Origin of the sequence: Winogradskyella thalassocola (genome assembly GCF_900099995.1) — a bacterium.
GTDB lineage: Bacteria > Bacteroidota > Bacteroidia > Flavobacteriales > Flavobacteriaceae > Winogradskyella > Winogradskyella thalassocola.
This window is the reverse complement of sequence record NZ_FNCZ01000006.1, coordinates 1-57,671: the sequence shown is the minus strand read 5'-3', so window position 1 is coordinate 57,671 and position 57,671 is coordinate 1. Positions and strand designations below refer to the sequence as shown.

At 33.5% G+C, this 57,671-nt stretch carries 43 protein-coding genes and 1 tRNA gene (1 of these 44 running past the window's edge); 22 read left to right on the top strand and 22 right to left on the bottom strand.

Features of this window, described 5'->3' with window-relative positions; all coding sequences use genetic code 11:
• The 5 genes from BLT80_RS13835 to BLT80_RS13815 all read right to left on the bottom strand — a co-directional run.
• Positions 1–1,646 carry the 5' portion of a tetratricopeptide repeat-containing sensor histidine kinase gene (locus tag BLT80_RS13835; protein ID WP_175455620.1) on the bottom strand. The gene continues 388 nt to the left of window position 1, outside the view, so the window shows 1,646 of its 2,034 coding nt (coding positions 1–1,646); its start codon is at positions 1,644–1,646; its stop codon lies beyond the left edge, outside the window.
• Positions 1,647–1,860: 214 nt separating this feature from the next.
• Positions 1,861–2,580, bottom strand: a complete 720-nt coding sequence (locus tag BLT80_RS13830) for a hypothetical protein (protein WP_139181080.1) — start codon at positions 2,578–2,580, stop codon at positions 1,861–1,863.
• Between the two features lie 30 nt (positions 2,581–2,610).
• Positions 2,611–3,369: a peroxide stress protein YaaA gene (gene yaaA / locus BLT80_RS13825; protein ID WP_092468992.1), complete on the bottom strand. Its 759-nt coding sequence runs from the start codon at positions 3,367–3,369 to the stop codon at positions 2,611–2,613.
• Positions 3,370–3,525: 156 nt separating this feature from the next.
• The gene (locus tag BLT80_RS13820; RefSeq protein ID WP_092468991.1) at positions 3,526–4,560 is read right to left on the bottom strand and encodes an RluA family pseudouridine synthase; all 1,035 of its coding nucleotides are present in this window, start codon (positions 4,558–4,560) and stop codon (positions 3,526–3,528) included.
• Between the two features lie 9 nt (positions 4,561–4,569).
• Positions 4,570–5,118, bottom strand: a complete 549-nt coding sequence (locus tag BLT80_RS13815) for a PASTA domain-containing protein (protein WP_092468990.1) — start codon at positions 5,116–5,118, stop codon at positions 4,570–4,572.
• A 125-nt stretch (positions 5,119–5,243) separates the two neighbouring features.
• On the opposite strand from BLT80_RS13815, the gene BLT80_RS13810 reads away from it, so the two are divergent.
• Both BLT80_RS13810 and coaD read left to right on the top strand, forming a co-directional pair.
• Positions 5,244–6,221, top strand: coding sequence for a D-alanine--D-alanine ligase (locus BLT80_RS13810; RefSeq protein WP_092468988.1), 978 nt, complete (start codon positions 5,244–5,246; stop codon positions 6,219–6,221).
• Positions 6,222–6,283: 62 nt separating this feature from the next.
• On the top strand, positions 6,284–6,742 hold the full coding sequence (gene coaD / locus BLT80_RS13805) for a pantetheine-phosphate adenylyltransferase (RefSeq protein WP_092469257.1): 459 nt from the start codon (positions 6,284–6,286) through the stop codon (positions 6,740–6,742).
• Between the two features lie 79 nt (positions 6,743–6,821).
• On the opposite strand, the gene BLT80_RS13800 is transcribed toward coaD, so the two are convergent.
• The 9 genes from BLT80_RS13800 to alaS all read right to left on the bottom strand — a co-directional run bounded on the left by BLT80_RS13800 (position 6,822) and on the right by alaS (position 18,434).
• A complete protein-coding gene (locus tag BLT80_RS13800) occupies positions 6,822–7,559 on the bottom strand; it encodes a hypothetical protein (RefSeq protein ID WP_092468986.1) in 738 nt (245 codons plus the stop codon).
• A gap of 48 nt (positions 7,560–7,607) precedes the next feature.
• On the bottom strand, positions 7,608–8,258 hold the full coding sequence (locus BLT80_RS13795; protein ID WP_092468984.1) for a response regulator: 651 nt from the start codon (positions 8,256–8,258) through the stop codon (positions 7,608–7,610).
• Between the two features lie 68 nt (positions 8,259–8,326).
• Complete coding sequence (locus BLT80_RS13790) at positions 8,327–10,198, bottom strand: ATP-binding protein (RefSeq protein ID WP_092468982.1); 1,872 nt, start codon at positions 10,196–10,198, stop codon at positions 8,327–8,329.
• A 49-nt stretch (positions 10,199–10,247) separates the two neighbouring features.
• Positions 10,248–11,198 (bottom strand): sensor histidine kinase, encoded by a 951-nt coding sequence (locus BLT80_RS13785; RefSeq protein ID WP_175455619.1) that lies wholly within the window; start codon positions 11,196–11,198, stop codon positions 10,248–10,250.
• A 137-nt stretch (positions 11,199–11,335) separates the two neighbouring features.
• Positions 11,336–13,249 carry an outer membrane protein assembly factor BamB family protein gene (locus BLT80_RS13780; RefSeq protein ID WP_092468978.1) on the bottom strand — a complete coding sequence of 638 codons (1,914 nt, stop codon included), beginning with the start codon at positions 13,247–13,249 and terminating at the stop codon, positions 11,336–11,338.
• A 3-nt stretch (positions 13,250–13,252) separates the two neighbouring features.
• The gene (locus BLT80_RS13775) at positions 13,253–13,762 is read right to left on the bottom strand and encodes a DUF6252 domain-containing protein (protein ID WP_139181079.1); all 510 of its coding nucleotides are present in this window, start codon (positions 13,760–13,762) and stop codon (positions 13,253–13,255) included.
• Positions 13,763–13,917: 155 nt separating this feature from the next.
• The gene (locus tag BLT80_RS13770) at positions 13,918–14,628 is read right to left on the bottom strand and encodes a DUF6498-containing protein (RefSeq protein WP_092468974.1); all 711 of its coding nucleotides are present in this window, start codon (positions 14,626–14,628) and stop codon (positions 13,918–13,920) included.
• A gap of 59 nt (positions 14,629–14,687) precedes the next feature.
• A complete protein-coding gene (locus BLT80_RS13765) occupies positions 14,688–15,638 on the bottom strand; it encodes a GSCFA domain-containing protein (RefSeq protein WP_092468972.1) in 951 nt (316 codons plus the stop codon).
• 183 nt (positions 15,639–15,821) lie between these two features.
• On the bottom strand, positions 15,822–18,434 hold the full coding sequence (alaS, locus tag BLT80_RS13760; RefSeq protein WP_092468970.1) for an alanine--tRNA ligase: 2,613 nt from the start codon (positions 18,432–18,434) through the stop codon (positions 15,822–15,824).
• 220 nt (positions 18,435–18,654) lie between these two features.
• Here alaS and BLT80_RS13755 point away from each other — a divergent pair, with 220 nt between their 5' ends.
• The 6 genes from BLT80_RS13755 (at position 18,655) to BLT80_RS13730 (ending at position 22,420) form a co-directional block, all read left to right on the top strand.
• Positions 18,655–19,626, top strand: a complete 972-nt coding sequence (locus tag BLT80_RS13755) for a M23 family metallopeptidase (RefSeq protein WP_092468968.1) — start codon at positions 18,655–18,657, stop codon at positions 19,624–19,626.
• Position 19,627: 1 nt separating this feature from the next.
• The gene (locus BLT80_RS13750) at positions 19,628–19,957 is read left to right on the top strand and encodes a MerR family transcriptional regulator (protein ID WP_092468966.1); all 330 of its coding nucleotides are present in this window, start codon (positions 19,628–19,630) and stop codon (positions 19,955–19,957) included.
• 12 nt (positions 19,958–19,969) lie between these two features.
• The gene (locus tag BLT80_RS13745; RefSeq protein ID WP_092468964.1) at positions 19,970–20,566 is read left to right on the top strand and encodes a LemA family protein; all 597 of its coding nucleotides are present in this window, start codon (positions 19,970–19,972) and stop codon (positions 20,564–20,566) included.
• A gap of 12 nt (positions 20,567–20,578) precedes the next feature.
• Complete coding sequence (locus BLT80_RS13740) at positions 20,579–21,016, top strand: TPM domain-containing protein (RefSeq protein WP_092468962.1); 438 nt, start codon at positions 20,579–20,581, stop codon at positions 21,014–21,016.
• 8 nt (positions 21,017–21,024) lie between these two features.
• Complete coding sequence (locus tag BLT80_RS13735) at positions 21,025–21,840, top strand: TPM domain-containing protein (protein ID WP_092469255.1); 816 nt, start codon at positions 21,025–21,027, stop codon at positions 21,838–21,840.
• A 70-nt stretch (positions 21,841–21,910) separates the two neighbouring features.
• The gene (locus tag BLT80_RS13730) at positions 21,911–22,420 is read left to right on the top strand and encodes a TPM domain-containing protein (protein ID WP_092468960.1); all 510 of its coding nucleotides are present in this window, start codon (positions 21,911–21,913) and stop codon (positions 22,418–22,420) included.
• Here BLT80_RS13730 and BLT80_RS13725 read toward each other — a convergent pair.
• From BLT80_RS13725 to der, 3 genes are all read right to left on the bottom strand, one after another.
• Positions 22,417–25,197, bottom strand: coding sequence for an outer membrane beta-barrel protein (locus BLT80_RS13725; protein WP_092468958.1), 2,781 nt, complete (start codon positions 25,195–25,197; stop codon positions 22,417–22,419). The two genes, BLT80_RS13730 and BLT80_RS13725, sit on opposite strands and share 4 nt — an antisense overlap.
• 86 nt (positions 25,198–25,283) lie before the next feature.
• On the bottom strand, positions 25,284–27,722 hold the full coding sequence (locus BLT80_RS13720; protein ID WP_092468956.1) for a T9SS type B sorting domain-containing protein: 2,439 nt from the start codon (positions 27,720–27,722) through the stop codon (positions 25,284–25,286).
• 15 nt (positions 27,723–27,737) lie between these two features.
• Complete coding sequence (gene der / locus BLT80_RS13715) at positions 27,738–29,042, bottom strand: ribosome biogenesis GTPase Der (RefSeq protein ID WP_092468954.1); 1,305 nt, start codon at positions 29,040–29,042, stop codon at positions 27,738–27,740.
• Between the two features lie 364 nt (positions 29,043–29,406).
• On the opposite strand from der, the gene BLT80_RS13710 reads away from it, so the two are divergent.
• The 5 genes from BLT80_RS13710 to BLT80_RS13690 all read left to right on the top strand — a co-directional run bounded on the left by BLT80_RS13710 (position 29,407) and on the right by BLT80_RS13690 (position 40,979).
• Complete coding sequence (locus BLT80_RS13710; protein WP_092468952.1) at positions 29,407–31,569, top strand: muramidase family protein; 2,163 nt, start codon at positions 29,407–29,409, stop codon at positions 31,567–31,569.
• Positions 31,570–31,932: 363 nt separating this feature from the next.
• Complete coding sequence (locus tag BLT80_RS13705; RefSeq protein ID WP_092468950.1) at positions 31,933–37,608, top strand: T9SS type B sorting domain-containing protein; 5,676 nt, start codon at positions 31,933–31,935, stop codon at positions 37,606–37,608.
• 15 nt (positions 37,609–37,623) lie between these two features.
• Positions 37,624–38,562: a PorP/SprF family type IX secretion system membrane protein gene (locus BLT80_RS13700; RefSeq protein ID WP_092468948.1), complete on the top strand. Its 939-nt coding sequence runs from the start codon at positions 37,624–37,626 to the stop codon at positions 38,560–38,562.
• A 10-nt stretch (positions 38,563–38,572) separates the two neighbouring features.
• Positions 38,573–40,459: an OmpA family protein gene (locus BLT80_RS13695; protein ID WP_092468946.1), complete on the top strand. Its 1,887-nt coding sequence runs from the start codon at positions 38,573–38,575 to the stop codon at positions 40,457–40,459.
• Between the two features lie 19 nt (positions 40,460–40,478).
• The gene (locus BLT80_RS13690; protein WP_092468944.1) at positions 40,479–40,979 is read left to right on the top strand and encodes a GTP-binding protein; all 501 of its coding nucleotides are present in this window, start codon (positions 40,479–40,481) and stop codon (positions 40,977–40,979) included.
• Here BLT80_RS13690 and era read toward each other — a convergent pair.
• Positions 40,970–41,854 (bottom strand): GTPase Era, encoded by an 885-nt coding sequence (gene era / locus BLT80_RS13685; RefSeq protein WP_092468942.1) that lies wholly within the window; start codon positions 41,852–41,854, stop codon positions 40,970–40,972. The genes BLT80_RS13690 and era overlap by 10 nt on opposite strands.
• Before the next feature lie 140 nt (positions 41,855–41,994).
• On the opposite strand from era, the gene BLT80_RS13680 reads away from it, so the two are divergent.
• The 7 genes from BLT80_RS13680 to BLT80_RS13650 all read left to right on the top strand — a co-directional run bounded on the left by BLT80_RS13680 (position 41,995) and on the right by BLT80_RS13650 (position 51,669).
• The gene (locus BLT80_RS13680) at positions 41,995–43,662 is read left to right on the top strand and encodes a formate--tetrahydrofolate ligase (RefSeq protein WP_175455618.1); all 1,668 of its coding nucleotides are present in this window, start codon (positions 41,995–41,997) and stop codon (positions 43,660–43,662) included.
• A 523-nt stretch (positions 43,663–44,185) separates the two neighbouring features.
• Positions 44,186–45,313, top strand: a complete 1,128-nt coding sequence (locus tag BLT80_RS13675) for a hypothetical protein (RefSeq protein ID WP_092468938.1) — start codon at positions 44,186–44,188, stop codon at positions 45,311–45,313.
• Positions 45,314–45,382: 69 nt separating this feature from the next.
• Positions 45,383–46,174, top strand: a complete 792-nt coding sequence (locus BLT80_RS13670; RefSeq protein ID WP_092468936.1) for a hypothetical protein — start codon at positions 45,383–45,385, stop codon at positions 46,172–46,174.
• Positions 46,175–46,229: 55 nt separating this feature from the next.
• Positions 46,230–46,973: a fibronectin type III domain-containing protein gene (locus BLT80_RS13665; RefSeq protein WP_139181078.1), complete on the top strand. Its 744-nt coding sequence runs from the start codon at positions 46,230–46,232 to the stop codon at positions 46,971–46,973.
• Positions 46,974–47,070: 97 nt separating this feature from the next.
• Complete coding sequence (locus tag BLT80_RS13660; RefSeq protein WP_092468932.1) at positions 47,071–47,649, top strand: RNA polymerase sigma factor; 579 nt, start codon at positions 47,071–47,073, stop codon at positions 47,647–47,649.
• A 12-nt stretch (positions 47,650–47,661) separates the two neighbouring features.
• Positions 47,662–48,399: a tetratricopeptide repeat protein gene (locus BLT80_RS13655; RefSeq protein WP_092468930.1), complete on the top strand. Its 738-nt coding sequence runs from the start codon at positions 47,662–47,664 to the stop codon at positions 48,397–48,399.
• A gap of 54 nt (positions 48,400–48,453) precedes the next feature.
• Positions 48,454–51,669 (top strand): CHAT domain-containing protein, encoded by a 3,216-nt coding sequence (locus tag BLT80_RS13650; protein ID WP_175455617.1) that lies wholly within the window; start codon positions 48,454–48,456, stop codon positions 51,667–51,669.
• An 83-nt stretch (positions 51,670–51,752) separates the two neighbouring features.
• Here the strand turns inward: BLT80_RS13650 and rpsT are convergent, their stop codons facing one another.
• From rpsT to proS, 3 genes are all read right to left on the bottom strand, one after another.
• Entirely contained in the window at positions 51,753–52,004 is a 252-nt protein-coding gene (rpsT, locus tag BLT80_RS13645) for a 30S ribosomal protein S20 (RefSeq protein WP_092468925.1), read from the bottom strand.
• A 25-nt stretch (positions 52,005–52,029) separates the two neighbouring features.
• Positions 52,030–52,101, bottom strand: a tRNA-Glu gene (locus BLT80_RS13640).
• 111 nt (positions 52,102–52,212) lie between these two features.
• Positions 52,213–53,691: a proline--tRNA ligase gene (gene proS / locus BLT80_RS13635; RefSeq protein ID WP_092468923.1), complete on the bottom strand. Its 1,479-nt coding sequence runs from the start codon at positions 53,689–53,691 to the stop codon at positions 52,213–52,215.
• Positions 53,692–53,792: 101 nt separating this feature from the next.
• Between proS and BLT80_RS13630 the strand changes: the two genes are divergently transcribed.
• Positions 53,793–54,869, top strand: coding sequence for a hypothetical protein (locus BLT80_RS13630; RefSeq protein ID WP_092468921.1), 1,077 nt, complete (start codon positions 53,793–53,795; stop codon positions 54,867–54,869).
• A gap of 27 nt (positions 54,870–54,896) precedes the next feature.
• The gene (locus tag BLT80_RS13625; protein ID WP_092468919.1) at positions 54,897–56,417 is read left to right on the top strand and encodes an OmpP1/FadL family transporter; all 1,521 of its coding nucleotides are present in this window, start codon (positions 54,897–54,899) and stop codon (positions 56,415–56,417) included.
• 450 nt (positions 56,418–56,867) lie between these two features.
• Here the strand turns inward: BLT80_RS13625 and BLT80_RS13620 are convergent.
• Positions 56,868–57,671, bottom strand: an 804-nt coding sequence (locus BLT80_RS13620; protein WP_245710256.1) for a T9SS type B sorting domain-containing protein, incomplete at its 5' end; no start/stop codon positions are given.

Genomic DNA, 57,671 nt, shown 5'->3' with positions numbered 1-57,671 from the left:
TCGTTCTCTCTAATTTTTTTAGGCAACAGGTTATGTGATAAATTTCGTACTTGCTCATAAGTATCATCTAACTGACTATAGATTAATTTTAATTTATCTGGCTGATTATAAAGCTGACTGAATTGTAATTTTATAGCCGCTAAATTACCACCAACACTATCGTGCATTTCTTGAGCTATTTTTTTACGCTCTTGATCTTGACCTCTAACAGATGCTTTAATTAACTTTAATTCTTGATCTTTTTTTAATGAAATGACTTGCTGCTCATTAATCTCTTTTTCTTTTAGATTAAGTAAGCTCTGTGCTTGTAATTTTTGATAGTAAATAACTAAAAGTCCAACAATAGGAATTAATAGAATAAAAAAAGCAACGAGAACAATGTATTTAATGGTCTTCTCTCTATCTAACTCTACAGCTTTTAACGCTTCTTTCTCTTTAAGTAATGCAATTTCGTTTTTACGTTTTTCAACACCATTTTGTAATTGTAAAACCTGATTTTCATTTTGTTTTGCAATTATAGCTTCTTGAAGTTTATACTTTTCTATATCTGCATCCTTGTTCTTAATATTTAAACTCTTATTAAGATTTTCTATCTGTAAGACTTTTATCGTTTTCTCTTTTTCAAGCGTTTTAAATTTAACTTCTAAATTGTTAATCTCTTGTTGCCTTTGCGAATTCTCAATAGAATCTTTTATCTGGTAATAGTATTTTCCATAGTTATATGCACTGCGATCATCCCCTTTTCGAAGTGAGAGTTTTTCTAACATAAGATAGCTATTCATCTCAATATCTAAATTACCCAAATTGACAGCTTTAATTAAGGTATTAGAAAAAATTAAAAGGGCTTCATTATTTCTTTCTTCATTGAATAGTACAGTACCTATTTTACCTAAAATGATGAGTTCTAAATTATAGGATCTGGTGTCATTACTTATTTCTTTTGCTTCGTAGAATGCCGAAAGTGCTTTATCTGTTTCTCCTTTACCTAAATAATTATCTCCTATATTAATAATAACATTTACTAAGGCTTGTTTTTTATGAGTATCCTTCTCACAGATCTCTTTTGCTTTCTGTAAATACGCATTTGATATTTCGTATTTGGAAAGCGACGAATAGATAGACCCTAAATTGATGTAACTTCCCAAAATAAGTTCGTCATCCTTAGAAAATTTAATACATTTTTCAAAAAGTTCTAAGGCTTCTTCCGTTTTACCAAGAGTAACATAAGTACTAGCTAATCCGTGTAAATGTGTATAATATAGGTTTGTTTCATTATGTTTTTCACTGAGTTCAGCTCCTTTGATATGCCACTTTTTACTTTCTTGATATAAGCCTTTGTTTTTGTTATTTAAAGCCAATAATTGGTAAGATAATATGGTTAATCTAACGCCTAAAGAGTCGTTAACGTTCTTTTTACTATTTAGTGCTTGATGCGTGTAATAAATAGACGAATCTATAGCAACATATTTATTATGGTAGTAAGCCAATAATAAATTGGTATTCGTTATTGCTTTATTTGATTTAAAAGTGCGCAAAGATTTGTGGGCTTCCCGATATGCTTTGGTTTCAGAACCATTATTAAAATAGTAAAAAAGCTGATCTACTTTTTTATTTTCACTTTCAACTACAGGAGTTGTTTGCGCCATACAAAGTGAAGTGTAACACAACATGAGAAAAACAAAAATGTTTTGGGGCTTAATAAACATGCACAAATTTAGGGATAGTAGAACTTGTATTCATCCCCGAAAACAGGGGTTTATAAATTTTATCAACTTAGTTTTAGATTGGAAGTGTTTAGAGCACTTTATATCATAATATCACAGGAGTCAAAATAATTCAATGCAACACTTTAAATGCAAACTAAAGCGCAGACAACATACGCTCAACCTCAACAATGGTTGCTCCGTAAAGTTTTCGGTTTGGTTTCGTTAAGCGTTTTGATTCTGTTGAGATTTCTTCTAATAGTTCCTTTCCTTCTGAAGTTCTATTGTTTTCTAAATAAAATTTAGCAAGCTCCAACCGTTCTGCATAATTAGAATACGGTCTGTCTACTTGTATTAATTGGACTTCAGCTTCATCCGTTCTTCCCAATTCTTTTAAGGATAAACCATAACAAAATTGTTGTTTTGAACCTTTAAATTCTGATTTATCTTTAATGTATTCAGCCTGTTCAATGACTGCGCTATAATCCTTAAGCTGAAAATAACACAACATCAAATTCTGCCTTGCATATAAATCATCTTGAACTGTATCTTCTAGGGTTTTCTTGTAGTTGACAATAGCATTAGGAATATCTTTATTTATAAAATAAGCATCAGCTAATTCAATTCTATTAGTGTACGTATCAACGAATTCAATTTTCTTTTCTAAATCTTTAATTTTCTTGGTCGGATTAAGAACAGTTGTTATTTCTTCCTGAATTTTTTCAGCATCACTTTTGTTAAACATCTGAGTGACGATATAAATCAAAGATCCAATGGCAGGAATAAAAAAGATCAAAAAATACCAATAATAAGGTTTGCTGTTTTTATAGGCGTGATATAAACAATACACCTGAACAACTATAAGTAAGTAATACATAAATCCAATTTAAGGCCCTAAAGATCTGTTTTATCTCGTAAAAACCAATTCATTTCCTGAAGATAACTCTTCACTAAATCCGTAATTATCGTAATTAAATCCCTTAATATCATCAATGGTTTTTGCATCCGTGTCAATAATATATCTCGTCATTAATCCTCTAGCTAATTTTGCAAAGATGGCTATGATTTTATATTTATCATTTTTAAACTCTTTGAAGGCTACATTTATTACAGGGACTTTTAAGGCTTTTGTATCTATGGCTTTAAAATACTCTTGACTTGCCAAATTGAGGAAAATTTCGTCGTCTCCTAACTCCTCATTTAATGCTTTAGTGACTTTCTTTTGCCAAAATTTATATAGATTTTTGTTTTTACCAATAGGCATTTTTGTACCCATTTCTAAGCGGTAAGGTTGTATTAAATCTAACGGTTTTAATACACCATATAATCCTGATAAAATTCTGACAGTATCTTCAACCTTATCTAATTTACTAGGATCTATAGAATAAGCATCTAACCCTCTATAGACATCACCACTAAATGCATAGATGGCTTGTCTTGCGTTATCTTTTGTAAAGGGTAATTCCCATTCTTGATTACGCTCGTAATTCAGTTGCCCCAAATTATCTGAAATATGCATCAATTGGGATAAACTCTTAGCCGATTTCTTTTTTAATACTTTATTTAAACGTTCTGCTTCATCTAAAAAAACACCTTGAGTTGTTTTAGTTGTAGGCAGTTCCGTTTCGTAATCTAAAGATTTTGCTGGTGATAATACTAGTTTCATAGTTAACGTCCTGCGAAAACAGGAATCTCATTAAAAGTTAAACAATTTTCTTTCTCATTGTAAAAATACAATGTAAATGAACGAGTTTCAAATATTAGTGAGAACTAATCTTGATAGTGATATAACGAATGTCTATTTAAAATTTCGGCTTAGAAATTAATCCACGTGCTTAGCGTAATGTCTCCACTTTTCTATACATTTTGAAATATCATCAGGAACTTCAGATTCAAATCTCATGAATTCATTTGTAGTTGGATGCACAAACCCTAAAGTTCTGGCATGTAAAGCCTGTCGCGGTAAGATCTTAAAACAATTATCTACAAACTGCTTGTACTTTGTAAACGTTGTACCTTTTAAAATACGTTCGCCACCATAGCGTTCGTCATTGAAGAGTGTATGACCAATATGCTTCATGTGCACACGGATTTGATGCGTACGACCGGTTTCAAGCTTACAGCTCACTAACGTTACATAACCCAAACGTTCTATAACTTTATAATGAGTAACAGCTGGCTTACCTTGTTCTTCTTCATCATCTAAGAATACAGTATTTTGTAATCTATTTTTTGGATGACGACCAATATTACCTTCAATAGTGCCTTCCTCTTCTTCCATATTTCCCCAAACGAGTGCAACATATTCGCGCTCACTTGTTTTCTTGGCAAACTGATTAGAGAGATGTGCCATGGCATGTTCGGTTTTAGCAACCACTAATAAACCACTGGTATCTTTATCGATTCTATGAACCAACCCTGGTCTTTCACTTGAGTTGTTCGGTAGATTTTCAAAATGAAAAATAAGTGCATTTATTAAGGTCCCAGAATAATTTCCATGTCCTGGGTGCACTACCATACCTGCGGGCTTATTAACCACCAACAAATCATCATCTTCGTAAACTACATCTACAGGAATATCTTCTGCGACCAGAAGGTTCTCATGAGGAGGATGTTCAAACTTAACTGTAATATAATCGTTAGGTTTTACCTTGTAATTGGATTTTACTGGCACATCATTCACAAAAATACTACCGTCTTTTGCCGCGGCTTGAATTTTATTTCGTGTTGCGTTTTCAATAAAATTCATTAAGTATTTATCGATACGAAGTGGCTGTTGACCTGCAACAACTCTAAACGCGTGATGTTCGTATAATTCGTTTTCTTCTTCGTCTGAAATATCAGGAATGTTTGGCATTATTTTATATTATAGTTTACCGTTACCTAATACCAAGTCTATCTTAGATGTTAAGGGTAATAATGTACCTGGCTGTAACGTCTTTCCTTTATGAGACATAGAGATAACCCCCTCACCAATAGCATCTTTATAGGTTATTTCACCTATTTCAAATTCTAATGCCTCTAATTGTGGCTTGGCTTGTCTAAAAGTACGTTTTAAAATATTTGGCACTTCAACCTTACGATACCCAGAAGGGTTTAAGATTAAATAAATTTTTCGATTTTCCTTTACATGCGATCCTGCGATTGGATTTTGTTCAATAACAGAATACTTAGGATATTTAGGATTATAATTAGCTGAATCTTGTATTTCCATAGCTAAATCATGATCCTTTAATTCTATACCAACAGTTTCTAAAGATTTCCCTTTTAAATCTGGCACCACTACAAATTCGCCATGATTAGTAGTTACATCTAACCATTTTAGAGCAATAAAACCTAATACTACTATGGCTACAAGGGCTAATGCCAATTGTTTAAAAAACACTTTACTGGTAAGAAACTTTACAAAACTCATATGCTAATAATTGTTGACAAAACTAAGAAATAATAACGACACAAAAATAAAATACGTATGAATTAGAGAATTAGATTATTGAAAATAAATGATACTTTTACACAGTGGCATTTTTAAACTAAATAATGAAGAAAAATATTGCAATTATAATGGGAGGGTATTCTAACGAATATAAGATTTCCCTTTTGAGTGGTAACGTGGTTTACAACACTCTCGATACAGATAAATACAATGCTTATCGCATTCACATTTTTGAAGATAAATGGGTTTTTGTCAATGATATGGACGAAGAGTTTCCCATAGACAAAAATGATTTTTCGGTTTTAGTGAATGAAACCAAAATACAGTTTGATTGTGTTTTTAATGCTATTCACGGTTCACCTGGTGAAGATGGTTATATGCAAGGCTATTTTGAATTATTAAATATGCCTCAAACCAGTTGCTCCATGTACCAAGCAGCACTAACGTTTAATAAACGAGATTTATTAGCCACTTTAAAACCTTACGGCATAAAAACCGCTGAAAGCTATTATCTCAATTTTGGTGACATCATAAATGAAGACGCCATAGTTGCAAAAGTTGGACTACCATGTTTTGTAAAAGCCAATAAAGCTGGTAGTAGTTTTGGAATCTCTAAGGTCTATAAAAAGGAAGATTTACAAGCAGCAATTGAAAACTCATTTAAAGAAGACAATGAAATTATTATTGAGCAGTTTTTAGATGGTGTTGAAGTTTCTGTTGGTGTGATTTCGTATAAATCTGAAACCGTCGTTTTGCCTATTACAGAAATCGTTTCTGAAAATGATTTCTTTGATTATGAAGCTAAATATCTCGGTAAATCACAAGAAATTACTCCGGCACGCATATCTGAGGATTATGCCAATAAAGTGAGAACCGAAGCAAAAAAAATATACGAAACTTTAAAAATGAAAGGCTTTTCTAGAAGTGAATTTATTTTTAAAAATGATGAACCTTATTTATTGGAAGTAAATACCGTTCCTGGTTTAACCAAAGAAAGTATATTACCACAGCAAGCTACAGAAGCGGGTATAAGTTTGAAAGACTTATTTGGAAATGCCATTGAAGAAGCTTTGACTAAATAATAATTATATTTGAAATAACATAAGTCTCCAACATGCATAACGGAGACTACAAAACCTTTTTGATGAAAAGAGCACTATTTCCTGGTTCATTTGACCCAATAACGAACGGTCATTTTGATATTATACAACGTGGCATTAAATTGTTTGATGAAGTGGTTGTTGCTATTGGTATCAATGCTGAAAAAAAATATATGTTTTCTTTAGAAGAACGAAAAGCATTTATTGAAGACTCCTTTAAAGACGAACCTAAAGTAAAAGTAGTAACCTACAAAGGTTTAACAATTGATTTTTGCAAAGAGATTGATGCCGAATTTATATTAAGAGGACTAAGAAATCCTGCTGATTTTGAATTTGAAAAAGCCATAGCACATACTAATAGAAAACTCTCTAAAATTGAAACTGTATTTTTATTAACAGCTTCTAGAACCTCTTTTATCTCATCTTCTATTGTACGAGATGTTATTAGAAATAATGGTGACTATACCGTTTTGGTACCCGATAGTGTAAGAGTAAAACGCTAAATTAACCATAGATTATACAGCACAAAAAAACTCAAACCTATATTAGATTTGAGTTTTTTTTATGGTTTATATTTTAGTTTTATAACTCGTATATAAATTGTAATACCACAACTTCCTGATCTACGGATCCTTGATTATAGGTTGTAGAACCACTAGTAGGATAATCGTTAGCATTGTACAAATAGGCACTAGTAAAATCATCAGAAAAATCAGCACTACTTGTATTAATATAACTTAATATATTGTTTACATAAGTATCTCGTCCAAGTAGTTCAAATACATTCCTTTGATGGATATTTCTAAATGGATTATTTTTAGAATCATAGGTATAACTATAATCTTCGTCACCTTCTTCGTGCTCTTCAGCTAAACGATTACCCAATATGTTATAAGTATAGGTATACGTGTTGCCTCCAAACTCGTCCATTGTTATAGTGCCATTGGCATTGTAAGTAAATTCATTTACCTGAGCTGAACTTGACCCATAGGTATAAGACTCCTTTATTAATCGATTATTACTATCATATTCTAACTCTGTTTCAGAGACTAAAACATCATCTTCATATTCCTCAATTGTAGTTAATAAATCATCGGTATAAATGAAGACTTCACTGTAACCATCAGAATCAGATACTCCAACCAATTTATCATCTAAATAGGAAAAATTGGTAACTAAGTCTTCTCCATCATCAGTCTCAATTAAAGTTTTTAGAAAAACACCATCTGTAGGAGGATTATCGATAGTATCAGTTTCGTTATCTGAGCAAGAACTAAGAATGAAACCAAAAGCGCAAAAAATAAAAATTAGTTTTTTCATATTGAATTTTATATTTAGACTACGAAAATAACAATAAACAAGGAAACCCTATATAAGATTATTACGTCTCGCTTTTTGCACAGCCTCGAGCTTATTATGTACTTGTAGTTTTCGATATATGTTTTCAATATGCTTTCTTATGGTTCCTGTAGAAAGTATAAGATTATCTGCAATGGCATTATAACTTAATCCTTTACTAAGGTGTTCTAAAACATCGACTTCGCGATCTGTTAGCTTTATAGTTTCTAAATCTTGCTTGTCTTCTGCGACAAACGGATTGCGTAATAATTTTAAAGTTTTTAAGGCAATTGAAGGATTCATGGCGGCTCCACCATTTAAGGTTTCTACGATGCCCGAATGTAAATCAGCTGCATTAATTTCTTTTAGCAAATAACCATCTGCTCCTGCTTTAATAGCATTAAAAATGTTTTCGTCATTATCAAAAACGGTGAGCATAATAATTTTAATGTGTGGATACTTTTGCTTTACCTTTTCTGTAGCTTCAATACCGTTCATAATTGGCATTTCGATATCCATTAAAATTAAATCGAGATTATGATTTTCGTCTAGTTTCTCTAATGCATCTACACCATTCATCGCTGTAAATTTCACTTGTAAATCTTCAAAGAAAGACAACTTCTCTTCTACCGTTTTTATTAAAAAGGTATTATCATCTACAATAGCAATTTTTATTTTCATCTGTTATTATTATCATAATTTTGAATATCTTATTTTAGCATAGTAAACTCAACACAAGGTATTCCGAATTACAATTTTAGCGTTATAATTGTCCCTTTACCTTCATTAGATTCTATAATCAAAATTCCATTTATTTCAGTCGCTCTTTTTTTCATATTTTGAATACCGTTACCTAATTCTACTGTAGTTTCATCAAATCCTTTTCCATTATCTGAAATTACTATTTCCAATTTATCATCTATTTCCTTAATGGATAAATTGATGTTTTTGGCTTCTGCATATTTAAGAGCGTTATTAATCGCTTCTTGAATTATTCTATAAATATTCATGCCTTCAACGGATGAAAACACAGCCTCCTTATCAACGTTATCGTCAATATGTAAGTGAAAACTTATATTATGTGCCGCCAAATTCGCAGTATCAATAAAATTTGAAATTCGTATTTGAAGATCTTCAAACGTAATCTCATTTTTATTCATGGCCCAAATGGTATCTCTTAATTCATAAATTGTGGTCGTGGTAAATTCACTTATATGGACTAATTTCTGACTTAGTTTTTCTGGAAGCTTAAAACCATATTTCAAATTATCCAAAGATGAAATTATAAATGTAAGCTGCGCACCTATATTATCATGAAGATCCCTAGAGATCCTTAAACGTTGTTCTTGTAATTTGCTTTGTGTTTCAATTTTTATCAACGCATCTTTCAATTCATTTTCTTTTTTCAACTGTCGATTTTTAAGTTTTTGTTGGTTATAAATTAAATATCCTAAAAGCATTAATACAATGGCTAGCGCGCTTAAACCTAATATGTAATTGTTTTTTTTACTTAAATCTAATTCCTTTTCAGCCAAATCAGCACGATGCTCTAATAGTTCCTTTTCCTTTTTTTCGGTTTGGTATTCTATTTCTAATTCGGCAATCTTACTATTAGTTCCAATATTAAGCAAACTGTCTTTTGCCTTTGAATAAGCTTTGTAGTAATCTAATGCTTTACTGTTGTTTTGCGAAGCTTCATAGTATTCAGAATAGTTAAGTAGCGAATTTTCAATTTCTGTGGCAACTTTGTAGTCTTGAGCGTATTGATAGGCACTATCTATAAACGTTTTAGACTCCGATAGTCTTTTATTTTCCATTAAAACTTGCGCTATATTGTTGAAACTCGCCGGTAAGCCAGCAAAATTTCCTATCGATTTTTCAATGCTAACCGATTGTTCAAAATAGGTTAAGGCCGAATCTACCTCTTGCATATAATAATAAACAGCACCGACATTATTTGCGGATTCTGCCATACCTTTTTTATCATCGAGATCAACTTCAATGGCCAAAGAATATTTAAAATAGTCCAACGCTTTCTCTAAATCTCCATCATTAGCATAGATAATGGCGATGTTATTATAAACCTCTGAGATGCCTTTTTTATTATTTAATGCTTCAAAAGCAGTTTTCGCCTTAAGATGATATTCAATAGCCTTATCATTTATACCCAAATAACTATAAACTAAACCTATATTATTGGTGACAGTAGCTTCTTCTTCTTTTTTATTTAAATCATCATAGATATCTAAAGCTTGTAAATAATAGGTTAAAGCATCTTCATATAAACCAAGTTGCCGTTTAGAGCGTCCAATATTATTTAATGCACTAGCTGTTAATAACGAATCTTTAGAAATAGACATGGCGGCATTTGCATAGGCTATAGCTTTTTCAAATTCTCCTAAATCTCTATAAATTAAACCCAAACCGTTTTTAGCTCTTGCGTATTCTAAAGTTTCGTTTTTAGACTTTGCAACAGCTTCAGATTGTTCAAATATTTCAAGTGCTTTTTTAGGCTGATTTTTATAAATGCTTACAGCCGAATCATTAAGTTTTTTAGCAGAATCCAGTGTTTGCCCAACACAAACAAAATTAAAGAGGAATAAAAAAACGAATAGTTTCATTACATGGTTGGTTAATTAATAGCGATATGAAGATATCATTTTTTTTAAACTAAATTGTTATTATGATTTCAGTACCAGCATTTTCAATGGAATTAATCTCCACTAATCCTCCAATACTTTGTATTCTTTTCATCATCGTATTAAGTCCATTTCCTCTAATTACAGTCGTGGTACTAAACCCTTTTCCGTTGTCCGAAATTTTAAATACTAAGTTAGACACCATTTTAATAACTTCAACTTTTATCATTGAAGCATTGGCGTGTTTTATACTATTTTGAATGGCTTCATATATAACACTATAGATATTAAAGCCTTCAACGGTTGTGAATTTTATAATTGAATCCACATTATCACCAACTTTAAATACAAATTGAATGTTAGAATCATTAAGTTTTATTTGATCTATATAATTTGAAATTCGAGCTTGTAAATCTAGAAACGTAATTTCATTTTTAGTCATAGCCCAAATGGAGTCTCTAAATTCGTAAATGGTATGTGATGTGAAACTGCTAATAATGTTGAGTTTCTCTTTTAGTTTTTCATCCTTTATATCGAAAGCATATTTTAGATTATCTAAAGACGAAATTATATAAGTAAGTTGCGCCCCAATAGTGTCGTGTAGATCTTTGGATATTTTTAAGCGTTGCTCTTGTTGTTTATTCTGAATTTCTATTTTTGACAATGCTTCTTTTAACTCCTTTTCTTTTTGACTTTGATAGTGTTTTAATTGATATTGACTGTAAATAAGGTAAGCTATTACACTTAAAATTACAATCAAGCAAAGACCACCATAAACTTGATAATTCTGTTTTTGAACTCTTAATTGCTGCTCTGCCAAGACGACTCTATCTATAAGAATTTGATCCGTATTATCTCTTGTTACATGAGCTTCAGAGACGGAAGAATATTTGCTACTTATTGTCGAATTTTCAGCAATTAAATTAGTGCTATTTACTAAAAACAATAACAAAAAAGACATCAAGTGTTTTCTGTACTTCATACAGAATTTACAATTGATGCCTCTTAAGTCATTAATTAATAGCATTACGAATATAAGATTGTTAGTGAGTGAATTAATTGTATTTAAAAATCAAGCGCAATCATAAACAAATTGCACTCAATCAATTAGTTACACATCTATTTATTAAGATTGTAAGTGTAAATGGTATCATCATTTGCTTTATAAAACAAATACCCACCATATTCATCAACTTTGTACTCTGGCTTTTTGTCTTTTAAAAGAATTTCCTTGTCTATTGCACCTGTGTCTTTATTCACTTTTACTAAACCGACGCCACTGTCTAAATTTGTTAAAACGAATTGTGCGTTCTCTGTTGCAGAAGACGCTTTAAAACGCTCAGACATCATTTTAAAAGACGCATCACTAATAGAAGCAAACATGTCTGAAGCACGTTTTGCGTCCCTCCCATAATCATTGTAATTACGCAGATTGTTTGTACTTATTCCATTATTATTCATACCTGCAGCTGCTGCAGTAGATACGGTTGCAACTAAGGAAGCTGCTGCTACCACACCTCCAACAATTTTCATAAAACCGCTTTTTCCTGGCGATTTTTGATAGCTATGATAGATTTCCTTACCGTCTTTATCTAACAACATCATGTTTTGTGATGATCCTATAAAAATATTACCATTTCTTATAGCCATTGCATTCGGAGATTCTTTTTCTTCAAATTTAATATCCGATAATTCAGCAACACTTCCAGTAGCTGCATCAATTGCAAAAATGGTATCATCGGTAGCTATTAAATAACGGTTACTTTCATTATCAAAAGTTGAGGCTACTGAAGCCGACGATTTATATTTTAAAGGCTTGTTCCAAACTTCTTCTCCAGTTTCTAAGTTTACAATATTAGCATCTTCACTTGTAATGTAAATTAAACCTTGAGGCGAATGTGCCATGGTAATAATATTCTCTCCTGTTTTTAATGGTTTTTTAAATAATGGTTTACCATCAAAGGATACTTTGTTGATACCTCCAGAATAAATTCCGAATAATATGCCGTCTTCCATAATGTAAAAATGTTGTACATAACCCTTGGTTTTTGGTGCTTTTTCCCACAAATCCTCTCCAGAAGTAGCACTTAAAAATGCAATTTCAGATTCACTTTTTTGAGAGAATACGCTACCATCACTACCTTCTCCTTTATTACTAACAACGGCAAGACCTTGCGGAAGAATTTCAAATTTTGAAACCACTCCTTGTATCTTTCTATCATCATTCCATAGCTCGTTACCATCTTTACCTATTTTGTGTATTCTGGTATTCTTACCATTATTAACAGATTCAAAACCATAAATTTCAGATTCTGTTTGGTCAGCAACCATCCAATTTACACCCTTAATTTTTGTTTGCCACAAATCGTCCCCATTATGAGATTTAGCCAACAAGCCTTGAGCTGTAGGAATGATTAAAAAATCTTTCAATAACAAAGGTAATCCTGTTATACTAAAATCTTTAGCCATACCAACTCGACCTGGTTTATCTAAAAAGAAACTATAATCTAACTTAGACGTTGCTAAGTCGTAAACGGCAACTTTTGGTGTGATTTTTTCAAACTTATCACCTTCTTTTTGAATACCACTTACGATTAGTTTGTTCTGAGGTAAAACAACATTACACGAATAAATTTGATTCCAGTTATCGCTTTCTGAATTAAAAATTACTCTACCTCTAATATAATCTATTACCGCACGTTTTGTTTTTGTTAAACCTGCAAATTTAGAACCTACACCCTGAGATACAACAACGTAAGGTGAGCCTTGTATAAAATCTGTTTCTTCTGGTTTTAATTTACCAAAATCATTAAAGGTAAAAACAGGCTGACTTTCTGTTGGCTTTATACCAACCAAACCATCGTTCGTTGCCACAACTAACACTCCTCCCATGGTTAGTGTCATTTCATTTATTTTACTTCCTAAATCATAATTATGATCTGGAGTTTCTGCTTTCTGAGCAAACAATAATGTTGTACTCAATAAGAGTACAAGCATTATTAATTTCTGTGAATTTATAAATAGCGCCTTCATAATTTATAAGGTTTGTTTACCTAGATTAAAAGAACCATTGGTAATATTTTTAATAGATTGGTCTCCCCCTACATTTTTACCATTAAACTCAAACGTCCCAATTAATTTAGTATCTGTCTCTTCTGAAATACTGATTGTACCAGCAGCTAAATTCTCGTAAGGTGCTTGCCACAGTTTTGTTTCCGAGTTTAAAGGATTACTTAAATCTACCGTTGTTTCTGAATAAGAAGCCACGTTAACTCCTGTACTCACAGAGCCATCAAAGCTATAAGTACCAACTCCGTCATAACCCAAAATGGTAAACGAAAATGCATTACCATCGCTATTGGTTGCGATAATAATTAGACTTTGCCCGGATGGATTACTGCTTACAGTTGCGGAAGAAGAAATTTCCATAGATTGATAGTTGGTTCCATCTACTTTTGCGGTTAAAGTTCCTGAAGGGGCGTTGCCTCCACTACCTCCGTCGTCATCTTTTGAACATGATGTAAGTGTTACTAATGATACTGTCATTATAAGTAACATGATTTGGTTTAATTTTCTCATTGTTAAATTTTGTATTGATTAATAATGAGACAAATTTGAGAAATAAGACAGAGCGAAAACATACGATGAATTGCGTATATTTCAAAAACAAGACAATAATAAACTGATAATTAACAAGTTAATTATTCCGTAAGTAGAAGAAGTTGCTTTCTAATTTCCGATTTATCTACTTTACCATCGTAGAGTTTATCTACGATATAATTTAAAACGGTACTATTTTCATTTATAGCAACTATAAAAAAGTCTACGATAAAACGAATTAAAATTAATAACATCGCTGTCAAAACTGATCCACTAGAAAAAATAATAAAGAATGATCCTATAATAACCGTAAATTGTTGAATGAAAATTCTGAGATAAGGCTTAAACATTATATCATTTACTTTAAACTTCTCGTACTTTTTAGGTCGCATAAAGTCGAAAATAAACTTTACGAACTGGGTTATAAAAAGCATAGTTATGATAATTGGCATACCATCTAAACGTATAACGATTTGGAAGTTTTCGAGAATATGGAAAGGCTCTTTTATAAAGCTACTGCCACCTAACGCAAATATGGCAAAAACGAAAATCGACTGTATAGCTACAAATCCACCATAATGAATTATAAAGAATATTATTGAAAATGTAATATTAGAGGTCTTATCATTATACTTATAACAATAATACATTTTAACAATATTGAATAGTCCTACAATTAAAGTTTCTAAAAAATATCCGAAGAGAACCGCGTAAGCATCAATCTTTCCTATCGCAACTAATACGATTAGAAAAAACACATTAGCCCAAGCATAGGAATTGGTTTTATTTGGAAAAAAAACACCTTTAAGCATTCACAAATTAAATCATATTCTCCTAAAATTCCTATACGACAAATTTCGTATATGCGACTCTAAAAAGTGATATGTGGAAATTCAGTTTGCAACTTAGCTTTTTTATCTGCTAATTTTTGAAGAAATTTTTGATGTGCCTCAGATGCAAAATTAAACGGTAAATGTTGAAGTCCTTTTTGAATGATTTCGACCTCATCCATCGTTTCAAAGGCAGTTTCCGAAATCCATACCTTCTGAAACTTTCCCCAAATATAACTAATAGCAGTTTGGTTAGGGTGAATCATATCTTCAGTATAAAATCGATAATCGCGAAGCTCATCCATTAGAATTTCATAGGAGGGGAAATAATAGTTTTGATGTCTAGCTTCAATTACATTATGAATTGCAGTAATTAAATGCGCTTTACTTTGCATATTTTCCACAAAACCATCCTTAATATGTCTTACGGGTGAAACTGTAAATAGAAAACTAACTTTTGGATTTACACTTTTAACCAAAGTGATAATGGCTTGAAGTGATTCTGTAATCGCTTCTACTGAAATTAATTCTTTTAAGAATTGCCTTTGTGGCGCTTTATGACAATTGGCAACAATAGTATCCGTCTCTATCGCTCTATAAACCCAAGAGGTGCCTAATGTAATTATGATATGACTCGCTTCCTTTATATGTTGATGAGTGCATTTAATTTGAACATTCAAGTTATCTAACAATTCTACTTTTGAAGCTGAACTTAATTGAGAATGCGCCTCAAAACAATGCCATTGTTCATTTTGAAAAAAGACATCCTCATCAGTATATACTTTTTCATTAATCGCATTGGTGATTAAACTTTCTATTGCTAGTGGTTGAAATAAAATACCAAAAGGATTAACTGTAGACTGAAACTTAAAATAATTAAACTTCTTACTTATATTCTCAGAAAAACATGAACCAAGCAACAACACTTTAGAAGTGTAATCTATTTGATTATGCTGTTGTGGTGTTAGTGGTATTTGTGTTAGTAGTTTCATGTTATATTTTTACACAGAGATTCACGGAGTCTCACGAAGTTTCACAATGAAAGATGAGATCAAGAATTAGCATTATTCTTCATATTAACTAAATGACTAAAGTAAAAAAAAGCTCAAAACTAAAACCTTATTCTCTGCTAGTCTCTGTGTTTTTCCTCTACGAATCTCTGAGTAACTTCTATCTTACAAATAGTTTTTAGCAGCCTCCAAAGCAGCTTCAATCCCATCAGGATTCTTACCTCCCGCAGTGGCAAAGAATGGCTGTCCTCCACCTCCACCTTGGATGTGTTTACCTAATTCTCTAACAATTGTACCAGCATTTAAACCTTTACTTGCCACCAATTCCTTAGAAATGTAACAAGACAAAATGGCCTTTCCATCATTTTCAGCACCAAATATTAAGAATAAATTTTCAAACTGACTTCCTAACTCAAAGCATACATCTTTAACTCCAGAAGCATCTAAATCTAGTTTCTTCGCTAAAAACTGAATGCCGTTAATTTCAGTTAATTCGCTTTTAAGCTCTCCTTTAATATTTTTAGCTTTATCTTTTAAAAGTTCTTCTATTTGCTTTTTTAAGTCGCTATTTTCACCTTGAAGATTTTCTAATGCTTTTACAGGTTCTTTAGCATTATTTAGTAAGCCTTTCATTTCAAGATATGCTGTATTGTTATCAGAAAAATAATCTCTAACCGCTTTATTTGTAATAGCTTCAATACGTCTTATACCTGATGCGACTGCACCTTCTGACACAATTTTAAAATGCCATATATCAGAGGTGTTCTTCACGTGAATTCCACCACACAATTCCATAGAATTACCAAAACGTATGGTTCTAACTGTATCTCCATATTTCTCACCAAATAAAGCCATTGCCCCTTCTTCTAGAGCTTTTTCCATTGGAATATTTCTGTGTTCTTCAAGTGGTAATTTCCCATCTATCCTTGCATTAACAAAATCTTCAATTTCCTGCAATTGCTCTGGTGTGACCTTAGAGAAATGAGAAAAATCGAAACGTAATGATTTTGGTTTTACCAAAGATCCTTTTTGTTCTACATGCTCTCCCAAAACAGTTCGTAAGGCTTGGTGCAATAAATGTGTCGCCGTATGATTGCTAGAAGATAAGGCACGGTGTTCACTGTTGACAACAGCTTTAAAACTTTCGTTTATATGTTCTGGTAAATTTTTACATAAATGGATAATAACATTATTTTCCTTTTTAGTATCTAAGATGTAAACCACATCTCCATGTGTATCTTGTAACACTCCTTTGTCTCCAACTTGCCCTCCTCCTTCAGGATAAAATGGCGTGAGATTAAAGACCAACTGGTACATCTCACCATCCTTTTTTGAGATTACTTTACGGTATCTTGTAATTTTTACATTCGCCTCTAAAGCATCATAACCAATAAATTCTTCAACATCATCTTCTTTTAAAACCGTCCAATCTTCGGTAGAAGTTTCACTTGCCGAACGTGATCTGTTTTTTTGTTTTTGTAATTCTTCGTTGAATCCTTTCTCATCAAGCTTTAAGTTCTTTTCAGATAAAATTAAAGCTGTTAAATCAATAGGAAAACCATAAGTATCATATAATTCAAAAGCTTTTGCACCAGAAACAGTATCTCCTTTTGTGTCCTCAACAATACGATTAAGCAGCAACAAGCCTTGATCCAAAGTTCTTAAAAAGGACGCCTCTTCTTCTTTAATGACATTTTCTATTAATGTTTTTTGAGCTTTCAATTCCGGAAACGCATCTCCCATTTTTTTGCTCAGAACATCTACCAAGCGATAAATGAAAGGTTCCTTTTTATCTAAAAATGTAAATCCGTATCGCACAGCTCTTCGTAAAATTCTACGAATCACATAACCAGAGCCTGTGTTGCTTGGCAATTGACCATCTGCAATAGAAAAAGCGACTGCCCTAACATGATCTGAAATAACTCTGATAGCAACATCTACCGCTTCATCTTTTCCATAATCTTTATTGGTTACAGCGCTGATTTCACGAATAATTGGAGTAAAAACATCCGTATCATAATTAGATTGCACCCCTTGCAACACCATACACAAACGCTCAAATCCCATTCCTGTATCGATATGCTTATTTGGCAATGCTTCTAAAGAACCATTAGCTTTTCTATTGAATTCCATAAAAACCAAATTCCATACTTCAACCACATGTGGATGATCCATGTTAATCAGCGTCTTTCCATCAACCTTTGCTTTTTCTTCCGCTGAACGAATATCTACATGGATTTCACTGCAAGGTCCACAAGGTCCTTGATCTCCCATTTCCCAGAAATTGTCTTTTTTGTTCCCTTTAAGAATTCGGTCTTCAGAAATATATTGCTTCCAAATATCGTAAGCTTCCATATCCATTTCAAGGTTGTCGTCATCATCACTACCTTCAAAAACAGTTACATAAAGTATATCTTTATCAATACCATAAACCTCGGTTAGCAACTCCCAAGCCCAAGCAATGGCTTCTTTTTTAAAATAATCACCAAAACTCCAATTACCTAACATTTCGAACAACGTGTGGTGATACGTATCGTAACCCACTTCTTCTAGATCGTTATGCTTACCTGAAACACGTAAACACTTTTGCGAATCTGTAATTCTATTTTTCTTTGGTTCTGCATTTCCTAAAAAGTACTCTTTAAAAGGTGCCATTCCAGAATTAACAAACATTAATGTTGGATCGTCCTTTAATACCATTGGTGCAGAAGGAACAATAAGATGCTGTTTTCCTTCAAAGAAATTCAAAAATTTAGATCGTATGTCTTGAGACTTCATATATTTAAATTAGAGCTTGTGTTATTAAATTAGCGCAAATGCAAAACATTTTTTTATCTTTACTCACCAATTTTTTATTTTAAATTTTGGTGTATGTGAACCTACAAATTATTCACAATAAAATACAATGTAATATTATTTTTGTAGGTTTGAACGTTACGCTAGTATAAGCCACTTGCTTTGTGCGCTTATTTGCTGCAAAAATAGCATAAATTCAAACATGGCTAAAGTAAAATATTATTATGATTCTGAAACGCTTTCTTATCGCAAAATAAAGCGTAATAAATCGACAACCTTTAAATATGTCGCTGTATTTTTAACTGCTGCTGCGCTATTTGGTTTTTTAATGGTTTTTATTGCTAGTCAATATATTGAGTCCCCAAAAGAGCGACAAATGGCTAGGGAACTACAAAATATGGAATTGCAATACGAGTTGATAAACAAACGTATGGATGATGCCATCGCTGCGCTAGAAAATGTTGAAGAACGCGACAATGCCATTTACCGACTTTATTTTGAAGCCAACCCAATACCTACCGAGCAACGAAGAGCTGGTTTTGGTGGTATTAACCGTTATAAAAAATACGAAGGTTTTGATAACAGTAAATTAATAGCAGAAAGTAATAAGCGCTTAGATATTTTAGAAAAAGCTATTGTGGTACAGTCTAAATCATTAGATGAAATCGCAAAATTAGCAGAAGATAAAGAGAAATTCTTAGAAGCTATACCCGCTATTCAACCTATTAGTAATGAGAACATGACACGTATGGCGTCTGGTTATGGGTATAGAACTGACCCGTTTACAAAGGTTAGAAAATTTCATTACGGAATGGATTTTACAGCACCTCGTGGCACTCCTATTTATGCTTCAGGAGATGGGGTTATAACACGTGCAGACAGCCAATCTACAGGGTATGGAAATCACATTAGAATAGATCATGGTTATGGCTATATTTCTTTATATGGACATTTATACAAGTACAACGTCAAAGTAAATCAACGTGTAAAACGTGGTGATTTAATTGGTTTTGTAGGAAGTACAGGTCGGTCTGAAGCTCCACATTTGCATTACGAAGTTTTTAAAGATGGTGAACGTATAAATCCTATCAATTTTTATTATGGTAACTTATCTGCCGAAGAATATGATATCTTGCTAAGAAAAGCATCATTAGAAAACCAATCCCTCGATTAAGATGTATATAGATCTACCAGAAAAACGTTATTACGGTATTGGAGAAGTGGCCAAAGCCTTTAAGGTAAATGCATCCTTAATTCGGTTTTGGGAAAAGGAATTTGATGTTTTAAAACCAAAGAAAAACGCTAAAGGGAATAGAAAATTTACTCCGGAAGACATTAAAAATCTTAAGTTTATTTACCACTTGGTAAAAGAAAGAGGATTTACTTTAGAAGGTGCTAAAACGCATCTTAAAGAAGAAAAGAAACAAGCTTTAGAGAAATTTGAAATTATCGAAAAGCTTGAAAGCATAAAAGCACAACTAAACAAAATTAAAACACAACTTTAAAACTAAACTATCATGAAAAAATGGCTAATTCCTGTAATCGTAATTGCAATTATTGCATTTGGAATCTACAATTGGGCAGTAGGATTTAATAATACAGCTGTAACTTATGAAGCAGATGCTAAAACAGCTTGGTCTAATGTAGAAAGTTCTTACCAAAGACGAAATGACCTTATAGGTAATTTGGTTAAAACTGTTCAAGGTGCTGCTGATTTTGAAAAATCAACTTTAACTGCTGTAATAGAAGCTAGAGCAAAAGCTACGTCTACAACCATCGATGCAAGTAATTTAACAGCTGATAACATGGCACAATTCCAACAAGCTCAAAGTGGTTTAAGCGGAGCATTATCAAAATTATTAGTGTCTGTTGAGCGTTATCCTGAATTGAAAGCGAATCAAAATTTCTTAGAACTACAAAGCCAATTAGAAGGTACTGAAAACAGAATTAATATCGCCAGAGATCGCTTCAATGAAAAGGTAAATATTTATGATATCCATACTTCAAAATTTCCAGGGTCAGTTTTAGCTGGTTGGTTTGGTTTTGAAGAAATGCCTAGATATAAAGCAGATCCTGGAAGTGAAAATGCGACTGACGTTAATTTCGACTTTTAATAACATCTAATTATGCCAAATATTGAGCAGTTCCTAACAGCGAAGGAAGAAGCCGAAATTGTTGAAGCTATTAGAATTGCTGAAGGCAAAACCTCTGGTGAAATTCGTGTACATATAGAACAGAAATGTGATATTGATGTCTACGAACATGCCTTAGAAGTATTTCATTTTTTAAAAATGGATAATACCATTCAACGAAATGGCGTGCTTATCTATGTTGCGGTAGATAATAGATCTTTTGTGATTTTTGGAGACCAAGGTATCAACAATATTGTAGGTGCTGATTTTTGGAATTCTACACGCGATAAAATTTCTAGTCAGTTTAAGTCAGGCCGTTTTAAACAAGGTTTAATTGATGGTATTCAGGAGGCTGGCAAAGCATTATCTCAACATTTTCCTTGGGATCATAATGACAAAGATGAATTGGACAATACAATTTCAAAAGGATAATGCAAAACATGAAATACACAATGTTTAAGATTTTAATGGTACTATTTTTGGCGACTCCTTTTATTGGATTCGCACAGTATGATATTCCAGAAAAACCAAAGTCTCAAACTAGTGTTTATGATGATGATATTAATTTATTATCTCCTTCTGAAAAAATCAGTTTAGAACAAAAACTTATCCGGTATTCGGATTCTACATCAACACAAATTGTGGTCGCAATCATTGGTTCTACCAACGGTGAATACATCAATTATTTAGGAGCACAATGGGGAGAAGCATGGGGCATTGGCCAAGCTGATAAAGACAACGGTATTTTTATTCTTTTAGCTCGAAGCGATCGAAAAATCAATATCAGCACTGGTAAAGGTGTTGAACACTTACTAACGGATGCCTTAAGTAAGCGTATTATAAATAATGACATTATTCCTTACTTTAAAAAAAATGATTATTACGGTGGATTAAACCGTGCTACAGATGTTATTTTTGAAGTAATGACTGGTGAATACAAAGGCACACGACAAACCGAAAACGGATTCCCAACTGAAGTTATCTTTTTCCTATTTATCATTTTCATCATTTTTATAATCGCCATTTCTAAAACTCGTGGAGGAGGAAATGGAGGTAATAGAGGAAATCGCGCTGGAAGCGGAGGACTTCTCGAAGCTATTATTTTAAGTAATATGGGACGTGGAAGTTATTCTAGAGGGTCATCTTCAGGTGGCTTTGGCGGCAGCTCTGGAGGAGGCTTCGGAGGTGGAGGTGGTTTTGGCGGAGGCTTTGGTGGCGGAAGCTTTGGAGGTGGTGGAGCTTCAGGTGGCTGGTAATCCTCTAGTTTTAAGTCTAATTTTTACTCTTAGTAACCAGTAGGATTTATTTCAATTTAAAAATTTAGTCATGCGATTAAAATTCTTCTTTCAACTTACAATGGTCTGCATCTTGTTTTTGAATTGTAAAGAAACAAAGACTGATATTGAAACGGTACCTTCGTATATTCCTTTAAACCCATCTCAAGAACGAGTTGTGGATTTAGCTAATTTATTTTCAAACGCTGAAAGCGATTCATTAGCTTATAAAATTATTGGATACGAAAAACGCACCACAAATCAAATTGCAATTCTAACTATAGATTCATTACCTCCAAACACAACGATTCAACATTTTGGAACTGAAGTTGGTGAAAATTGGGGAGTTGGCACAAAAGAAAAAGACAACGGTTTACTCATCACAATTTCTAATCATGATAGAAAAATCGCAATTTCAACAGGGATTGGAACAGAGCAAACCATTTCTGATTACGAGTGTAAAGTTATAATTGATAGCATAATGATTCCTCCGTTTAGAACCAACAACTATTATAAGGGTGTAGATAAAGCTTTAGATTCTATAATGCTACTTTGGGATTAATCAAAAAAGATAATATCTCCATCTCCTGCTTCACCTTTACTTCCTAAGCTATTAAACTTATAACTTAAGCTTAGCATAAAGTATCGTCTTAAAACAGTACTTTGTTTGTCCTCAATATAATCTTGCGTCGCTAAACGTCTTGCATTGGTATTCTGATTTAATAAATCATAAACTTTTAGCGTAATAACTGCCTTATCATTCAATAAACTATACGCTAATGTTGAGTTCCAAAACCATGCGCTTTTCTGAAAATCATCAGCCACATTAGGATTGTAATTAAATCTAATATCATTTCTCCATTCTAAGTTCTTAGGCAAAAATGTTGCTGTTCTTAAACCTGCATTATGACTTGTAAATTCTCTATCTTCAAAAGCAGCAATATCATACGCATTATTAGTAAAGTTTAATTCGTAATAGGGCTTAAACTCCATTACTTTATCCCAAATAAAATCTACACCAAGTCTCGGCGACATCGTTTGAACCTGACTCGCATATTTAACATCGTTATTAAAATTGATTCTTTCCGAAAAATTATAACGCGCTCTAAATTGTAACTTAATAGTTCTTAATGTATCTAGTTTTATGTCTTTAGTATAATTACCAGAAACACCATAGCTATAATTACCATCTACATTTTCATAAGTTGTTGTTCGCTTTAAGGTTTCAGGATCGACACTAGTTTTAGAAACAACTTGATTATTGGTAAGACTTGCATTGAAGTTAGCATAAAAACCTGTTCGTTTTTGCCAATCAAATCCATTATAACCTGCGTAAATACCATGCCTGTTTGACGGTTCTAAATTTGGATTTCCAATAATGGTCTGCAATGGATTAGACACATCCTCAAAGGCTTGTAATTGACGTAATCCTGGTGGATTGTTATCTAACCAATAACTCGCGTAAATTGAGGCTTTAGGACTAAATCTATAATTAAGTCTATAATTAGCCTCTATGTTCTCAAATTTTCGTTCTACATTAAATTGTGGTCTTAATAAATCTTCATTTTTTAAAGTACGCATGTTATAACCAATATTAAAACGGGTATAAAACTTTTCTCCGTTATAGGTTAATCCAAACATCGGTATACTTCTAGAATCTGTATATTGAAAATCAGTGCTTAAATCCGTACTAAAATCTGTAAAATCTTGTGTGCTGTTATTAAAGTCAAAAGTACTTTCTTTACTTTTATCTTTATCGCGAGCATATTCGTATTCAAAATTTAAAAACAACTTTTTCGCTATTATTGGCAATCGATAAGATAACTCTGTAGATATACCATAACTATTCTTTTCGCCGTCTGTATATTGATTACGATCAATCAGTTCTGGGTTAGCTCCAAACACTTCAGTATTTGAACTTAAGAAATCATCACTATCTTGCTGATTAACACTAGTTTCTAATTCTGCTTTAATAAAAGCTCCTTTCTTACCAAAACGCTTTGTTGCAGAAATCTGATTAGAAAATTCTCTCGCAGAACTTTCTACATTAGAGTTAACTTCAGATTGATTTGTTAATAGCCTATCTTCATCTAAAGTTTCTTCGTCACTGTAATAGCGTGTTCTTGATTTAGAATACCCAAACGACGGTTCAATACTAATCATAAACGTAGAATCCGTTTCTATTTCAAATTCTAAATTCACCGAATGGTTATCGGTATCATTATCTGATCTTGAATTTGAATTTGTAAAAAAACGTGAATCTGATAAAATCGTTTCACGTTGTGATGAGGATTCATTTTCAGAATTACTAGACGCATAAAAATAATCTGCTGCTACATCTGTATTTTCGCCAATAACGTCGGCATAGTTAACACCTGCATTTTGAGACGTGGTAATTCCCTCTCCCCCACCAAAAGAACGTCCTCCTAAAGAAAATGAGCCATTGCTATTAAATGAAACCCCACCTCCATTACCAAACATTTTAGAAATCTCACCAAAGCTAAAACCTGGCGTATTGGTATTGTTACCACCGGCAAGGACACTCACTCTTCTGTCATTGTCAAATAGATTAACCATACCTGCAAATTCGTAACGTTCGTCAGTTCCTGCACCAGCAGAAACACGTCCAAAAACTCCTTTGTTATTTTCTTCTTTAATAGTTAGGTTAATGGTTTTGTTTTCATCCTTACTTTTTTCACCCGTAAAGGCTTCCGATTTGGTTTTCGTATCTACAATCTGAATTTTCTCAATAATATCCTTAGTTAAATTCTTAGTTGTAATTGTTGGATCATTACCAAAAAACGGCTTTCCGTTCACCAAAATTTTATTGACACTTTTTCCATTAACTGTAATGTTACCTTCTTCATCAACTTCTACACCAGGCAATTGTTTTAGTAAATCTTCAACGTTGGCGTCTTTTTTAGTCTTAAACGATTTTACATTAAATTCTAAAGTATCTTTTTTAATGGTTATAGGTGCTGTAGATTTTACCAAAACTTCACCAAGTTGGTTATCTAAAGACATTGCTATTGTACCAAGATCTATAATCTCTTTATCTATTGTTATTTTCTTAAAATACGTTCTATAGCCAACATATGAGACGTAGAAATTTAAATCTTTATCATAGGTTGAATTTTCTATTTTAAACTTCCCATCTTTATCAGAAATGGTATAAGCTACTACCGAACTGTCTTTTACACGCTCTAAATAAACGGTTGCAGACTCCAAAGGCTGTTCTGTATCTTCAGCTTTTAAGGTTCCTATAATTTCGAATGATTTTTCTTGGGAAAATGATTGTAATGCAAATAAAACTGCAAAAACTAGAATTAGTTTTTTCATGTGATTGATTGGTTGATTGATGATTAGCGATTTAAAAACGCAAGAAAGCTAGAAATCGTATGAAATTTCTTAAAATTATTATAAAATTATCGTTTTAGTGTAAAATGACCTTTAAAAGTTCTGCCATCTAGGAATTCTGAAACAAACCAATAATCGTCCGTTGGCAGTAATTCTCCGTTGCTTGTTCCATCCCAATTTTGGTTTGTAGAATTTATGATAGCCACTAGTTTTCCATAGCGATTAAATATCTCTATACGCACTGTAGCTGATAATTCTGAAGTAAACCCTTTAACTTGCCAAGTATCATTTACGGTATCTCCATTAGGCGTGAAGAACTTTGGAAATCCTAAAACAGAAATATCCATTGCTACAATTCCGCAATCCGCTTTTAAATCTTTAACATATACAGAATGAATTCCTGCTGGTACATTTTCAAAAGTATTTGAATCTTGATATATACCGTTTTCTTCATCTAAAGCATACACATAATCTCCATCTCCTGAAACCAACACTGATATCGTATTATTTTCGGTTAAATCTGTGATTTCAATCGTTTCAAAAGTTGCAGTATCTGATGGCAACACTGTAATCGTTCTCGTGTTAGTACAACCGAAAGGTTTTGTGACCTCCACAGTATAAGTACCTGGCTCATTCACTTCAATGGTCATTGTAGTTTCTCCTGTGGACCAATTATAATAAAAGTTGTTCGGGATATCATTAACAATTCCACCTTCCAAAGTCACCGTTTCAGGAAAACTATTTAAGCAATAATAAATGGATTCATCTTGCAGTAGATTTGGTAAATTTTCAACATTTAAGACCACCTCTGTAATACTATAGCAACTCCCATTCTGTTCTAACCTCGCAAAAATGGTTTGATTATAAGCTTCCGTATTAGTGAAATTAGTATTCAATTCATTCTCTTGAAGTAAGGCGTCACTATAAGTCTCATAATAACCGAGAACGATAACATCTGACGCTAAAGAATTTAAAATTTGACTTTCGGCAAGAGTTAAATCAAAACTAACCAAACCCGTTTCGTCCAAATTATCGCATTCAATTAAAAGCGCATAATTTGAAACGTTTGTATTTACAGACAATACTACTTCTGCTGTGGCACTGCAATTTGTACTCGTATTTCTGACCTGAGCATAAACCACCTGATTATTAGAAATATTGGTGTAATTATCATCATTTATAGGTATGCTAAAATCCATCGATTCAAAAAAACGAACCTCTAAATTCGTTAAACCACCATTTACAATGATATCATTATAGGCGCTAAGATTAAAATTAGATAGACCATCCATAACCTCATCTTCACATTGGCTAATAGTGATATCATTAACATTAGGAATCTCATTAATGGTTACCGTGATAGGATACCTTTCTAAGTTCGTAGTACACCCTTGCACAATTGGCAATAACCAATACGTAGTTGTTGTATTAATTTGCACGTCGTAAATAGACCCTACGTGAATCGGAGTCGTTGAAGATGGCGTCTCATACCACCAAACATCTGGAGTTGAAGCCCCTGCATATAAGATAAAAGTACCTGTTCCACAAACCGTTATATCATTATTTAAAACTCTTGGCATAACAAGTGTACTACTTGCTGACAGACTAATATCAGGCTCATTAGGTAAACCCCCATATTCCACAATATAACCTTGAGGATGATAAGCGCTACTCACATTGGTGTCTCCGGTATTAGCTAAATCATTCCATGCACCTAAAATACCAACTGATGAATCGGTTATATGCGCATAATCCTCATTACCTGCATTATTGGGTTCATTATAATTCCAAAAAGAAAACGCGTTATTTGGTGCATTTCCATTTACACTACCTTGCCAAAACACTGTTCCGGCTTCTGGTCCTGTAACCCATTTCCATGTGCCTTCAGTTTCAGCATCAGAACCTCCAATCCAACCCGCACCTGCACTTTGCTCTCCTGCCAATTGTGATTCTTCTTCTGATGTTAACGTTGCCAAATAGCCTTGTAAACCAAAATAAGTCTGTGTTGCAGCCGCATCTCTCGCTTCCGTCCAAGTAATTCCAGAATCAGATACGTAAAAATAATAATGTCCTGTACTTGGTAAGTAATTAGCGTCTCCTAAATTGATTGAAAACTGTCTGTCTTGAGTGAATGTTGTTTGTGTTGTTTGAAAAACCACATTTTCGATAGCATTATCAAACTCAGCAAAAGTTGCTGGTCCTGATAGCGTTAAAATTCCTTCTGATGCATTCCAACTGGATGTAATATTAGGATTTACACCAATTAACTCTAAGGTATCTTGTCCGTTTTGATATCCTTCAGATATTTGCACAAAAATCTCAGATAATGAGGTGTCTTCAGGATTAGGATCGGTAATAGAGACAGAAGTTACTATTGGTACTTGTGATTGCGGACAATATACCTGCCCTCCCGAAACATTAATTTCAGGAGGAAGGTTTTGTGAAAATCCATAGCAATGGCATAACCAAAGGCATAAGATAAAAATACAGTACTTTATTCTTTTCATAAAAAGTTAAAGCTACTATTTTTTTCTCATGTAAACACTTATTGGAACACCATTAAAATCAAATTGATCTCTCAGTTTATTTTCTAAAAAACGCTTGTAAGGCTCCTTAACGTATTGTGGTAAATTACAGAAAAATGCAAATTGTGGTTGCGGAGTTGGCAACTGCATAATGTATTTTATTTTAACAAATTTACCTTTGTTGGCAGGAGGTGGCTGATGCTCTATGATTGGTAATAAAGCTTCGTTAAGCACACTCGTTTTAATTTTTTTAGTTCTATTTTTATAAACTTCAACAGCTGTTTCAATAGCCTTAAAAATACGTTGCTTATTTAATACTGAAATAAAAACGATAGGCACATCTGTAAAAGGCGCAATTTCTTGTCTAATATGCTGCTCAAATTCTTTAGCTGTTTTAGTGTCTTTATCAACTAAATCCCATTTATTTACAAGAATCACAATACCTTTTCTATTGCGCTCGGCTAACCAGAATATATTTTGAACTTGTCCGTCAAATCCACGAGTAGCATCTAATACCAATAAGCAAACATCACTATGTTCTATTGCTCTCACACTACGCATTACAGAATAAAACTCTAAATCGTCTTTAACTTTAGTTTTACGACGTATACCTGCCGTATCCACTAAATTAAATTCAAATCCAAAACGGTTATATTTGGTATCAATAGAATCGCGTGTGGTACCAGCAATATCAGTCACGATATAGCGATCCTCACCAATTAACGCATTAATAAAAGATGATTTTCCTGCATTAGGTCTTCCCACAACTGCGAAACGAGGTAATTGATCTTCCTCTACCTCTTCTTTTTCTGGTAACGCCTCAACAACAGCATCTAATAAATCTCCTGTTCCACTTCCGTTGATACTTGCAATAGCGAAATAATCACCTAAACCAAGTGAATAAAACTCTACAGCATCTTCTAAGCGCTTATTGTTATCCACTTTATTAACGACTAAAAAGACTGGCTTTTTTACTTTTCGTAATAAGTGAGCGACATCTTCATCCATGCCAGTTACGCCAGATTCAACATCGACCATAAAAATTATAGCATCCGCTTCGTCAATAGCTAATTCTACTTGCTTATCTATTTCTGCTTCAAAAACATCGTCACTTCCAACGACATATCCACCCGTATCAATTAAAGAAAACTCTTTACCATTCCAATCTGTTTTACCGTAATGACGATCTCTTGTGACGCCACTTACAGCATCAACAATAGCTTCTCGTCTTTTTATTAGACGATTAAAAAATGTCGATTTCCCTACATTAGGGCGACCTACTACAGCTACAATATTGCTCATTGTTTTTATTTTAAGGCTACAAAGATACTATATACTTACGTGTTATGATGAACTATTAAGTAGACTTTTCATAACATAGATCAAAAACATATCAAAGCTAAAAAAAATATCATAAAACAGACACATCACTTTGTTAACATCCTGTTGATAACAAGAAAAAAATTAACGTAAATAGCTTTTATTTTTAGTAATTTTATGGCGTGTATTAAATAGGATTTTATTTACATTTTTTGTAGTATATTAATTAGGTTTCTTTTTCAAGAACAGCCCCTTTCTTATAGGCTTTTTTAGTTTACAAAAAAACGCAAATAAAACACATATAACATCTAAAATACAACACCTTACAATTAAATTTCTACAAAGAATGGGGAAATACTTTACGCTTATATTACTTTTGTTATTAGGCTCTAAATATAGTTTAGCTCAACAAAACTACATAGACCATACCATTAAAAAAGGTGAAAGCGTTTATATGATATCTAGACGATATGGAGTCAGTGTCAATGCTATTTTTAATCTTAACCCTGGTTCTGAAAATATAATTTATGCAGGTCGCACTCTTCGTGTCCCTAAATCAGACACCACTACAACCTCTTCTAACAACACTGTAGTTAATGACATAACAGTAAGTAACTATATCGTAAAACGTGGAGAAACAAAATCTGGTCTTTCGCGTCGTTTTGGAGTAAGTATTGCGATGTTAGAGCAACAAAACCCTCATATTGTTAGTATGCTTCAAGCAGGACATACTATAAATTTAGATAAAACCATACAAGAAACTCAACCTAAAGCAAAAGCAGGTGAACATTATGTCGTTAAAGGAGAAACACTTTGGGGAATATCTAGAATTTACGGTATAAGTTTAACTCAATTGGAATCCGCAAACGCAGATCGTTTATCTGAATTTTTACAAATAGGGCAAACTTTAATTATTCCAGATAAAAACTCAGCAATTTCGACTGAAGGTGACTATTTAGTTCAGCGAGGTGACACAAAATTTCAATTAGCTAAACGTTTTAACATGACTATAGCTGAGCTCGAAGAAAAAAACCCGCATATCGTTACGATGCTAATGGCAGGTCACAGACTAAATATTGACAATACTGTTACTAGTCACCCTGAAGAAATTACAGATATAAAAGAAGACAGCATTACTGAAATAGATTCTACAAGCACTTCTAATACTTACAAGAATTACGTTATAGAACCAAAAGAAACTCTTTTTGGTCTGGCAAAAAAGGCAGGTATGACGATTGAAGAATTAACCACCTTAAATCCAAAACTTCTAACGTCCGTTAATGCTGGTGACATCATAAAAATGCCTGTCGGTGTGTCGGGTACATCTACTAATAAAACACCATCAACGAACACTGTAGACACTACTGATACGGTTAAAACAGATGACATAGCTGATTCTAACAATGAAGATGTAACCACAAGAATTTCCAGCAACAAAAATGAAGCTTTATTTGCTAATTTAGTTACAGAAACATCAAGTGGACTCTATTTTTACTCTCCTTTTTCTAGCCAAGAATTGAGTTCACCAGAAGAAAGACAAAAAATGATTGGTGTTAATGCCGATTTTCAAAAGTATATCGATTTTTTCCAAGGAGCTCAAATAGCGATTGATTCTGCTAAGACACTTAATCTAAATTTTGATGTCACCTTAATTAAAAAGAACATCGCTAAATCGAAAATAACCATTGAGAGTCCACATAGCAAAAATGCTATTCTTGTTCCTTTTTCAGAGACAAGTTCAAATTTCCCAAGTATTGACTCTAGCGCTCCAATCTCTATAATTGATATTGAATCTAATATTATAACGAACGACAGTATTAACATATACAGATCGATTACTTCTGAAGCTATTCAAAAAACTAAAACCTTAAATTATTTAGCAAAACAGAATGCAAATATTGTTGTCATTAGTGATCTTGATGAAGCTAGAAGTAAGGATTTAATTTTAACTACAAATCCTGAAGCAAAATTCTTAAAAGTTGATAATGCAGGATTTTTTAAATCTGATGCTTTAGACAATGCTCTAAACAAAAACAAACTCAACTATATTGTTTTTGATAGTGAAAAAACCATTGTTCTTCTCAATACAACGACAGCATTAATGGGAAAATTATCAGACCATAACATTCAATTGGTAATGCTGGAATCGTCATTATTACCAAAACAAACTGAGGTTTCAGATATGAGATTCCGCATTTTACAACTCATTTACCCAGCGGTTACAGATCCACAAAATAAAAACGACATTACGGATTTTGAAAATAAATACGAAGATATATTTAGCTCTAAACCATCACGACATGCTATTTTAGGCTTCGATGTTACCTTTGATACTTTATTAAGAATTTCTCAAAGCTCATCATTTGAAGAGTCTATAAATACAACGCTTTCAGAACAACCACACCTAAAATTTGAGTATCAAAAAACAAAGGACAGAAACTATTTGAATACTGGTATTTATTTGATGCAGTACAATTCTAATGACGGGATGATAGAACTCAACCAATAAATTATTTTAAGAATTAACATAAAAAGAACTAAAAATTTAGCTACATTCTTGAAGTCTTTAATCCTATAAATTTAAGATTATTCATTGATTAACAAATAGACTGAAGTGCATCTAAGTAACGAATAAATATAGTTATCATATGTTAAAACAAAACATCGATAAACACCTAGGTTTAATAAACATTTTGAGCCAATAAAAAAACTGTAAAACTGTCTGTTTTAATTTTGTTATGTATAGGCGATTTACATATATTTGTTTTCCCTCTATCTCTCATTTTAGCAAGTAAATAGTTACAAAATAAACTTGCTGATCTTAAATACATGGCATTGATTTCAACAAAAGCAATTATTTTAAATTTTTTTAATGAAAGCCAAACAGTACAGTTTTAAAAGATATCCTATACGATTAGCATTTCTTCTTATATTAATTCTCTTTGGATTTACTGCTGTCAACGCACAGTGTCCAACAGTTACTAACAGCTCACAATCACTTTGTGATGTGCAGTCTGTTCTCGTTGGAGACTTACAAGCTATTGATAATGGAGGAGGCGTAGTTTGGTATGATTCACCAACCTCAACAGTTCCTCTGCTAAATTCAGATAGTTTAATTAGTGGCCAAGATTATTATGCAGATGACAATTCTGGAACCTGTGGAGCAAGAGCTAGAGTAGACATTACAATTTATGGACCACCTGTTGGAGATAATTTTCAGGGAGTTTGTTTAGATGACCCTTCACTAGCAACAGTAAGTAGTTTAGTGGCAATTGGAAATGATGTTCAATGGTATTTATCCCCTTCTGGAGGCACACCTCTAAACGATACAGATATCTTAATTGACAATACTATTTATTATGCAGATCAAGCGAGTCCAGATGGCAGCTGTAGAACATCAAGACTATCTGTTTTAGTACTTGTTGGCGCGACACCTATTCCGACAGGAGATATGATTCAAAATTTTTGTGTCACACCAGAATTCACACCTACAGTAGGAGATTTAGTAGCAAGTGGCAACAATAATTGGTATATCTCATTGTTTTCGGCTTTAGAATTACCTCCTTCCACTCCTTTAGAAAGCGGACAAACATATTATGCGACAACACTAGATCCTCCTTGTGAAAGCACAGGACGATTATCTGTTTTAGCTATTTTAGATATCGCTCCAAATGCAGGTGAAGATAGTACGCTAGATTTATGTGACAATAGCAACTCTACAATTGATTTATTTTTAGAACTTGGTGGCACTCCTGATTCTGGTGGAACGTGGACGCCTTCTTTAAATAGTGGCACAGGTATTTTTGATCCTAACATTGATGCTGAAGGTATCTATACTTACACTGTAAGTTCTAATAATAGTTGTCCTGATGATTCAGCTATAGTAACCGTAACGTTAATACCTGAACCAAATGCAGGTACAGACGGAACTTTAGACTTATGTAGCAATAGTGATACAACTGATTTATTTCTTAGCCTAGGAGGCACACCTGAAACTGGAGGTATTTGGTCACCTGCTCTTGCAAGTGGCACTGGTGAATTTAATCCAGCCTTAGACTCAGATGGTATTTACACCTACACCGTCAGTGGTACACTTCCTTGTACCGACGTTTCGGCAACAGTGACTGTTTCGGTAACTCCCTTTAAAGATGCTGGTGAAGATGGCAGCATAGACATTTGTGATACAAGTGGAACTATTGATTTATTTGATAGTTTAGGTGGTATACCTGATATCGGTGGTGTTTGGTCACCTGCTTTAAATAGCGGAACTGGAATTTTTAACCCTACTATTGATAGTCCTGGAGCTTACACATATGAATTCATAGGAAATACTCCTTGTCCTGATGAATCAGCAACAGTTACTGTCACTATAAATCCATTGCCAAATGCAGGGTCTGACGGTGTACTTGAAATTTGCAGTAATGATTTCACTACAGTAGACTTATTTGATAGTCTCGGTGACGCTGCTGAAACTGGAGGCACATGGTCTCCAACATTAACGAGTGGAAGTGGGATTTTTGATCCTTCAATAGATACCGCTGGTATTTATACGTACACTGTAACAGGCATTTCACCATGTCCTGATGCTTCGGCAGACATTAACGTTATCATTATACCAGAACCAGATGCTGGTTTAAACGCTACAATAGATATCTGTAGTAACAATGGAACATTTGATTTATATGATTATCTCGGTGGTAATCCTGAAATTGGAGGCACTTGGTCGCCAGCACTTGCAAGCGGAACATCTATATATGATCCTTTAATCGACACAGGTGATACTTTTACGTACACAGTAGCAGGAACAACTCCTTGTGCAGATGCTTCAGCAACAATTACAATAACCGTTACGCCCTTCCTAGACGCAGGACTAGATGGAGCTGTTACTATTTGTACCAATGACGGCACAATAGATCTTTTTGATAGTCTTGGAGGTATACCAGATACAGGAGGAACTTGGTCTCCACCACTTGCTAGTGGAACCGGAATGTTTGATCCTAATATAGATACTGGAGGGACTTACACCTATACAACTTCCGGCTCAGAACCGTGTTTAGACGACTCTTCAATTGTAGTTGTTACGGTAGAACAGTCCCCAGATGCTGGTAGTGATGGCACTTTACTTATATGTAGTTTTTCAAATACTGTCGATTTATTTGACAGTTTAAATGGAATTCCGCAGTCAGGTGGAACTTGGTCTCCTGCACTTTCAAGTGGAACAGGAGTTTTTAACCCTAACTTAGATGCTGATGGCATTTACACGTATACAATAAATTCTATATGTGGTGACGTTTCTGCTGCGGTATCAGTGACTTCAATCGATGCTAATTATGCTGGAACAAATGGAAGTGTTGAATTTTGTAGTACAGACACAACAACCATAGACTTATTTGATAGACTTGGAGATTTGCCAGACACTGGAGGAACCTGGTCACCTGCACTCTCAAGTGGAACAGGGATTTTTGATCCAACTTTAGATGCGGCTAATACATATACGTATACTGTTTTAAATAGTGCAACCCTTTGTCCTGATGATTCTGCTACAGTTATTGTTTCAATTTTAGAAGAACCAAATGCTGGAAATGATGGCACATTAAACTTATGTAATTCTACGAATACAATCAATTTACTTGAGGGTTTAGCGGGAGCACCTGAAGCTGGAGGTACGTGGTCACCAACATTAAATAGCGGTACGGGAATTTTTGACCCTAGTACAGATGCTGAAGGTATTTACACCTATACACTAACTAATTCTTGTGGTACGAGTTCTGCAACCGTTGATGTTTCTTTTTCTGACACAAATGATGCTGGAACCGATGGTTCAATTGACCTTTGTAGTTCGGATGCAACTGTAGATTTATTTAATAGTTTAGGAGGTACACCTGATATCGGTGGAACGTGGTCACCGGCACTTACGAGTGGAACAGGTGAGTTTGATCCTAGCCTTGATGCTGCCGGCACTTATACTTATACAATTTCTAGTGTGACTCCTGCTTGTCCGGATGCTACAGCTACGGTTGAAGTTACGGTTTTACAAGGACCGAATGCAGGAAATGATGGTACACTTAATTTATGTGATTCGAATAATACAGTTAATTTATTAGATGGTTTAGCCGGTAACCCTGAATCAGGAGGAACATGGTCACCTACCCCAAACAGTGGTACAGGGATATTAGACCCTAATACAGACCCTGAAGGTATCTACACTTATACCATAAGTAATTCTTGTGGTGCGAGTTCTGCAACCGTTGCTGTTTCTTTTTCAGATACCAATGATGCTGGAACTGATGGCTCAATTGACTTGTGTAGTTCTGATGCCATAGTCGATTTATTTAATAGTTTAGGAGGTATTCCAGATGTTGGTGGAACTTGGTCTCCTGCACTTGCTAGTGGCAGTGGAGTTTTTAATCCTAGTATAGATGCTGCTGGTTCATATACATATACGATTACTAGTGTGACTCCTGCTTGTCCGGATGCAACAGCTATAGTAGAAGTTACAGTTTTACAAGGACCAAACGCAGGAAATGATGGTACACTTAATTTATGCGATTCTACGAATGCAGTTGACTTATTTGACAGTTTAGCTGGAGCACCTGATACTGGCGGCACATGGACTCCAGTATTAGATAGCGGAAGTGGAATTTTTAATCCTAATATTGATCCTGAAGACAGTTATACCTATACAGTAAGTAATTCTTGCGGCACAAGTTCTGCAACCGTTGCTGTTTCATTTTCAGATACAAATGATGCTGGAACCGATGGTTCAATTGACCTTTGTAGTTCGGATGCAACTGTAGATTTATTTAATAGTTTAGGCGGTACACCTGATGTCGGTGGAACGTGGTCACCGGCACTTACGAGTGGAACAGGTGAGTTTGATCCTAGCCTTGATGCTGCCGGCACTTATACGTATACGATGTCTAGTGTTAGCGCTGCGTGTCCTGATGCCACAGCAACAGTAGAAGTTTCAATTTTACAAACACCTGATGCTGGAAATGTTGGTACCTTAGATATATGTTCAAATGATTCAAGTTTAATTGATTTAATTGATAGCCTAAGTGGATCACCTGATGCTGGTGGAACATGGTCACCCGCTCTTGCGAGTGGAACTGGAATGTTCGATTTAACTCTAGATACTGCTGGTGCTTACACTTATACGGTAAGTAACACATGTGGAACAAGCTCTGCAATCGTAACCGTTACAATTTCAACCGCGAATGATGCAGGAACTGATGGAGCTATTGAATTCTGTAGCAATGCTTCCACAGCGAATTTATTTGACAGTTTAGGAGGTACTCCACAAACAGGAGGAACATGGTCTCCGGCATTAACTAGTGGAACAGGAGAATTTGACCCTAGCGTTGATGCTGCTGGTGATTATACGTATACCGTTTCAGATAGTACATCGTCTTGTCCTGAATCAACTGCTACTATTACCGTTACAATTTTACCAGAGCCAAACGCAGGTACCGACAATACACTTAATCTATGTATAGATCAAACAGATTCTGTAAATCTTTTTGATAGTCTTGGCGGATTACCAGAAATAGGAGGAACTTGGACGCCTGCATTAGCAAGTGGCACCGGATATTTCGATCCAACGATTGATACCGCTGGTATTTACACCTATTCAGTCACATCAACAGAATGTGGTATTACTAATTCTGCTAATGTAGATGTTACAATAATTGACCTTCCAGACCTTACAGGACTAACCATGTCTATTGTAGACAATGTCATTTGTGTCGGTTTAGAAGATGCTATTATTGATATTACAGGAGCCAATCAATTACCTGATGGAGATTACTCTATAGTCTATTCGCTTACGGAAGCTAACAATTCAGTAAATACCATAGCTATTACAATAATAGGAGGTAATGCTTCATTTACAATTCCACAGGTATTATTACCTAATTCTGGTCTAACATTTGTTACGCTTACTCAATTATTCGTTTTAGGACAAAATTGTAGTGCAATTACGAGTTCTGTAGAACCTATCAAAATATTAGTTGAAGAATTACCTGCACCAGAGATAATTGATAACGGTACTGAATTTTGTTTAGAAGACAGCCCAACAATAACTGACTTATCTAACAACATTGTTAACGAGGGTATTGTTATTTGGTATGACGCACCGATTGATGGTATTGCTTATGATGAGACAGAAGCTTTACAGGAAGGGACGGTTTATTATGGATCATTAATATCTGAGTATGGTTGTGAAAGTAACATACGATTAGAAGTTACTATAAGCTTTATTCCTTGTATAGGAGAGCTTTTAATACCTGATGGTTTTTCGCCAAATGACGATGGAATTAATGACGTTTTCGATATTCTATGGCTAAATGATCTATATCCTAACTTTAAACTAAGTGTTTATAATAGATACGGAAACATCCTTTATGAAGGAGATATTAATTCTCCTAAATGGGATGGAACATCGAAAAAAAATAGTACCGAACTTCCTGCCGGTGTTTATTTTTATGTATTAGAGTTTAACGATGGAGAACGGGAAGCACAACAAGGACGAGTCTATCTGAATAGATAATTATGACATAATAAAATGATAAGTAAATTAACCACATATAGCATTGCGATTATAACTCTATTTTTAGGGTTCTCATCACATGCGCAACAAGACCCTCAATACACACAATACATGTATAATATGAGTGTTATAAATCCTGCGTACGCCACAGACGATGAGACTACAATGAACATTGGTTTACTTTACCGATCACAATGGGCAAGATCTATTGGTGGCCCTACAACAGGATCACTTTTTGTACATTCTAAAATAACAGATCGTTTAGAAGGAGGTATTTCTTTTGTACATGATGAAATTGGAGATGTTGTAACACAAACTGGGGCTTTTGCAGATATTGCTTATGTTCTTCCTGTAGGTAAAAATTCAAAATTATCATTTGGAATTAAAGCAGGAGCTACATTTTACAGTACTAATTTTGATGGCTTTGTATATTCAGATCCATTACCAGATCCGGCTTTTGCAGAAAATATAAATAGAACTTTTCCTAATGTTGGAGCTGGATTATTTTATTTTTCAGAAAATTATTATTTAGGCTTATCAGCGCCTAATTTATTACAGACAAAACATCTTCAAGACGATAGTGGCGTTGTTTCTGAAGCTGCAGAAAATATGCATTTATTTTTCACTGGTGGTTATGTTTTAAACTTTGGCGATAATTTTAAATTCAAACCTGCCTTCATGGCTAAGTATGTTAATAGCGCACCATTATCCGTAGATCTAACGGCTAACGTATTAATGTATGACAAAGTGGAATTTGGCGTAGGATATCGTTACGATGATTCTGTAACTGGTATGCTTAATTTTTCTATGTCGCCAGCAGTTCGCATTGGTTATGCTTACGACCATACAATCTCTAATTTAGGTCGATTTAATTCTGGTTCGCACGAATTACTTTTATTATTCAACATTGGCAACCTCGGAAAAGGCTACGATAAATCCCCAAGATTTTTCTAATTGAAGACACATGAAAACGTTTAAACTTTACATACTATTAACGGCTTTAGCAACAGGAATACTGTGTTTCTCTCAATCCTCAAGCAAAGCGCATATGCTTTATGAAAACAGAGCTTATGTTGAAGCTGCAGAAATCTTTACTAGTCTTCCTAAAACAGCCGATAATTTAGAAAAATTAGGAGATTGTTACTATTATAATTCTGAATTTGATAAAGCTTATAAAGCCTATAAACAAGTTTATGATTTAAAGATTAGCACTGAACTAACAGAGGATTTCTATTTTAAATATTTTCAAGTTTTAAAAGGCACTAAAAATTATGAAAAAGCTGATGAAATCTCAACACGCCATCTAAATGATACTATCAACACACCAGAGTTAAAGGAATTACTAAAACGTATTGTCCCTTATAAATATGAATTAAAAAATCTCACCGAAGATGTTGGCGGTTCTAGTTTTGGAGTTGGTCTTCATGGTGATAAAATTGTTTTTGCGTCCACTAAAAATATAGAGAATCCAAATTATAAATGGAATGGTAAACCCTATTTAGATTTATATGAAGGAATTGTTTCAACAAAAGATGGCGACATTACTTTAGACAGTATTCAACCACTTAACGACGAGATTAACGCTGTAAAACAACATGAAAGTAACGCTGTGTTCACAAAAGATGGTAAATTCATGTATTTTTCTAGAAATCTCAAAAAACGAATTGATTTAGATTCAACAAAAATTGCAGTCGTTAGTATTTTTAGAGCAGAACTTGTTGATAACGAATGGACCAATGTTGAGCCTGTATCTTTCTCTAGCGAAACCTATTCTACAATGCATCCATCTCTTAATAGTGACGAAACTCGACTCTATTTTTCTAGTGATATGCCTAATACTTTAGGGTCATTTGATATTTTCTATGTGGATGTTTATGCAGATAACTCTTTTGGAACTCCTATCAACTTAGGTGAAAATATTAATACAATTCGTAGAGAACAGTTCCCATTTGTTGCTAAAGACAGTACACTTTACTTTTCTTCAAATGGTAAACATGGATTTGGTGGTTTAGACCTCTTTGCTAGTAGCGTAAATAATAATGAATTCTTAGAGGCTCTCAATTTAGGTGAAACTATAAATAGTGAAAAAGACGATTTTGCCTTTGTCGTAATAGATTCAATAAATACGGGGTATATTTCCTCTAACCGATCTGGTTTAGATAACATCTATACATTTAAACGTATCGAAAATGAAAGAACGTATTTTATTGAAGGTTTAGTTACAGACAAAGTCACGGGTAAAATATTACCTAATACAACAGTCACATTATTTGACAAGGATGGTAATGTTGTTGCCGAACAATTAGTAGGAGAAGATGGACGCTATAAACTTCCAACACAGCCAAGTCAAAAATATTCGGTAGAGGGTTTTCAACCCAAATACATTCCTCAACTTGAATTTTTTGACACTAATGATAAAGGTAACATTGAATTTAATATTGAGTTAGAAATTGAATCTTACAAGGATGCTGAAGAAATTGTTACCGATGATGATGAAGGAAATACGTATATCGAATTAGAGAATATTTATTTTGATTTTGCAAAATGGGATATTAAACCACAAGCCGCACGAACGTTAGATGTATTAGTCGCTTTATTGACCAAATATCCGAGGATGGAAATACAACTTGGTGCACACACCGATTCTAGAGCAGGATATGAATTTAACATGGACCTTTCTGAAAAAAGAGCGCGTGCGACTTTAGAATATCTTGTAGAGAACGGAATACCTAGAGCACGTTTAACATCTAAAGGTTATGGTGAAACGAAACCCTTAGTGCCTTGTGGGGAAAACTGTACGGAAACCGAATTTTCAATAAATAGACGTTGTGAATTTCTAATTTTAAAATAGAAACCTATCTTTTTTAAATATGTCACTCACTAATGAAATTGTACTAAGACCACGCTTCAAATTTGAAGTGACAACGAATAACGAAACACTATTAAAAGGATTTGAAGACTCTAAATTAAATCAAAACAATTTTATTGTCTCAAGAATTGACGATCATGTTTTTATAAAAATCCCTAAAAAAGATCAGCACTTTTGGTCGCCTCAATTACACTTAGAAATTAACGAAGAAGACAGCCATAAATCAGTAGTTCATGGTTTATTTGGCCCTAACCCAACCGTTTGGACTATGTTTATGTTTTTTCATTTTATAGTCGCTGTATTATTTTTTGGGTTTGGTATTTGGGCTTATACAAATGCCACTTTAGGAAATTCTTATGCTATACAAATAGCACTATCATTACTAATGATAGTGATATGGTTTGCCTTATATTTTGCAGGAAGAATTGGACGCTCTAAAGGAATGTCCGAAATGCACAAACTACATGGTTTTATGAAAGAAACTATTCGCGCTTATCGTTGATTGTACCCAAAACGCTTCAACTGATTCTGATTACTTCTCCAGTTCTTATTCACCTTTACATACAATTCTAAGTGCACTTGCTTGCCAAAGAATTTTTCTAAATCCTTACGTGCTTCTACTCCAACTCGTTTTAAAGCAGAACCCTTATGACCTATGATAATCCCTTTTTGAGTTTCGCGCTCTACCATTATAACCGAACGCATTCTAATAATATTTTCTTCTTCAAAAAACTCTTCAGTATCTACTTCTACCGCATACGGAATTTCTTTTTTGTAGTGTATTAAGATTTTTTCTCTAATTGCTTCGTTTACAAAAAACCGTTCTGGCTTATCTGTTAATTGGTCTTTAGGATAAAATGCAGGTGACTCTGGTAATAATTCTATAATTCTATCAAATACATTCTGAACGTTAAATCCTTCAGTTGCAGAAATAGGAAAAAACTCAGCATTAGGCACTTTACTTTGCCATAATTCTGATTGCTCCTCAAGTTGTTCTTGGTTAGATGTATCTATTTTATTTAATAACAATAAAACAGGGATTTTTGAATTGGTAATCTTATTAAAAAAGGCTTCATCTTTAAGCTCCTTCTCGCCTATTTCCACCATATAGATTAACACATCGGCATCATCAAAAGCCGACTTCACAAAATCCATCATAGATTCTTGTAGTTCATAAGCTGGTTTTATGATTCCAGGTGTGTCACTTAGAATGACCTGAAAATCTTCACCATTTACGATTCCCAAAATTCGATGTCTCGTTGTTTGCGCTTTAGATGTGATTATTGATAATTTTTCACCAATAAACGCATTCATCAACGTAGACTTACCCACGTTAGGATTACCAATAATATTTACAAAACCTGCTTTGTGCATCATTAAAAATTTAATGCAAAGTTACAATCTTTAACGCATTAAGTCATAAAAGAGTTGAAATACAATTTTACACATGATAAAAATCACCATTTATACGTTATTATTCTTATAAATTTGAGAAGTACAAACCTATTACTTCTATTATGACAGACCTTCAGATTGCAAAAAAAGTAACACTAAAGCCCATATCGGAAATAGCAGAAAAATTCGGAATTGCCCCTGAACTTATTGAAATGTATGGAAAAAATAAGGGGAAAATTCCGCTGTCGTGCATAGATAAAGATAAAGCGAAACAGAGCAATCTAATTTTGGTATCTGCAACATCTCCTACTCCAGCTGGAGAGGGAAAGACGACAATATCCATTGGCTTGTCTGAAGCTCTAAATAAACTAAATAAAAAAACAACCGTTGTACTCAGAGAACCTTCTTTAGGTCCTGTTTTTGGAATAAAAGGCGGAGCTACTGGAGGAGGGTTTGCACAAGTTTTACCCTTAGAAGATATTAATTTACATTTTACAGGTGACTTTTCGGCTATTGAAAAAGCGAATAACTTACTAGCCGCTATAATTGACAATAATATTCAGAGCAAAACAAATTCCTTAGGTATAGACCCAAGAACCATTACATGGAAACGTGTATTTGATGTTAACGATAGAGCTCTAAGAAACATAGTTGTTGGTCTAGGAGGTACTTCTTCTGGTATTCCAAGAGAGACTGGTTTTGATATTACTGCGGCCTCAGAAATCATGGCAATTCTTTGTATTACTAAAGATTTAAGCGATTTAAAAAAACGTATTGGTAATATTTTTATTGGCTATACATTTTCTAACCAACCCGTTTATGCTAAAGATTTGAAAGTTGCTGGTGCTATGGCAGCCTTACTTCAACATGCCATAAAGCCTAATTTGGTGCAAACTATTGAAGGAAATCCAGCCATTATTCATGGAGGTCCATTTGCCAATATTGCCCAGGGCACGAACTCAGTAATTGGCACATTAATGGGAATGACATTTTCGGATTATACCGTTACAGAAGCTGGTTTTGGTTGTGATTTAGGAGCTGAAAAATTCTTAGATATTAAATGCCAAAGTGCAAACCTCTCACCTAAAGCTGTAGCACTAACAACAACGATCAGAGCTTTAAAATATCATGGTGGAGCAGATTTAAAAGCATTGAAAATTGCGGATTTAGAAGCCTTAGAAAGAGGACTTCCAAATTTAGAAAAACACATTGAAAACATAGAACAATTTGGATTAACTCCCGTGATTGCCATAAATAAATTTGAATCGGATAGTATTGAAGAAATTGAATTAATTAAAAATTTTGCTAAGACTAAAAATATTCGTGTTGCTGTCGCTGATGTTTGGGCTAAAGGAGGAGAAGGTGCTATTGAATTGGCTCAGCAAATCATTGAAGTTGTTGAAGCTAATACAACCCAATTTAAGCCTTTATATAATTGGGAAAATGATGTAGAATCTAAAATTGAAACCATTGCCCAAAAGATTTATGGAGCTGATCACGTAGAGTATACATCTAACGCTAAGCGACAATTACGACGTATTAAAAAGCTAGGTTTAGATAATTTAGCCATCTGTATCGCAAAAACCGAAAAATCATTATCTGATAACCCTAAACTATTAGGTCGTCCTAAAGATTTTAGTATTACGGTTAGAGAAATTGAAATAGCGTCTGGTGCTGGATTTTTAATACCAATTACTGGTGATATGATGAGAATGCCTGGTTTACCTGCACATCCAGCTTCTGAAGGTATAGATATTAGTGATGACGGCGAAATTACAGGTTTATTTTAATAAATTTCATACTAATGCTTAGTCTTATCATTTTCATCTGTAGCTATAATAATCATAATTCTGGTGACAAAATTCAAACTTTAACCAAATAAATATCTGGTTAAAGAAAAGATCTCTATTAATATTCTAACCACAACTTTATCAAATTGCACAAGAGAAGATTATTACGGTTTTAATTCTGACGAAACTTTTACTTATAATGAATCTGAAAATATCCTGCAGTTTTCTTTTGATGATTATGAAAGTACTCTAATTGATATAGAAATTATAGCATCAACTATAAAATTCTCTATAGCCTCTAATTTTAACGGATGCTATGAAACTAGAGAGGAATAAAAAATTAGTTCAAATTACAACTAACCAATTTTCTTATCATAAATACATTAATTCGTCCTTGACTTATTTTTGTGATTGCCCTATTTATAACGTGTTTTACTCCTTACAAACAAGTCATCTCACATTTATCCTGTTTTTTATTGATGACATTTCTACTACATCACGATATATAATAAAACAAACGATCATGACTTCAATTAAATCACAATTACTTACTATTTTAATAGTTAGTTTTCTTGTTTCCTGTTCCTTTTCCAATTCACAAAATGAACAAGAAAATAATGACAGTAAAACAACACAAAACAAGAAACTAAAAAACGTTAAGGTTTACGATGACACCAATGGTATGGTAGTCTTGCACTTTCCTATCCCAAAAGATTGGAATTACGATGCTGACAAAAATGCAGAATTTATGCTAACAGCACCAAATAACATAAAAGTAGCTCAACCGCAACCGCAAACATATGCTTATGCGAATGATGCGTTTTCATTACAAACACTGCAGCAAATGCAATCGCAAGATTTTGAAATTGCACCAGTATCAGCTCTGAGTGATATTTTACAAAATCACGTTATACCATCTGCAGAATCTCAAGGTTATACCCTTATTAAAGATTATAAGTTGCCAGGAGTTCTAAATTTTTTGCAGCGTTATGAATCTGGTATACTAAAAACAGGCATGAAAAGTGAGTTTCATGTTCTTGGTACAGACTGGAAAGACAGCAATGGAAATAAGTCTTTTATAGTGTTTGTGCAAACTATTATGTACAAGCATGGTTTTATATATTGGACACTTCAATCTACAGAACTCGAAGCACCTACAGCCCATTTTAATGATGCTAAAGACGCGTTTATTTATGCACTTGCAAATAGACAAATTAATATGGCATGGCAACAAGTTAAAAACAGAGAATTATTAGAAAGTATCCGAAGTAATAATGCCTATTGGGAAAAGGTTACTAGACAAAGTCAAATACAACATAATCAACGTATGGCTGCTATAGAATCGAGAGGAAATACGGCTCGAGCTATTGGCAATACCTACAGTGATATCTTAGATATAAGTCATTCTGGCTATCTCAAAAGAGACGCTATGAACAGTGCTGGATATTCCAAAACAGTAAATATGATTGGGGAACGCTCTACAATATCTAGCACAGCAACTGGCGAGCAGTACAATGTAAAAGCTGGTAGCAAATTTTATTGGGTAAATACGAATGGTGAATATTTTGGGACAGACAATGCTTTTTACGACCCAAGAGTGGATAATAGAGTGAACAACAGCGAATGGACTCAATTTGAAATAAACAATTAAACCGCTAGGCAATAAACGATGACGTCTTAAATTATTTACGATGTCTCTATATAATCCTAAAAAACAATTATGAAATCAATACAATTAATTTGCACTCTTCTAGTTTTAGCATTAATATGTTCTTGCAGCTCTAATGATGATGGCAATAACGAAAATGATAGCCTTAATAATTATACTACAGAATGTGAAAACGGAAATGGTCCAAATACAATTACGGGACCAAAAGCTGCCTATTGGGATAATGCAAAAGGGGTTCCGTTACCGCTTACACAACCACCTTTATTGGCAAACATGGAAGGTTATTACATACATAATAGTTATCCTGCAATAGGATTTCCGTTACCTCAAGGTTATAGCGGTTTTGATATTTATGATCAAGCTTCAGGTACTTTCGGTGTTGACGTAAAACGCAATGACAATAAAGCAGTTTGGACCTATATACCCACAACATCCTTTACTGGCAATTTTACCATTACTGATGCAATTACTCTTATAGTAAATAAAATGTTTTCGGATGTTGGTTTTAACGGTAATAGCTATGAAGTTGAATGCTCAGAAACACAACCTGTAAATTTAGGAGGAGGTGTAACGAGAATTTACAGTGCTCGATTAATACGTTTTGGTGATTTTACGGGTCAAGTATATGCCATTAATACAACATTAGAAGGTTTAGTCGGAATTACATATGTTTCTGCCGCAGCTTCCGTAGGACCAACTAATGAATACAATAGTTTAGTCGCCAATATTTTTATACCGCTTAATTATCAACTATTAGTAAATGATAACGGTCTCTTAGATTCCGATTTAGATGGCGTTCCAGATGTTGATGATGCGGCACCTAATAATCCTAACATTCAATAAAAATAATTACGGAAAACTCACTATTACTTATTCATAACAAATTAAAAAAGAAAATATGAAAAATTTAAAAATAGTATCACTCATATTCGCATTATCAACAGCATTATTAATGACCAACTGCTCATCATCTGATGACATTAACAATAATCCACCAGGGATTTTTTCGGCCAATGCCTTAGGTACTGGAATTGATAGTGGCAACGTAGAATGGACAGAGGCAATAGACCCAGACGATGATTCGGTAACATATAACGTTTATTTAGAAGGTGAACTCATAGCTGCTGGAGGCACAACGTTTACGTATACTTTTTCGGGATTAGAACCTGAAACTATTTATGAAGGTTATGTTGAAGCAAGAGATGGTAGAGGTGGTACTTCTATAGCAGAATTCTCATTTGTTACAGAACCTGAAGTTATCATATTTAATGTTGATGCCACTTGGTGGTTTTACGATCAATACTCTGAAGGTGGAGGTTTACGCTCATTATTTAGAGGAGGTTTTGTAATTCCATATTATGAAGACGCTACGACTTATCAAATTGAAATACTAGATTACGGATGGGTTAGTGATACCTACAGTATTGGCAACACCCATATTGGCAGTATTTATACATGGACCAATGACTCTCAATCCACTCCTATAGGAGCTGTTTTCGCCGACCAACCTTCGGATGGAGATTATAGTGCTGCACTTACAAGCACTTCTGTAAACACAATTGGTTCAGGTTTCGATGTTGCTCTAGGTAATTATGAGACTATATATGGTGAAGCTAGAGTAACGATTATCATAGGAAACTAAAACTGTTTTAATACTAATATTAACTTTCAGTACTTAAAATATGTAATTAATCGCATTTGTTTGATATCTAGTCCTTTTCTCTTATATTTATTCTTAAATGCAAGAGAAAAAACCAACCCTTTCTTTGGACAATAGCTTAATAGAAGCCGTTAAAAATAACAATACGCAAGTATTAAAGAACTTGTATGTTCACAATTATCCTAAAATTGAAATTTTAGTTTTAAAGAATAGTGGCACAAAGGATGCCGCAAAGGATATCTATCAGGAGGCATTTTTAGCAGTTTGGCAAAACATTAAACAAAACAAATTTGTACCGCAAACTGAATCCTCAATAAATGGTTATATCTATACTATTGCGAAGCATAAATGGCTAGATGTTTTAAGGTCTCAAGGCTATAAAAAAACTATTGTCGCATCACAATTAGAACATTTTGAAATAAAAGCAGAAGAAAATAACGATATTGATGATGACATTTTAAAAGATAAACGATTAGAAAATGTAATGCTTGCGTTTAAAAATTTAGGTGACGCATGCAAGAGCTTACTGCGTAAGTTTTATTTTGAAAAGAAGTCTATGAATGTAATTGCTAAAGAATTAGCATTAGATGCTGCTTCTACAAGAAATAAAAAATATAGATGTATGCAAAAGCTTAAAGAGATAGCTTTAAAAAATTGATTATTAGCAACAATGGACTTACAACACACATCACAGGAAGAATTTGAATACATTGAAAAATATCTCAATGGTATTTTAGAGGCTTCTGATTTAAAAACTTTTGAACAACGTCTTCAGAATAATGCTGAATTCAAATTAAAAGTAGAAGAATACAAAACACTATTTACAGGTATTGAAACCCAAGCACTAAAGGAACAACTAAATGTGTTTCATAAAGATATACCTAATAACACATCACATCTTACAACAGAAAACACTAAAGTTCATACTCTAAACTGGAAACGACTTTTAGTCGCAGCTGTTCTGATTATTGCTGCTGGTAGCTTTTGGTTTTTAAATGGAAATTCTAATGAACGTTTATACGCTAAGTATTTTACTCCAGATCCGGGCTTACCAACAACTATGAGTAATACGGATGATTATGAGTTTTATGAAGCCATGGTATTTTACAAACAAGGGAATTATAAAGATGCCATTTCTAAATGGGAAATATTACAAAAAGCAAAACCCGATAACGATACGCTGAATTACTTTATTGGAGTCGCGTATTTAGCAGATAAGAATGAAGACAGCGCAATTTCTCTTTTAGAAAAAGTTTCAAAAAATGCTGAATTTGTATTCGTAAATGACGCATACTTTTATTTAGGATTAGCCTATTTAAAAACTGAAAAAATAGAAAAAGCAAAAGCTAGTTTACAGAATTCAACTAGCGAAAATAGCAATGCCCTTTTATCTGAGCTGAACGATTAACCATTTAATAACGCACTGATTATGAAGCAATTTTGTAATTGTTATAGGATTTTTATGCTCGTTTTTTTCGTTTTGACAGGAAAACAAGGGTTTTCACAAAACGATTCTAGTTTTGGAATCGCTTACGTACAAGAACTCATAAACTCAGATTCTCTACAAAAAGCTAAAACAGAACTTCATAAACAAATAAACTATTTTAAGTCGAAAAAAGAATACGACACTTTATCTCATTATGTTTATATGCTTGGTAAAATTGAACTATCAAATGATAGTGAAACCAAGTCATTATCTCAGAGCATAGATTTAGCAAAATTCGTTAAAAAACACACGTCAAAATCAAAATCAAAACATCAAATTGAAATTGATTTATCTAAATTATTTAATGAGCATGGCAACCCACAAAAAGCATATGAATATGCCCAAACGTCTAAAGAAATTGCTTTAAACCTAGAGGACACTGAACCCTTATTGAATTCAGATTACTATTTAAGTGAATATGCTTTACGATCTGGAAACATTAATCTTTTTGAGCAACATACAAGAGATGCACTAAAAATAATCGAAAAGAATCCCTCTAAAAAATTTAAGATCTCAGCACGAGTTTATAATTACCTTGGTGCATTAATGTACTTTACTTCAAAACCAGATAGTGCGTTATACTATTATGAAACTGGCTTAAGAAAAACGAGTGAAATGATTAACAATCCTGAAAACAGATTGTATTTTCCGGCAACTATCAAATCTAATTTAGTTTTATTAAAACAGAGTCAGAGTAAATATTCTGAAGCGATGCAATTAATTCAAGAAAGCATAAAACTATATAAGGAGTTTATAAACAATACACACAATCATCCACTAACGTTTAGAGTACAGCGTAACCTATCTTTAGCGTATCGTAATTTATCAAGCCTTTACTTTGATCTTGGTGATTATCAAAATGCTAAGAAAATAAGTATCATAGCCTACAAACACGCAGAAGAGAATTTATTACCTAATAGCTTAGAGAATTTTTCGGCTATCACATCGCTTGCTGAAATAAAAATTCCACTAAAAGAATTTGAAAGCTCTTTAGCTTTGCTAGATGAAGCCGAAATTATAGTAAACAAAATACCTGGAAATAATTTTCAATTAAAAGCTAATCTGTATTACAATAAAGGATTAATTAATAAAGAATTAGAGAATTTTAAGGAGGCGAAAAAATATTTAGAATTAAGCAATCAACTTCATCAAAAAGCACATCCAAACGAATATAGTCGTGATCGGTTATTTACCATTATAAATTTATCCCTTGTACTTGCTACACTTAATGAAAAAGAAGAGGCCATTTTAATTTTACAAAACACCTACGACTATTTCTTAAAAAACGAAGGAGAACAAAGTAATTTAACAAATATCGTTTTAGCAGCTTTAACCAAAACCACGATGCTAACTAATGATTATGAGCAGAGTTTAAAATGGAGTCATAAAAGTATCGCTTTGTATAAAAAATATAATGATACGATTAAAAACAGCTATGACAAATCACATTTTGAAGAATATAAGGCAGAAATATTAGTCCTGAATGCAAAAGCAAAATACAATTTATCTAATACAAAAGACGAGTTATTCCTAAAAACGATTTTGTTAGATGTAACCAAAGCCATAAATACCCTAGAAGAAAGAAGAGCATTAATAACGTCTGTAACGGATGTTAATAGATTAATAGAGAGTAATCATATAGCCTTTGATTTTGCCAAGCAACTAAATCTCGAATTGTATGAAATAACAAACAATGAAACCTATCTAAACCAAACTGTAAGCCTACATGAATCTTCGTTATATAATCGCATACGTGCACGTTTAAACATAAAAACATCTATTGCTTTTACAGATATACCAAATAACATAATTACACGAGAAAATGAGCTTAGAGCGTTACAAAATTCTAATACGGAAGACCAAGAGAATGATGCAGTGGAATTTTTAATTGCTAACAATAATAAATGGACAGCTTTTTTGGACTTTTTAAAGCAGCAATACCCTAAATATTACAAAATGCGTTATGCGACTATAGAAGAGTCCCTAGAAGGTTTACAAGATAACATTCCTAACCAAACAACAATAGTTCGCTATGTCTTTATTGAAAGTGATTTGTACGCATTCGTAGCAAACAAATCTGATAAAAACATTTTTAAATTAGACTCTAAAAATCTAAAAAACCAAATTACCATCCTTGAAGACAACCAATTTAATATTAGAGAGATAAGCGCAATTTATTATGAGCTTTATAACACATTATGGCAACCATTTGAAAACATGGTTACTTCAAAAAATGTTATTATTATTCCCGATGGTGAACTCTTTAATTTAAGCTTTGAGACTTTAACGCCTAAACCTATTACGACTTTTAGCGAATTGGCTAAAAACAGTTTACTAGCAAAACACAATATTTCATACAATTACAGTCTATTACTAATAGACGAAGCTAAAAAAAGCACTTATTATAACTCCGATTTTATTGCTTTTGCTCCAGAGTTTAATTCTAAAATGAAGTCTGATTATCAAATAGCAATTACAGATTCTATTTCGCTAGATAAAACGTATTTAAAATTATTACCACAACCATTTGCAACAAAGCTAGTCAAAGACTATACGAAACTATTTAAAGGGACCTCTTTCCTAAATGAAAACGCATCTAAACAAATATTCACGGAACAAGCCAAAGAACATAAAATAATCCATATTGGTACACATGCAGAATCCAATAATATTTCTCCAGAATTATCCAGACTTATATTTGCTAAAAATGTAAATGATACTATTTCTTCAGATGATAATTCATTATACACCTATGAAATTTACAATCAGAATTTGTCTTCTAACTTAGCTATTTTAACAGCTTGCGAAACCGGAAAACCATCCTACCAATCTGGAGAAGGTATGATTTCATTAGCACATGCTTTTAATTATGCTGGTAGTGAAAGTATTTTAACGAGTCTATGGAAAATTGATGAACAATCTAGTGCTGTCATAATCGAAAACTTCTATGACTATCTTAAAAACGGATTACCTAAAGATGAAGCCTTACAAAAAGCAAAACTAGACTATATATCTACAGCAAAAGGCCGAACTGTTTCTCCTCAATATTGGGCGGGTATGGTTTTAATAGGAGATACGTCGCCTATCGATTTAGAAACGTCATCCCATTTCATTTTTTGGCTATTAGGAATTACTTTGATTATCATCTTAGCGTTTGCGATAAGAAGAAAAAGATCAGCATCAGAACTATAGCTCAAAATTCCAAAATATTAGAAACTAAAAAAGTCTTTCCGAAAAGGAAAGACTTTTAATATCTTAATAGAAACTACAATTAATTAGATTGCAGCAACATGTTTAGTTAACTGAGATTTTAAATTACCAGCCTTGTTAGCATGAATAACATTTCTCTTTGCTAATTTATCTAACATACTAATAACTGAAGGTAACATTGTTTGTGCCTCTTTTGCATCAGTAATTTCACGTAACTTCTTTATAGCATTACGAGTTGTCTTATGCTGATATTTATTAAGTACACGTCTTTTTTCGTTACTTCTAATTCTTTTTAAAGCTGACTTATGATTTGCCATTATATTATTTTCTTATTAAAAATTGTAGCCCGTAGGGGAATCGAACCCCTCTTACATGGATGAAAACCATGCGTCCTAGCCGATAGACGAACGGGCCATTTTGGTTATTATATTATTTAAATGAACCTGCAACGTTTCCATTGCGGATGCAAATTTACAACTATTTTTAAATTGTGCAACAACCTTATTAATTTTTTTTTAAAAAAAATTAATAAGCCTTCGCAAAAAGCACACGTTGCATAGATGGTTTTCCGCTGTAAACGCAAGTCCCCTCTTCCTTCTTATTCACTGAAGGAATGCATCTTATCGTTGCTTTTGTGGCCTCTTTAATCTTTTGTTCAGTCTCTGCAGTACCATCCCAATGCGCAGAAATAAATCCTGTTTTTGTTTCTAAAACTTTTTTAAATGTTTCAAAATCGTCAACTTCTGTGGTGTGATCGTCCCTAAAATTTAAAGCTTTGGTAAATAAATCGTTTTGTATGACTTCTAAAAGATCTTTAATAGTAGAAGCTAAACCATCGATTTGTACAATCTGTTTAGTTAATGTATCACGTCTTGCTAACTCAACCGTATTATTTTCTAAATCTTTTGGTCCAATAGCAATACGTAATGGCACACCCTGTAACTCGTGTTGTGCAAATTTGGCACCTGGTCTATGTGTTGTTCTTTTATCAAACTTACAACTAACACCTAATGCTTTAAGTTCTTTAATTATACTTTCGGCTTTTTCAGAAATCGCTTCAAATTGTTCGTCTGTCTTAAAAATAGGCACAATAACAACTTGCGATGGTGCTAAATTTGGTGGTAAAACCAAGCCCTTGTCATCACTATGCGTCATAATCAAAGCACCTACCAATCTTGTAGAAACGCCCCAAGAAGAAGCCCATACATAATCTAATTTACCTTCGTTATTGGTAAACTTAACATCAAAAGCTTTTGCGAAATTTTGACCTAAAAAATGTGAAGTACCAGCTTGAAGTGCCTTTCCGTCTTGCATTAAAGCTTCAATACAATACGTTTCAATAGCACCTGCAAAACGTTCACTCTCTGTTTTCACCCCTTTAATAACAGGAATTGCCATAAAGTTTTGAGCAAACTCTGCGTAAACATTATTCATTTGTTCTGTTTCTGCGAGTGCTTCAGCTTTTGTGGCGTGTGCGGTATGACCTTCTTGCCATAAAAATTCAGCAGTACGTAAAAACAAACGCGTTCTCATTTCCCAACGCACTACATTTGCCCATTGATTTATCAAAATTGGTAAATCTCTATAACTTTGAATCCAACCTTTATAAGTATTCCAAATAATAGCTTCACTTGTTGGTCTTACAACCAATTCCTCTTCAAGCTTAGCTTCAGGATCTACTCTTAATTTCCCTGGATTATCTGGGTCATTTTGTAACCTATAATGCGTCACAACGGCACATTCTTTCGCAAAACCTTCGGCATTCTTCTCCTCGGCTTCAAATAAACTTTTAGGCACAAATAATGGAAAATAAGCATTCTGATGTCCTGTTTCTTTAAACATTCTATCTAATTCTGCTTGCATTTTCTCCCATATAGCATAGCCATAAGGTTTAATAACCATACAACCTCTAACGGCAGAATTTTCTGCTAAATCAGCCTTTACAACTAATTCGTTATACCATTTTGAATAATCTTCAGCTCTACTAGTAAGATTTTTGCTCATTTTCCGTGTTTTGGCACAAATATTGTGCTTATGTTAAATGTATTAAATAATACAGCAAAACTAACTATTTTTGCTATGTTCAACAATAAAATAAAAGAGATATGCAATTTAAAACTATTTTAACTCAAAAATTGCCATTTTTTGTTGCACTCGGTTTATTAACCGTGTTAACTTCTTGTGGTTCGTTTCAGTATGCAGGTTACGACAATGACGGTATTTATGCTACTGAAGATTACGAAAACGACATTGAAGAAACAGTTGTTACAACTTCGACAAATGATTCTAATTATTACAAAAATTATTTCGCTGAAAACTCGGCTGAAGTTGATGCCATAAATGAAGAGTCCGAAATTTTTACAGATATTGATTCTTACGAAGGCAATTATACAGAACAAGTAATCGACACCTTAGAACAACAACCTGCTTATGGAGGCTGGGGACAAAATAGCAATACGGTTACTATTAACTATATAGATAACGGCTGGTATGGCTACAACAGTCCATGGATATGGGGTGGCGGACTTGGTTATGGCTACTATGGTTGGGAAAGACCTTGGGGCTATAATTATGGGTACGGTTGGAACAACCATTGGTACTATGGAGGCTATTATGGATATGGCTATTATGCTCCTTGGAGATATAACTATGGTTATGGATATAATAGTTATGGTTTGAATAGTGGATATTACAGAAATAATAGATACGCCTATAATAATACAAGAAGAGGATCTTTACTTTCTAATAATAGTTTAAACCGTAGAAGCAATTCTGCCCTATCTAGAAGTAATTATTCTACACGAAGATTATCGAATACTTCAAGTCTATCTAGAAGTAGGCTTAATAGCAATCTAAGATCCAATACAGCTACTACGAGAACGTCTAGAAGTACAACGAGCCCAACTCGTACCTTTAGGAATTCTACTTCTACAAGACGAGTTACTCCTACTACGAGAACAACTAGACCTACAACAACCAGACCTACCAATAGAACGACAACAAGACCAACCTCTAGATCGATTACTCCTACAAGAAGTACAAGATCTTCAGGAGCGGTTCGCTCAAATTCTAGCACTTCAAGATCTTCAAGTAGTACTGTAAGATCATCAGGAAGTTCTAGATCTAGTAGTGGTAGCAGTAGTAGTTCTTCTAGCAGTAGTAGACGAGGTGGTAGAGGTTAAACTTTAATAAATTCTAAAAAATTACATATGAAAAAGTTACTTATGCTGAGCATAGGCTTAATAAGCACGTCTTATATTTTAGCGCAAGACATTACAGATGCTCTTAGATATTCTATGGATGAGATCCAGGGAACGGCACGTTATAGAGCTATGAGTGGTGCTTTTGGAGCCTTAGGTGGTGACATGTCTAGTGTTAATATAAATCCGGCAGGTTCTGCTATTTTTAATAATAGCCATGCCTCAATATCCTTAGGCCTATTTAATACCAATAATGATATTAGCTACTTTGATAGTACTAATTCATCCTCTAACTCTAATATAGACTTAAACCAATTAGGTGCTGCATTTATTTTTAAAAACACGAATACAAGTTCAGGTTGGAATAAATTCTCATTAAGTTTTGCGTATGATCGCTCTGCTGATTTTGATAATGATTGGGTTGCAAGTGGCGTAAACGAAAATAACACTATTGGTGATTTTTTCCTATCCAATGCGCAAGGGTTACGTTTGGATGAAATTTCAGCTTTACCTGGAGAATCACTTTCAGAAGCTTACTCAGAGATAGGGTCTTTTTATGGCTATAGAAATCAACAAGCATTTTTAGGTTATGAAGGTTATATTATTGAACCATTAGACAACGCTGATGAAAATATAGAATATGACACAAATATAAAGGGTGGTAACTATAAGCAACGCTATGCGTATGCTAGCAGAGGTTACAATGGGAAATTGGCCTTTAATATTGCAACAAGCTATAAAGACAAATTTTATTTTGGATTGAATCTTAATTCGCATTTTATAAATTATGAACGTACCACATATCTCAATGAATCGAACTCAAACGCAAGTTCTATTATTAAAGATGTAGATTTTGAAAACAATTTATTAACTACAGGAAGTGGTTTTTCATTTCAACTGGGAGGTATTGCAAAAATAACTGAAGAATTAAGAGTTGGATTATCTTACTCCTCTCCTACTTGGTATAGAATTTCAGACGAAACATCACAATATTTAGCAACTTCAAGACTAGAAGGTGGTTCTAACATCAATCAAATAGTCAACCCAAATGTCGTTAATATTTATGAAGAATATAAATTACAAACTCCAGGTAAAATTACGGGTAGTTTAGCTTATGTTTTTGGTCGTAAAGGTTTATTAAGCTTTGATTATGCTGTAAAGGATTATAGTAATTCGAAATTTAAACCAACAACAGATGCTCTTTTTTCTAGTTTGAACAATAGCATAAGTAATGATTTAGACTCTGCTGTGTCTTACAGATTAGGTGGTGAATACCGTTTTAAACAAGTTAGTTTTAGAGGTGGATACCGTTTCGAAGAAAGTCCTTATAAAAATGATAATTTTTATGGTAATCTGAATGGTTATTCATTAGGACTAGGTTATAACTTTGGAGATATTACTTTAGATTTTGCATTCAGTCAATCCCAGCGCGATTATGATTATCAATTATATTCTGAAGGTTTAACAGATGCTGCTCAATTTCAATCTAAGTATACAGACCTTATTTTAACACTAGCCTTTAATATATAATTAATGTTAGACATTAAGTCATCTTAAATATTGACCGCATACATTATTAAAAAATCCAGTAAAGTTAACTTTACTGGATTTTCTATTTATGCATATAATTAAGTATTAACATAGTTTTCTACTCCTGTTTTACGCTGTATTACTTTTATGTCTAAGACATCTATGTTTCAAAAGCTCATTACGGCTTGCTAAAATATTAAGTCCATAATCACACTCGATAATTATTAGATTAGAATAGCTCATTACCCAATACTTGATAGCCTGTTTTATCTTTATTTGCTTGTGTCTCAATAATAATTCTATCCTCAAACTATTAAAATAGTATATCCCGCTTTCTAAATACCTCGTGAATTAAACTACGATGAATGTATAAGATACTAGATACTGACCTTAATAAAAAAAGCCTGAACAAATTAATGTCCAGGCTTATTTATTGTCATAAAAGTATACCTATCGTTTCAAGGTAAAATGGGCTTTAAATTCTTTACGTACACCGTTGCTTGGTTCGTCGTATTCTACTGTAAACCAGTAGTCACTCGTTGGCATTGCTTCATTATTAAACGTTCCATCCCAACCATTTCCATCGGGACTTAATTGTTTTAATAATTTTCCGTACCGGTCAAATATATAAATTTTTGCATTACTTCCAACACCTTCAATGTTCCAAGTTTCATTATTTCCATCTCCGTTGGGCGTAAAATACAGCGGATAGTCGATAATAAACTTTGATACAGCGATTAATCCACAACCATTTTTATCTCGTGCTGTGATCTCATGGTCTCCTGATGATAAGCCTGTAAAGATGCCTTCATCTTGCCATGGTCCTCCATCTAAACTGTATTCATAAACTCCAATTCCGGTAGCTATGGCTTCTAAAACATGGTTGTCAGCAAAAGCTTGAGTTAAGAGTTCTATCGTTAAACTTGGTGGTTCACTTTCTATAACGTCAGTTGTATCGGTATTAGTACAATTGGTCTCTGTGGATGTGCTCATATCTGTCACTAAGACACTATAACTTCCTCCTTGGGTTGGCATGATACTTGGCCCTGTTGCTCCTGGTATCATGGTGCTGTTATAACTCCACTCAAAACTATAGTCTGTTGCTGATAAACCGGTATCAATCACTAATGGGTCTAAAACTTCGGTACCATTAGTATTTAAACATAGAATATAATTGGCTTCTAAATTAAATTCGGGTAATGGATTTACCTGTAAGGTTAATGCGGCAACTTCATAACACACAGAGGTATCATT

Bases quoted from the DNA above. Each gene is read 5' to 3' on its own strand.
- coaD (WP_092469257.1), top strand. From the start codon at position 6,284: ATGAAAAGAGCACTATTTCCTGGTTCATTTGACCCAATAACGAACGGT.
- BLT80_RS13630 (WP_092468921.1), top strand. From the start codon at position 53,793: ATGCAATTTAAAACTATTTTAACTCAAAAATTGCCATTTTTTGTTGCA.
- BLT80_RS13650 (WP_175455617.1), top strand. From the start codon at position 48,454: ATGCTCGTTTTTTTCGTTTTGACAGGAAAACAAGGGTTTTCACAAAAC.
- BLT80_RS13810 (WP_092468988.1), top strand. From the start codon at position 5,244: ATGAAGAAAAATATTGCAATTATAATGGGAGGGTATTCTAACGAATAT.
- BLT80_RS13765 (WP_092468972.1), bottom strand. From the start codon at position 15,638: ATGAAACTACTAACACAAATACCACTAACACCACAACAGCATAATCAA.
- BLT80_RS13815 (WP_092468990.1), bottom strand. From the start codon at position 5,118: ATGAGTTTTGTAAAGTTTCTTACCAGTAAAGTGTTTTTTAAACAATTG.
- BLT80_RS13680 (WP_175455618.1), top strand. From the start codon at position 41,995: ATGACAGACCTTCAGATTGCAAAAAAAGTAACACTAAAGCCCATATCG.
- BLT80_RS13745 (WP_092468964.1), top strand. From the start codon at position 19,970: ATGAAAAAATGGCTAATTCCTGTAATCGTAATTGCAATTATTGCATTT.
- yaaA (WP_092468992.1), bottom strand. From the start codon at position 3,369: ATGAAACTAGTATTATCACCAGCAAAATCTTTAGATTACGAAACGGAA.
- BLT80_RS13785 (WP_175455619.1), bottom strand. From the start codon at position 11,198: ATGAAGTACAGAAAACACTTGATGTCTTTTTTGTTATTGTTTTTAGTA.
- BLT80_RS13705 (WP_092468950.1), top strand. From the start codon at position 31,933: ATGAAAGCCAAACAGTACAGTTTTAAAAGATATCCTATACGATTAGCA.
- BLT80_RS13720 (WP_092468956.1), bottom strand. From the start codon at position 27,722: ATGAAAAGAATAAAGTACTGTATTTTTATCTTATGCCTTTGGTTATGC.
- BLT80_RS13675 (WP_092468938.1), top strand. From the start codon at position 44,186: ATGACTTCAATTAAATCACAATTACTTACTATTTTAATAGTTAGTTTT.
- BLT80_RS13665 (WP_139181078.1), top strand. From the start codon at position 46,230: ATGAAAAATTTAAAAATAGTATCACTCATATTCGCATTATCAACAGCA.
- BLT80_RS13830 (WP_139181080.1), bottom strand. From the start codon at position 2,580: ATGTATTACTTACTTATAGTTGTTCAGGTGTATTGTTTATATCACGCC.
- BLT80_RS13710 (WP_092468952.1), top strand. From the start codon at position 29,407: ATGGGGAAATACTTTACGCTTATATTACTTTTGTTATTAGGCTCTAAA.
- BLT80_RS13770 (WP_092468974.1), bottom strand. From the start codon at position 14,628: ATGCTTAAAGGTGTTTTTTTTCCAAATAAAACCAATTCCTATGCTTGG.
- BLT80_RS13725 (WP_092468958.1), bottom strand. From the start codon at position 25,197: ATGAAAAAACTAATTCTAGTTTTTGCAGTTTTATTTGCATTACAATCA.
- BLT80_RS13795 (WP_092468984.1), bottom strand. From the start codon at position 8,258: ATGAAAATAAAAATTGCTATTGTAGATGATAATACCTTTTTAATAAAA.
- alaS (WP_092468970.1), bottom strand. From the start codon at position 18,434: ATGAAGTCTCAAGACATACGATCTAAATTTTTGAATTTCTTTGAAGGA.
- BLT80_RS13790 (WP_092468982.1), bottom strand. From the start codon at position 10,198: ATGAAACTATTCGTTTTTTTATTCCTCTTTAATTTTGTTTGTGTTGGG.
- BLT80_RS13670 (WP_092468936.1), top strand. From the start codon at position 45,383: ATGAAATCAATACAATTAATTTGCACTCTTCTAGTTTTAGCATTAATA.
- rpsT (WP_092468925.1), bottom strand. From the start codon at position 52,004: ATGGCAAATCATAAGTCAGCTTTAAAAAGAATTAGAAGTAACGAAAAA.
- BLT80_RS13730 (WP_092468960.1), top strand. From the start codon at position 21,911: ATGCGATTAAAATTCTTCTTTCAACTTACAATGGTCTGCATCTTGTTT.
- BLT80_RS13655 (WP_092468930.1), top strand. From the start codon at position 47,662: ATGGACTTACAACACACATCACAGGAAGAATTTGAATACATTGAAAAA.
- BLT80_RS13750 (WP_092468966.1), top strand. From the start codon at position 19,628: ATGTATATAGATCTACCAGAAAAACGTTATTACGGTATTGGAGAAGTG.
- BLT80_RS13625 (WP_092468919.1), top strand. From the start codon at position 54,897: ATGAAAAAGTTACTTATGCTGAGCATAGGCTTAATAAGCACGTCTTAT.
- BLT80_RS13800 (WP_092468986.1), bottom strand. From the start codon at position 7,559: ATGAAAAAACTAATTTTTATTTTTTGCGCTTTTGGTTTCATTCTTAGT.
- era (WP_092468942.1), bottom strand. From the start codon at position 41,854: ATGATGCACAAAGCAGGTTTTGTAAATATTATTGGTAATCCTAACGTG.
- BLT80_RS13700 (WP_092468948.1), top strand. From the start codon at position 37,624: ATGATAAGTAAATTAACCACATATAGCATTGCGATTATAACTCTATTT.
- BLT80_RS13695 (WP_092468946.1), top strand. From the start codon at position 38,573: ATGAAAACGTTTAAACTTTACATACTATTAACGGCTTTAGCAACAGGA.
- BLT80_RS13660 (WP_092468932.1), top strand. From the start codon at position 47,071: ATGCAAGAGAAAAAACCAACCCTTTCTTTGGACAATAGCTTAATAGAA.
- BLT80_RS13755 (WP_092468968.1), top strand. From the start codon at position 18,655: ATGGCTAAAGTAAAATATTATTATGATTCTGAAACGCTTTCTTATCGC.
- BLT80_RS13735 (WP_092469255.1), top strand. From the start codon at position 21,025: ATGAAATACACAATGTTTAAGATTTTAATGGTACTATTTTTGGCGACT.
- BLT80_RS13775 (WP_139181079.1), bottom strand. From the start codon at position 13,762: ATGACAGTATCATTAGTAACACTTACATCATGTTCAAAAGATGACGAC.
- der (WP_092468954.1), bottom strand. From the start codon at position 29,042: ATGAGCAATATTGTAGCTGTAGTAGGTCGCCCTAATGTAGGGAAATCG.
- BLT80_RS13690 (WP_092468944.1), top strand. From the start codon at position 40,479: ATGTCACTCACTAATGAAATTGTACTAAGACCACGCTTCAAATTTGAA.
- BLT80_RS13820 (WP_092468991.1), bottom strand. From the start codon at position 4,560: ATGCCAAACATTCCTGATATTTCAGACGAAGAAGAAAACGAATTATAC.
- BLT80_RS13740 (WP_092468962.1), top strand. From the start codon at position 20,579: ATGCCAAATATTGAGCAGTTCCTAACAGCGAAGGAAGAAGCCGAAATT.
- BLT80_RS13780 (WP_092468978.1), bottom strand. From the start codon at position 13,249: ATGAAGGCGCTATTTATAAATTCACAGAAATTAATAATGCTTGTACTC.
- proS (WP_092468923.1), bottom strand. From the start codon at position 53,691: ATGAGCAAAAATCTTACTAGTAGAGCTGAAGATTATTCAAAATGGTAT.